Genomic DNA, 54,738 nt, shown 5'->3' on the forward strand with positions numbered 1-54,738 from the left:
GGATCGCGCAATGTCTGAAGCAAGCGCCGTTCCCGTGGGAGCGGGCTTGCCCCGCGATGCTTTCGCAAGTGAGGCCCCGATGCTCAACCTCACCCCTTGGCTAAACGCCCCCGCCTGGTACATCGCCTTCTCCGGTGGCCTCGACTCCACCGTCCTCCTGCACCTGCTGGCCGATTACGCCCGCAACCACCCCGCGCCGCCGCTGCGTGCCGTCCATGTGCATCATGGTCTGCAAGCTGCCGCCGATGCATGGCCCGCCCACTGCAGAACCGTCTGTGATGCCCTGGGCATCGAACTCGACGTCATTCACGTTCAGGTAGGCCAGGGTGCCAGCCTTGAGCAGGCTGCCCGCGATGCCCGCTACGCGGCCTTCGAAAAGCTGCTCGCCCCAGGCGCCGTGCTGTTCACCGGCCAGCACCGTGACGATCAGGCCGAGACTTTGCTGTTCCGTCTGCTGCGCGGTGCCGGGTTGCGTGGCCTGTCGGCCATGCCCGAGGTGCGGCCGCTGGGGCAGGGCGGGCTGGTTCGCCCGATGCTCAAACTGTCGCGCGCGCAATTGCAGGCCTATGCCCGGAGCAAGGGGCTGGTGTGGGTCGATGATCCCACCAATACCGACACCACCTTCGCCCGCAACTACCTGCGTAGCGAGGTGTTGCCGCTGCTGAGGCAGCGCTGGCCCCAGGCCGAAGCGAGCCTGGCGCGCAGCGCCGAGCACCTGGGGGAGGCATTGGGCCTGCTCGATGAACTGGCCACAGACGACCTGGCGACGGCCTGCGGCAATGCGCCGCTGCCCTGGCTCGGGCTGGACTCCCTCGACCTTGCCACCCTCGCGGCGTTGTCGCCAGCGCGCCAGCGCAATGCCCTGCAATGCTGGCTTGGCCGCCGCACCCGGTTGCCCGACAGCCGCCACTGGGCGGGCTGGAACGACCTGCGCGACGCTGCAGCCGACGCCCGGCCGGTGTGGCGCCTTACCGACGGCGAGTTGAAGCGCAGCCACGGACGCATCTGGTGGTTGAGTGGCGAGTGGCAGCGCGCGCCATCGGGGGAGCCGGCCTGGCAGGATCCGACCCAGCCGCTGGCATTGCCGGGCAACGGCCAGGTGCGGTTGGCTGCGCAATCAGTCGCTACGGGCCTGCGCATCGCCTATCGCCGGGGCGGCGAAGTGCTGGACCTTCCCGGTCGTGGCCGGCGCGACCTCAAGCGTCTGCTCAACGAGTTGCAGATCCCGCATTTCGTGCGCCCGCGTCTGCCGTTGCTGTATCAGGGCGAGCGGCTGTTGGCGGTGGCCAACCTGCCCGAACTGGGGGCGGCAAATTGCCAGTTGCACTGGCAGCCGCCGACCAGCGTGCAAGGTTTGAGCTGAAGGGTACATTCCGGTAGACTACCCTCCCTTCTTGATACAACTTCTGTGGGTTCCTCGAAAACACAGGGGTTGCCGATTACCAAGCAGTTTTTTGCTGGGCTGATTCTTAAAATGACGAGCGAGCTCCATGCCGGGGATACCCCTGGTCTGTACAGACGCGGCAGTTGTTCGAGATGCACTGTGATTGACGCAGGTGATCGGGGGCTTCGGCCTTCCTTCGCTTTCTCCGGCGGCGCGTGCCGCCTTAACGCAGACTTCTAGGGTTTTTCATGACGCGCTACATATTCGTCACGGGCGGTGTTGTTTCTTCATTGGGGAAAGGCATTGCCTCGGCTTCCCTGGCGGCCATCCTGGAAGCGCGGGGGCTCAAAGTCACCATGCTCAAGCTGGACCCGTACATCAACGTCGACCCGGGCACCATGAGCCCGTTCCAGCACGGTGAAGTATTCGTCACCCACGACGGCGCCGAGACCGATCTCGACCTGGGCCACTACGAGCGGTTCATCCGCACCACGATGACCCAGAACAACAACTTCACCACCGGCCGTATCTACGAGCACGTGCTGCGCAAAGAGCGCCGTGGTGACTACCTGGGCGCGACCATCCAGGTCATCCCGCACATCACCGACGAAATCAAGCGCCGCATCATCAAGGGCGCCGGCGATGCCGACGTCGCGCTGGTCGAGATCGGCGGCACCGTGGGTGACATCGAATCGCAGCCGTTCCTCGAGGCCATCCGCCAGCTGCGCGTTGAAGTGGGCTCCAAGCGCGCCATGCTGATGCACCTGACGCTGGTGCCGTACATCGCCACCGCCGGTGAGACCAAGACCAAGCCGACCCAGCACTCGGTCAAGGAGCTGCGCTCCATCGGCTTGCAGCCTGACGTGCTGATCTGCCGTTCCGACCACCCGGTCGACGCCTCGTCGCGTCGCAAGATCGCGCTGTTCACCAACGTCGAAGAGCGTGCGGTGATTTCGCTGGAAGACGTCGACACCATCTACAAGATCCCTGGCGTACTGCACGCACAAGGCCTGGACGACTTCGTCGTCGAGCGCTTCGCCCTGCAGTGCAACAGCGCCGACCTGTCCGAGTGGGACAAGGTGGTCGATGCCAAGCTCAATCCTGAGCAGGAAGTGACCATCGCCATGGTCGGCAAGTACATGGAGCTGCTGGACGCGTACAAGTCGCTGATCGAAGCGATGAGCCACGCCGGCATCACCAACCGCACCAAGGTCAACCTGCGCTACATCGACTCCGAAGACATCGAGAACCAGGGCACCAGCCTGCTCGAAGGCGCCGATGCCATCCTGGTCCCGGGCGGTTTCGGCCTGCGCGGCGTGGAAGGCAAGATCACCGCGGTGCAGTACGCCCGTGAGAACAAGGTCCCGTACCTGGGCATCTGCCTCGGCATGCAGGTGGCCGTGATCGAGTTCGCCCGTAACGTGATGGGCTGGAAAGACGCCAACTCCACCGAGTTCGACCGCAACAGCGGCCACCCGGTCGTCGGCCTGATCACCGAGTGGGCAGACGCCACCGGCGCGGTCGAGACCCGTACCGAAGCCTCCGACCTGGGCGGCACCATGCGCCTGGGCGCACAGGACTGCCAGCTGGCATCGGGCTCGAAAGTGCACGACTGCTACGGCAAGGACATCATCACCGAGCGTCACCGTCACCGCTACGAAGTGAACAACAACCTGCTGCCACAACTGGTCGATGCCGGCCTGGTGGTCTCGGGTCGTTCCGAAGACGGCGCGCTGGTGGAAGTGGTCGAGTCCAAGGACCACCCATGGTTCGTCGCCTGCCAGTTCCACCCGGAGTTCACCTCGACGCCACGTGACGGCCACCCGCTGTTCAGCGGCTTCGTCAAGGCAGCCCTGGCACAGAAGAACAAGGCCTGATCCATGACTCAGAAGATCATTCGCGTCGGTAACATCGAGATCGCCAACGACAAGCCGTTCGTCCTGTTCGGCGGCATGAACGTCCTGGAATCCCGTGACCTGGCCCTGAAGGTCTGCGAGGAGTACGTGCGGGTGACCGAGAAACTCGGCATCCCGTACGTGTTCAAGGCCAGCTTCGACAAGGCCAACCGCTCGTCGGTGACCTCGTACCGTGGCCCGGGCATGGAAGAAGGCCTGAAGATCTTCGAAGAGATCAAGCAGACCTTCAACGTGCCGGTGATCACCGACGTGCACGAGCCCTACCAGTGCGAGCCGGTGGCCAAGGTGTGCGACATCATCCAGTTGCCGGCATTCCTGTCGCGCCAGACCGACCTGGTGGTGGCGATGGCCAAGACCGGCGCGGTGATCAACATCAAGAAGGCGCAGTTCCTTGCGCCCCACGAGATGAAGCACATCCTCGCCAAGTGCGTCGAAGCCGGCAACGACCAGCTCATCCTGTGTGAGCGCGGTTCGAGCTTCGGCTACAACAACCTGGTGGTGGACATGCTCGGCTTCGGCATCATGAAGCAGTTCGAGTACCCGGTGTTCTTCGACGTCACCCACTCGCTGCAGACCCCGGGCGGCCGTGCCGACTCCGCCGGTGGCCGCCGTGCCCAGGTCACCGACCTGGCCAAGGCTGGCATGAGCCAGGGCCTGGCCGGGCTGTTCCTCGAAGCCCACCCGGACCCGGACAACGCCAAGTGCGATGGCCCGTGCGCCCTGCGCCTGGACAAGCTGGAACCGTTCCTCGCCCAGCTCAAGCAGTTGGACGACCTGGTGAAAAGTTTTCCGACGGTAGAAACCGCGTAAAGCTCATTTCTCGGGTAAAGTACCGCCCGTTCCAACCCCTGACCTATCGGTCAGGGGCTCCCTTCCCCAGGCCTGCCCGTGCCATGTCGCCTGGTGAACGGCAAGAATTCCCAAAAGTTGCGTTAGTTTCGTCAATTCTGGAGTGCTTACAACAATGGCAAAGATCGTCGACATCAAAGGTCGTGAAGTTCTCGATTCCCGTGGCAACCCCACCGTGGAAGCCGACGTGCTGCTCGACAACGGCATCATCGGCAGCGCCTGCGCGCCGTCGGGTGCTTCCACTGGCTCGCGCGAAGCGCTGGAGCTGCGTGATGGCGACAAGAGCCGTTACCTGGGCAAGGGCGTGCTGAAGGCCGTCGCCAACATCAACGGCCCGATCCGCGAGCTGCTGCTGGGCAAGGACCCGGCTGACCAGAAGGCCCTGGACCGCGCCATGATCGAACTGGACGGTACCGAGAACAAGGCCAAGCTGGGCGCCAACGCCATCCTGGCTGTCTCGCTGGCTGCCGCCAAGGCTGCCGCCCAGGACCTGGACCTGCCGCTGTACGCGCACATCGCCAACCTCAACGGCACCCCGGGCCAGTACTCCATGCCGGTTCCGATGATGAACATCATCAACGGCGGTGAGCACGCCGACAACAACGTCGACATCCAGGAGTTCATGGTGCAGCCGGTTGGCGCCAAGACCTTCTCCGACGGCCTGCGCATGGGCACCGAAATCTTCCACCACCTCAAAGCCGTGCTCAAGGCCCGTGGTCTGAACACCGCTGTAGGTGACGAAGGCGGCTTCGCGCCGAACCTGGCGTCCAACGAAGACGCCCTGGGCGCCATCGCCGAAGCCGTAGAGAAAGCCGGCTACAAACTGGGCACCGACGTGACCCTGGCCCTGGACTGCGCCGCTTCCGAGTTCTACGAAGACGGCAAGTACAACCTGTCCGGTGAAGGCAAGTCGTTCGACGCCGAAGGTTTCGCCGAGTACCTCAAAGGCCTGACCGAGCGTTTCCCGATCATCTCGATCGAAGACGGCCTGGACGAGTCCGACTGGGCTGGCTGGAAAATCCTCACCGACAAGATCGGCGAGAAAGTCCAGCTGGTGGGCGACGACCTGTTCGTTACCAACACCAAGATCCTCAAGGAAGGCATCGAGAAGGGCATCGGTAACTCGATCCTGATCAAGTTCAACCAGATCGGCTCGCTGACCGAAACCCTGGAAGCCATCCAGATGGCCAAGGCCGCCGGCTACACCGCGGTGATTTCGCACCGTTCGGGTGAAACCGAGGACTCGACCATTGCCGACCTGGCCGTTGGTACCGCTGCTGGCCAGATCAAGACCGGCTCGCTGTGCCGCTCCGACCGCGTCAGCAAGTACAACCAGCTGCTGCGTATCGAAGAGCAACTGGGTGCCAAGGCCGTCTACCGTGGCCGCGCCGAGTTTCGCGGCTGAGCAAGAGATGGTAAAAAGGCAGCAGCCGAGGCAGCCTGAACATTCGTACTGAATGTTCAGATGCTTCACACGGGTTTCTGTCGACGAAGCCTGGCCTCGGCCAGGCTTCGTGCTATCGGAAGCTCGCTGCGGCGGCCTTATACCCTGGATATCTTCATGCGCAGTCCCTATTGGTTGTTTCTCGTTCTGCTCCTGCTGCTCGGCGGCCTGCAATATCGCCTTTGGGTGGGTAATGGCAGCCTGGCACAAGTGACCGAGCTCAAGCAGCAAATTGACGAACAGCACGCCGAGAACGAACGGCTGCTGGAGCGTAATCGTGTGCTCGATGCGGAGGTCCTGGAGCTGAAGAAAGGTATGGAGACCGTGGAAGAACGGGCTCGTCATGAACTGGGGATGGTCAAAGAGGGCGAAACCCTCTACCAGTTGCCGCAAAAATGACTCAGCAATTGCCGGCCTTCTGGGCCGTGATTCCCGCCGCGGGCGTTGGTGCCCGCATGGCTGCCGACCGGCCCAAGCAGTATCTGCAGTTGGGCGGGCAGACAATCCTCGAGCATAGCCTCGACTGTTTTCTAGGCCACCCTGCGCTCAAGGGCGTGGTGGTCAGCATTGCCGATCAAGACCCGTACTGGCCCGGCCTGCGCTGTGCCAGCGATGGGCGCATCCAGCGTGCCCCGGGCGGGCGCGAGCGTGCCGACTCGGTGCTCAATGCCTTGCTGTTGCTGCATGCCCAGGGTGCGTCGGACGACGACTGGGTACTGGTGCACGATGCGGCGCGGCCGAACCTGGCACGCAGCGACCTGGACCGGTTGTTGAGCGAGTTGGCCGATGACGCCGTGGGTGGCTTGTTGGCGGTCCCGGCGCGGGACACCCTCAAGCGTGCCGGCGCCGATGGCCGGGTGAGCGCCACGGTGGATCGCAGTACCGTCTGGCTGGCGTATACGCCGCAGATGTTCCGTCTGGGGATGCTGCACCGGGCGCTGGCCGAGTGCCTGGTGTCGGATGTGGCGGTCACCGATGAGTCCTCCGCCATCGAGTGGGCCGGCTACGCGCCACGGCTGATCGAAGGGCGCAGCGACAACATCAAGGTGACCCGGCCGGAAGACCTGGAGTGGTTGCGTCAGCGCTGGGCGACTCGCCGCTAAAGGTCATCTGCCTGTAATGGCCTCTTCGCGGGTTAACCCGCGCCCACAGGACGGTCACTGACGTCAGGTGGGGGGAAATCCTGGGGGGGCGGGTTTACCCGCGAAGAGGCCCGTACAACCAGCCGCTATCATCAGCCCTGCCGATACTCCGGCAACAGCGCCAACCCTTCCTTCAGATAATCCACCAACCGTCGCACCTTCGGCGACAGATGCCGCTGCTGCGGATAAAGCGCCCATACCGCCGTGTTCGGTGGCTGGTGCCCCTCCAGCAACGACACCAGCGCGCCACTGTGCAGATGCTCCAGCACGTAATAATCCGGTAGCTGGCACAAGCCCATCCCCTGCAACGCCGCATCCAGTACCGCCTGCCCGCTGTTGCAACGCCAATTGCCCTGCACCCGCTGGCTGAATTCGCGCCCATCCTGCTGCAGCGCCCACAGGTCGGAGCTGCCGATCAGGCAATTGTGCCGCGCCAGTTCCGACAGGCTGTGAGGGCGGCCATATCGCTCCAGGTAGGCGGGCGAGGCGCACAGGTACATGCGCCGAGGCGCCAGGCGCGTGGCGACCAGTCGCGAGTCCTGCAGGCGGCCCAGGCGGATCGCCATGTCCATGCCTTCATGCAGCAGGTCGAGGGTGCGGTTGCTCAGTTCCACTTCGACCCGCAATTGCGGGTACTGCGCCATGAACCGCGTCACCAGCGGCACGATGAAGCGCTCACCATAGGCAACGGCGCAAGTCATGCGCAGCAAGCCTTTGGGTTCGCTGGCCAGGTCGCCCATGGCGCGCAGCGCCTCTTCACGGCCATCCTGCAGGCGCTGGCAGTGCTGGAGGAAGGTCTGCCCGGCTTCGCTCAGGGTCACCCGCCGGGTGCTGCGGTACAGCAGGCGGGTCTGCAGGCGTTCTTCAAGGCGGGCGATCTGCCGGCTGATATGGGACGAGGACACCCCCAGGCGCTCGGCGGCCGCGGTGAACTGGCCTGACTCGGCGACGGCGACGAACTCGTCGATGCCTTCCCAGCGACTGCTCATGGATTATCCCTGTATGGCAATAATGTTTTTTAGTTGGCCGGATTATTCATCAAATAGGCATGAATTACACTGCGGGACTGATATCGACACTCTGTCTGGAGACCCATGATGATCAAGTCCCGTGCTGCCGTAGCCTTCGAGGCCAAGAAACCCCTGGAAATCGTCGAAGTTGACGTGGCCATGCCCAAGGCCGGTGAAGTGCTGTTGCGCGTGGTCGCCTCCGGGGTCTGCCACACCGACGCCTACACCCTGTCCGGTGCCGACCCGGAGGGCATCTTCCCGTCGATCCTCGGCCATGAGGGCGGGGCGATCGTCGAGGCGGTAGGTGAGGGCGTCACCTCGGTGGCGGTCGGTGACCATGTGATCCCGCTGTACACCCCGGAATGCGGCAAGTGCAAATTCTGCCTGTCGGGCAAGACCAACCTGTGCCAGGCGATCCGCGCCACCCAGGGCAAGGGCCTGATGCCCGACGGCACCAGCCGTTTCAGCTACAAGGGCCAGCAGCTGTTCCACTACATGGGTACCTCGACGTTCTCCGAGTACACCGTGCTGCCGGAAATCTCCGTGGCCAAGATCCAGAAGGAAGCGCCGCTGGAGAAGGTCTGCCTGCTCGGCTGCGGCGTGACCACCGGCATCGGTGCCGTGCTCAACACCGCCAAGGTCAAGCCGGGGGACACCGTGGCCATCTTCGGCCTGGGCGGCATTGGCTTGTCGGCGGTGATCGGTGCGGTCAAGGCCAAGGCCTCGCGCATCATCGCCATCGACATCAACCCAGCCAAGTTCGAGATCGCCCGCCAATTGGGCGCCACCGACTGCATCAACCCGAAGGACTACGACCGCCCGATCCAGGAAGTCATCGTCGACCTTACCGACGGCGGCGTGGACTTCTCCTTCGAGTGCATCGGCAACGTGCAGTTGATGCGTGCGGCGCTGGAGTGCTGCCACAAGGGCTGGGGCGAGTCGGTGATCATCGGCGTGGCCGGTGCCGGCCAGGAAATCGCCACCCGTCCGTTCCAGCTGGTCACCGGCCGCGTCTGGCGCGGTTCGGCGTTCGGCGGCGTGCGTGGCCGCAGCGAGCTGCCGAGCTACGTTGAGATGTCCGAGAAGGGCGAGATCCCGCTGGACACCTTCATCACCCACACCATGGGCCTGGAAGACATCAACAAGGCCTTCGACCTGATGCACGAAGGCAAGAGCATCCGTAGCGTTATCCACTTCTGAGGCCCCTGCCATGACGCTGGAAAACATCTCCTGCCAGAAAAGCTTCGGCGGCTGGCACAAGCGCTACCGGCACAGTTCCAAGGTGCTCGGTTGCGACATGGTGTTCGCCGTGTACCTGCCGCCCCAGGCCGAGCAGGGCGAGAAGCTGCCGGTGCTGTACTGGCTCAGCGGCCTGACCTGCACCGACGAGAACTTCATGCAGAAGGCCGGCGCCCAGCGTCTGGCCGCGGAGCTTGGGCTGATCATCGTCGCCCCTGATACCAGCCCGCGTGGCGAAGGGGTGCCGGGGGATCCGGAGGGCGCCTGGGACTTCGGCCTGGGCGCCGGCTTCTACCTCAACGCCACCCAGCAGCCCTGGGCTCAGCACTACCGCATGCACGACTACGTGGTGGACGAGCTGCCGGCACTGATCGAGGCGCACTTCCCTGCGTCCGATCAGCGCAGCATCAGTGGCCACTCCATGGGCGGGCATGGCGCGCTGGTCTGCGCCCTGCGCAACCCGGGGCGTTACCGCTCGGTGTCGGCGTTCTCGCCCATCAGCAACCCGATGGACTGCCCTTGGGGCGAGAAGGCTTTCAGCCACTACCTGGGCGAAGACCGGGCGCGCTGGCGCGAGTGGGATGCCAGTGTGTTGCTGGCCGAGGCGGGTGAATGCCCGCCGCTGCTGGTGGACCAGGGGGATCGCGACGACTTCCTCGAAAAACAGCTCAAGCCAGAGGCGCTGGAGCAGGCCGCCCGCAAGGGGGGGCATGGGCTGACCCTGCGTTTGCAGCCGGGTTACGACCATAGCTACTACTTCATCGCCAGCTTCATCGATGAGCATCTGCGCCATCATGCGGTGGCACTGGGCAGGGTTTGACCTGGCAGCATGGTGTTGGCTTTTTCGCGGGTAAACCCGCTGCCACAGGGTATCTGCAGCCCTCGGCTTGCAGCGTTCCTTGTGGGAGCGGGTTCACCCGCGAAGGGCTGCACAGCAGCCCCAAGACTGCATGAAAGCAGGTAGAATCACGCCCTGTCTCAATCAGGGCGTTTTTCTATGCGTATTGGCCATGGCTACGATGTCCACCGTTTCGCCGACGGTGATTTCATTACCCTGGGCGGGGTGCGTATCCCCCACAAATACGGCCTGCTGGCCCATTCCGATGGTGACGTGCTGCTGCATGCCCTGAGCGATGCCCTGCTTGGCGCTGCGGCGCTGGGCGACATCGGTAAGCACTTCCCGGACACCGACCCGCAGTTCAAGGGCGCCGACAGCCGCGTGCTGCTGCGCCATGTGCTGGGTGTGGTGCGCAACAAGGGCTGGAAGGTCGGTAACGTCGACGCCACCATCGTCGCCCAGGCGCCGAAAATGGCCCCGCATATCGAAACCATGCGCCAGCGCATCGCCGAAGACCTGCAGGTCGAGCTCGACCAGGTCAACGTCAAGGCCACCACCGAAGAAAAGCTGGGCTTCACCGGCCGTGAGGAGGGGATCGCCGTGCACGCGGTTGCCCTGTTGCTGCCGGTATGAACGAACTGCAACTGCTGGGGCCGCGTGCCTCGGGTGACGCCCTGGGTACTGCGGTGCTCAAGGCGGTGGCCGAAGATTTCCAGGTCGACGAAGTGCTCGACATCCCGCTGTCCGGCCAGGGCGAGCACCTGTGGCTGTGGGTCGAGAAGCGTGACCTCAATACCGAAGAAGCCGCCCGCCGCCTGGCGCGCGGCGCCGGCGTGCCAGTGCGCTCGATCAGCTATGCCGGCCTCAAGGACCGTCAGGCCCTGACCCGCCAATGGTTCAGCCTGCACCTGCCGGGCAAGGCCGACCCTGACCTGTCCCGTGCCGAAGACGAAACCCTGCGTGTGCTCAAGCAGGTACGCCACCAGCGCAAACTGCAGCGTGGCGCCCATGCGGCCAACGGTTTCACGCTGCGCCTGACCGCGCTGCAGGCCGACCACCAGGCCCTCGATGCGCGCCTCGAGCAACTCAAGCAAAAGGGTGTGCCCAACTACTTCGGTGGCCAACGTTTCGGCCATGCTGGTGGCAATGTTCACGATGCCCAGGATTGGGCGACCCGCCAGGCGTTGCCGGAGCAGCGCAACCTACGTTCGCGGTTGCTCTCGGCGGCGCGCAGCTACCTGTTCAACCAAGTGCTGGCCACGCGCGTGGCCGATGGCAGCTGGCAGCGCGCCCAGGTCGGCGACTTGTTGGCCTTCACCGACAGCCGCAGCTTCTTCCCGGCGGGAGAGGCCGAGTGCAGCGATCCGCGCCTGGCCATTCTCGACCTGCACCCCACCGGCCCGCTGTGGGGCGAAGGCGATGCCCCGAGCAGTGGCGCCACGCTGGCGATCGAATCGGCCATCGCCGAACAGCATCCGGCACTGTGCCAATGGCTGGCGCGTGCGGGCATGGATCACGAACGACGCATCCTGCGGCTCCCTATTGGGCGGCTGACGTGGCATTATCCCGAGCCTGATATCCTGCAACTGGAATTCGTCCTTCCGGCCGGATGCTTCGCCACCGTGGTGGTGCGCGAACTCGTCGATCTGGTGCCGGCAGGGCAGACGGACAGCCCATGCGTATTCTGATTTCGAATGACGACGGTGTTACCGCACCAGGCCTCGCCGCGCTGCATGCTGCGCTGGCGGATTACGCCGAGTGCGCGGTGATTGCCCCGGATCAAGACAAGAGCGGCGCCGGCAGTTCGCTGACGCTGGACCGGCCCCTGCACCCGCAGACATTGGCCAATGGCTTCATCAGCCTCAACGGCACGCCGACCGACTGCGTGCACCTGGGGCTCAACGGCCTGTTGCCGCATACCCCTGACATGGTGGTGTCGGGTATCAACCTGGGCGCCAACCTGGGCGATGACGTGCTGTATTCCGGCACGGTCGCGGCTGCGCTCGAAGGGCGCTTCCTGGGTGGAACGTCACTGGCCTTCTCGCTGCTCTCGCGGCAAACCGACAACCTGCCGGCGGCGGCCTACATCGCCCGTCGCCTGGTCGAGGCGCAGGCACGCCTGGAGCTGCCGCCACGCACCGTGCTCAACATCAACATCCCCAACCTGCCGTTGGAGCATATCCGCGGCATCCAGCTCACCCGGCTGGGGCATCGGGCACGCGCGGCGGCACCGACCAAGGTGGTCAATCCGCGGGGCAAGGAAGGCTACTGGATCGCCGTGGCCGGCGATGCCGAGGATGGCGGGCCGGGTACTGACTTCCACGCGGTGATGCAGGGCTATGTGTCGATCACCCCGTTGCAGCTGGACCGCACCTTCAATGACGCCTTCGAGCGCTTCGAGGGTTGGCTGGAGGGCGTGCTCTGATGCGCGAACAGGACGATCTGATGCGCCGAGGTATCGGCATGACCTCACAGCGCACCCGGGAGCGGCTGATCCAGCGCTTGTGCGAGGAAGGCGTGTCGAATACCCAGGTGCTCGACGCGATTCGCCGTACCCCGCGCCACCTGTTCGTCGACGAGGCCCTGGCGCACCGTGCCTATGAAGACACCGCGCTGCCGATCGGCCACAACCAGACCATCTCGCAACCCTTCATGGTTGCGCACATGAGTGAGCTGCTGCTGGAGGCCGGGCCGCTGGACAAGGTGCTGGAGATCGGCACCGGTTCGGGCTATCAGACCGCGATCCTGGCGCAGTTGGTGGAGCGGGTGTTCTCGGTGGAGCGCATCAAAGTCCTGCAGGACCGTGCCAAGGAGCGTCTGGTCGAGCTCAACCTGCGCAATGTGGTGTTTCGCTGGGGCGATGGCTGCGAAGGCTGGCCGGCGCTGGCGCCGTACAACGGCATCATCGTCACCGCCGTGGCGCCGGAGGTGCCCCAGGCACTGCTTGACCAACTGGCACCCGGCGGGCGCATGGTCATCCCGGTCGGGCCGGCAGGGGAGGTGCAGCAGTTGATGCTGATCGTCCGCGAAGAGCACGGTTTCTCGCGCCGCGTGCTGGGGGCGGTGCGCTTCGTGCCGTTGCTCAACGGCCCGTTGGCCTGACAAAACACGGAATATTTGCGCCAGCAGCGAATTCCCGCGGCCGGGCCCTGTCTATCTGGCGGGGTATCTGGCGTTCGCCGGTTCACTACGGGCCACCCCAAGCGAGGCGGCTCGGTTATAATTGCAACATTATTGCATTTTGCATCGTCATCTTTCGGCACCATGAGGGGAGCGCGGGTGGGTCACACAGGCATTGGGCAGCGCAAGGAACGATCGGTTTTGAAGCTTGTGGTGATTGCGCTGGCCATGGGAACCCTGTTGGCCGGCTGCTCCAGTACCGGCTCGAGCGGTGCGCGGGTGGTCGACCGCAACAATGCCGCGCCCAAGCGCCCGGCCGTCACCTCTGGGCAGTACGTGGTCAAGCCCGGCGACACGCTGTTCTCCATCGCCTTCCGCTACGGCTGGGATTACAAGGAGTTGGCGGCGCGCAACAATATTCCCCCGCCCTACACCATTCGTCCGGGCCAGCCGATTCGCTTCAGCAGTGGTGCCGGTGGCAGTACCACGGTGGTCACCAGCAGCCCATCTTCGTCGAGTAAGACCACAGTCATCCGCCGCCCGGCCGGTACCCCGCCGCCGCCGGCGAGCAATGGCAAATCGGCCACTTCGGCGTCTTCGTCTTCCTCGCAAACGGTTGCCCAGGTGCCCGCCGCAGAGCGCGCCGTTGGCGGCTGGACGTGGCCGGCGAACGGCGTGCTGATTGGAAAATTTGCTTCAAACGGCAGTTTGAATAAAGGCATTGATATCGCCGGTGATTTGGGACAGCCTGTTTTTGCTGCCGCTGATGGTGCAGTGGTTTACGCGGGGAGTGGCTTGCGGGGCTACGGCGAGCTGATCATCATCAAGCACAGCGATACCTACGTCAGTGCCTACGGCCACAACCGCAGGCTTTTGGTTCGGGAGGGGCAGCAGGTCAAGGCAGGGCAGACGATCGCAGAGATGGGATCCACGGGCACTGATCGGGTGAAGCTGCATTTCGAGATTCGCCGCCAGGGTAAACCCGTCGACCCACTCCAGTTCCTGCCACGCCGTTGATCTTTGTCCCAGCCTGTTCCTCCGACGTAGAGGGGACAGGCTCCAGCGCTACCACGGAAAGGTGACGCTCGAGTCTGAGTTCGAACTCAGCAAAGGACTATAACAATGGCTCTCAGTAAAGAAGTGCCGGAGTTTGACATCGACGACGACCTGCTCCTGATGGAGACAGGCATCGTTTTGGAAACGGATGTGGTGTCAGACGAACCTGCTGTACCTTCGGTTCGGACCAAGTCGAAACAGAGCGCATCGCTCAAGCAGCACAAGTACATCGATTACAGCAGGGCGCTCGATGCCACCCAGCTGTATCTCAACGAAATCGGCTTCTCGCCTCTGCTCTCGCCAGAGGAAGAAGTGCATTTCGCGCGCCTGTCGCAGAAGGGCGACCCCGCAGGGCGCAAGCGCATGATCGAAAGCAACCTGCGCCTGGTGGTGAAGATCGCCCGTCGTTACGTCAATCGTGGCCTGTCGCTGCTCGACCTGATCGAGGAAGGCAACCTGGGCCTGATTCGTGCGGTGGAGAAGTTCGACCCTGAACGCGGCTTCCGCTTCTCGACCTATGCCACCTGGTGGATCCGCCAGACCATCGAGCGGGCGATCATGAACCAGACCCGCACCATCCGCCTGCCGATTCACGTGGTCAAGGAGCTCAACGTCTACCTGCGTGCTGCGCGGGAGCTGACGCAAAAGCTCGACCATGAGCCGTCACCAGAAGAGATCGCCAACCTGCTGGAGAAACCGGTAGCCGAGGTCAAGCGCATGCTCGGTCTCAATGAGCGGGTTTCGTCGGTGGACGTTTCGCTGGGCCCGGACTCCGACAAGACACTGCTGGACACGCTCACCGATGACCGCCCCACAGACCCTTGCGAGTTGCTGCAGGACGATGACCTGTCGCAAAGCATCGACCAGTGGCTGGGCGAGTTGACCGACAAGCAGCGTGAGGTCGTCGTGCGTCGTTTCGGCTTGCGCGGCCATGAAAGCAGTACCCTGGAGGACGTGGGCCTGGAGATCGGCCTGACCCGTGAGCGGGTGCGGCAGATCCAGGTCGAGGGCCTCAAGCGCCTGCGCGAGATTCTCGAGAAGAACGGTTTGTCCAGCGAGTCCTTGTTCCAGTAACACTGACGTCGCCGCAAAAAACGCCCCGATAATCTCGGGGCGTTTTTGTTCACCCAGGCTAAATGTTTAGTTATCTACCCTTGTGCTATCGCGTGTAAGCGATCGCTTACTTGTGATGTAAGTAATCGTTGTAGGGGTTAGTAAATCAATGTCGTTTCCACTGACGTACTTTTTCTAAATGATTGAATATAAAGATATTTTTCGGTGTTAACGATTGTTGCGCCTGAAATCTCTTGAGAGATTCGTCGCTTGCCGGCGCCGTGGGAATCGCTAGTATTCGAACTGTGCCGACGGACAGGCACAGGTGCTCAGGATGAGTGCCAGGACATCGCAGGAAGCGATTCATCAGGATGATGAGTGGGATATACAGGGACTACGGAAAAAATGTGGGCGGGTCAAACCGCCCCTTTTTTTTGCCCGCTGAAAATGAAAAAAGGCCCATTAAGGGCCTTTTTTGCATCTGGACGATCAGCGCTCCAGATCGGCGATCTTGCCTGGCTTGCCGTCCCACTCTTCAGCGTCGGGCAGAGCGTCCTTGCGCTCGGTGATGTTTGGCCAGATCTCCGCCAGCTCGGCGTTCAGCTCGATGAAGTTCTCCATGCCGGAAGGCACTTCGTCTTCAGAGAAGATGGCCTGGGCCGGGCACTCTGGCTCGCAGAGTGCACAATCGATGCACTCGTCCGGGTGAATCACCAGGAAATTCGGGCCTTCGTAGAAGCAGTCCACCGGACAGACTTCCACGCAGTCGGTGTATTTGCATTTGATGCAGTTGTCGGTGACGACGAAGGTCATTTCTAATTCTCTCCTCAGGCGACGGCAGCTTGCCCTTCCTTCCAGGGCAGCGCGGTTCACGGTGGTGGCTGCAGGCCAGGCTAATAACCTGCAGCGCTCGCGAAACGCGCCGGATTCTACCAGCTTGTGTGGGTGGCCGTTATAACAGGTTCTTCAGTTGATATAGCATTTCGATAGCTTGGCGCGGCGTCATGTCGTCCAGCTCCAGCTTACCCAGCTTCTCGATGGCCGGGTGTGGCAGGCTGGCGAACAGGTCGCTTTGGTGCGGCACGCCCGGCTCGCCCTTGCTCTTGCTGGCAATCGGCGTTTCATGGGGCAGGCTGGTGGTTTCCAGGCGGCCCAGGTGCTCACGGGCACGCTGGATCACCGGCCCCGGCACGCCCGCCAGTTGCGCCACGGCCAGGCCGTAGCTCTGGCTGGCAGGGCCAGGCAGCACGTGGTGCAGGAAGACGATGCGTTCATTGTGTTCGGTGGCGTTCAGGTGCACGTTGGCCACCAGTGGCTCGCTCTCCGGCAGCACGGTCAGCTCGAAGTAGTGCGTGGCGAACAGCGTATAGGCACGCAACTGCGCCAGGCGCTCGGCGGCGGCCCAGGCCAGCGACAGGCCGTCGAAGGTGCTGGTGCCGCGGCCCACTTCGTCCATCAGCACCAGGCTGCGGTCGGTGGCGTTGTGCAGGATGTTGGCGGTCTCGCTCATCTCGACCATGAAGGTCGAGCGCCCGCCGGCCAGGTCGTCGCTGGAGCCGATACGGGTGAAGATGCGGTCGACCAGCGACAGCTCACAGCGAGCTGCCGGCACGAAGCTGCCGATATGGGCCATCAGCACGATCAGGGCGGTCTGGCGCATGTAGGTGGATTTACCGCCCATGTTCGGGCCGGTGATGATCAGCATGCGGGTGCTGTTGTCCAGGCCCAGGTCATTGGCCACGAACGGCGTGGTCAGTACCTGCTCGACCACCGGGTGGCGGCCCTGCTCGATGCGCAGGCAGGGTTCGTCGACGAAGCTGGGGCAGTTCAGGTCCAGGTTCAGCGCGCGCTCTGCGAGGTTGCTCAGTACGTCCAGTTCAGCCAGGGCGGCAGCGCTGTCCTGCAGCGGTGCCAGGTGGCCGATCAGGGTTTCGAGCAGGGCATCGTAGAGCATCTTCTCGCGGGCCAGGGCGCGGCTCTTGGCCGACAGCGCCTTGTCCTCGAAGGCCTTGAGCTCAGGGGTGATGAAACGCTCGGCGCCTTTGAGCGTCTGGCGGCGAATGTAATCGCCTGGTGCCTGCTCGGCCTGCTTGGTCGGCAATTCGATGAAATAGCCGTGTACGCGGTTGTAGCCGACCTTGAGGTTGGCCAGGCCAGTACGGGCTTTCTCGCGGGCTTCCAGGTCGATGAGGAACTGGCCGGCGTTCTCGCTCATCGCCAGCAGCTCGTCGAGCTCGCTGTCGTAGCCGGTCTTGAGCACGCCGCCGTCGCGGATCACCGCGGGCGGGTTGTCGATGATCGCCCGCTCGAGCATGCCGGCCAGTTCGGGGTAGGTGCCGGTGATCGCGGCCAGGCGCGCCAGGTGCGGCGCCTCAAGCTCGGCCATGGCGTTCTGCAGCTCGGGCAGGGCGCCGAGGGCGTCGCGCAGGCGCGCCAGGTCACGAGGGCGGGCGTTGCGCAGGCCGATACGCGCCAGGATGCGTTCGAGGTCACCGATCTCCTTGAGCTGCGGCTGCAGCTTTTCGAAGCGGTAGCCGTCGAGCAGGCAGCGGATCGAGTCCTGGCGCGCCTTGAGTACTTTGAGGTCGCGCAGCGGGCGGTTCAGCCAACGAGTCAGCAGGCGGCTGGCCATGGCGGTCTGGCAACGGTCGAGCACCGACTGCAGGGTGTTGTCGCGGCCACCGGCCAGGTTGATGTCCAGCTCCAGGTTGCGGCGGCTGGCGGCATCGAGGATGACGGTGTCGTCCATGCGCTCGTGGCGCAGGCTGCGCAGGTGGGGCAGGGCGGTGCGCTGGGTTTCCTTGGCGTAGGTCAGCAGGCAACCGGCGGCGCCGATGGCCAGGGTCAGCTTGTCGCAGCCGAAACCTTTGAGGTCCTTGGTTGCAAACTGCTGGCACAGGCTCTTGCGCGCCGAGTCACGGTCGAAGTCCCATGGTGCACGGCGGCGAGCGCCCGGGCGCTTCTCGGCCGGCAGGCCCTGGGGCCAGTCATCGGGGATCAGCAGCTCGACCGGGTTGATGCGCTCAAGCTCCGCCAGCAGGTTCTCCCAGCCCTTGATTTCCTGCACGCTGAAGTTGCCGCTGGTGATGTCCAGCACCGCCAGGCCGAACAGGCGTTCATCGCCCAGCAGGGCGGCGATCAGGTTGTCGCGGCGCTCGTCCAGCAGGGCCTCGTCGCTGATCGTGCCGGGGGTGATGATGCGCACCACCTGGCGCTCCACCGGGCCCTTGCTGGTGGCCGGGTCGCCGATCTGCTCGCAGATCACCACCGATTCGCCGAGCTTGACCAGCTTGGCCAGGTAGCCTTCCAGCGAATGGAACGGAATCCCGCACATGGGGATCGACTGGCCCGCCGACTGGCCGCGGGCGGTCAGGGTGATATCCAGCAGTTTCGCGGCTTTCTTCGCATCTTCGTAGAAGATCTCGTAGAAATCGCCCATGCGGTAGAACATCAGCTGGTCCAGGTGCTGGTTCTTCAGCTTCCAGTACTGCTGCATCATCGGGGTGTGTGCGGAGAGATCAGACATTCAGGGCCTTACAGCGGGTGGTCTGGTGGCAAATTGCGAAACGCGTAATGGTACAGGCTTTTTACGCCTGCTGCAGGGCGTATGGTGGGGCAAAACTACGCGCCTCGGTGTGATTGCATTTACCTTGGGTGGGCGGCATTATGCACGCTATGCAAAAACGCAACGTAGCCTCCACTCTCAAAGCGCTGCTCGAACGCCACGGCCTGTCCCCGACGGAGCTGCACCGGCGCACGGGCATCCCGCAATCCACGCTTTCGCGCATTCTCAGCGAAAAGATCGTCGACCCGTCCGACAAACACGTGTCGAAGATCGCCGAGTATTTCGGCGTGAGCACCGATCAACTGCGCGGCCGTGCCGAACTGGGCGACACCCGTGAAGCGGCGCCACGCACCGAGGCGCATGCGGCGCTGAGCGATATCAGCCTGTGGGACGATGAAACCCCCGTCGAGGATGACGAGGTGTCTGTCCCTTTTCTTCGTGAGGTCGAGTTGGCAGCAGGATCAGGAAGATTCGTCATCGAAGAAAGCGAGCACGCCCGCTTGCGCTTCGGCAAACGCAGCCTGCGCCACAACGGCGTGCAGTTCGACCACGCCAAGTGCGTGACGGTGCGTGGCAACAGCATGCTGCCGGTACTGCGTGACGGCGCTACGGTAGGGGTCAACACCGGCAGGTGCACCATCGGCGATATCATCGATGGCGATCTTTACGCCATTAACCACAACGGCCAGCTGCGGGTGAAGCAGGTCTACCGGTTGCCCACCGGCATCCGCCTGCGCAGCTTCAACCGTGATGAGCACCCTGACGAGGACTACAGCTTCCAGCAGATGCAGGACGAGCAGATCAGTCTGCTGGGCCATGTGTTCTGGTGGGGCATGTACGCACGCTGACCCACCTTGATTCCCGACGAAAACCCGCTTAGGCGGGTTTTTTTTCGTCTGCAGAAAAGCCCTACACCCCACGTCCAACAAGCCCTTCATGCATTTAGGCAAAAGTGAATGCATAAATGTTTGAATAAATGCATTGACTGCATATGCATTGATGCATAACCTGTGTCTCAAGCCGGTCAGCAATCGGTTGTTACACAGGCAGCGATGAACAGGCCTCAACTGTTCAGAGGGTTGGCAACTGGCCCGGGTGTGCAGCGTAAAGCACCACGATCAGTTATCCGGCGGGCAGGTGGCCGCGGTCGGAGACACCAATTTGAAGCGGAATCGCGCGGCGTCACCAGTCGTGGCCAGCGGTTCGCCAACGCATTACTGAAAAGCCTGCAAGCCGGGCTTTTTGGAATGCCGAAGGCAACAACCATCTGTCCGCCGGCATGTCGCCGGCGGGCATCACACAAGGAGTACAGGACAGTGACGAACGAGCAACAGACGTTGCTGGAAATGCCGCTCTGGCTGGTGATCGTCCTGGCATTGCTGGGCGGCCTCAGCGGCGAAATGTGGCGCGCCGACAAGGCCGGTGCCCGAGGCTGGTCGCTGATCAGGCGGCTGGCGCTGCGATCCGGAGCCTGCATGGTCTGCGGGGTTTCAACGGTCATGCTGCTGTATGCAACGGGCATGTCGATATGGAGCGCCAGCGCCTTTGGTTGCCTGACGGCGATGGCCGGCGCTGATGTGGCCATCGGTCTCTATGAACGATGGGCCGCCAAGCGTCTGGGTTTGCGCGAACCGATCAACGGTGATCAACCCTGGAAGGAGGATGCATGAGCCAGTTGGCGATGTTGCAAACGACGCTGACCCAGACCATTCGTGAGGCGATACCAGATCTTGCGTCGGTAGAGGCGCAAGCAGCTGTAGGAAGCAACACGGCGTTACCGGCCCTGCGCCATGGCATCGTCAGCATGGTCGCCGACGCCGCGCCTCGGGATGGCCGTTCGGTACTGGCGATCACCTTCGAGGCCGATATCACCCCGGACACGGCCAGCACGGATGCTCGGCTGCAAGGCAGCGAACTGGCAGCGCAATTGATGGACCTGCTGCGCCAGCAACTCTGGGGCCTGGAATTCGTCGAGGCGACCCGCAATGTCCAGGCGCAGTACCTCGGGGCCCAATGGAAGGTGCGCTGGGAACAGCCGGTGCTGTTGGGCGAGCCACGCTGGGAGTGGCCTGACCAGCCGCCGGGCAGCCTTGTGCTGGGTTTCGAGCCTGAGACCGGGCCGGGCAACGAAGGCCGCTATATCAACCCGGAGGATCTGGCATGAGTTACGCCAGTGCCATGCACGATCGCATGTTGGCCGCCCTGGTGATCCCGTGTCGGGTAGTGGCGGTGGACCTGGCCGCTGCCCGGGTGCGAGTGAGTGACGGCGGTGGCTGGACCAGCACCTGGGTGCGCTGGCACGCACTGGCCGCCGGCAAGGCCCGCCACTGGCGGGTGCCCAGCCTGGATGAACAGGGGGTCCTGGTAAGCCCCAGTGGCGAGCCCGCGCAAGGCACCTTCGTGCCGGGCCTGTATGGCAATGCCGGGGCTGCGCCGGACAACCGCGATCATGTCGAGATCTGGCGTTTCGACGATGGCGGTTCGCTGAGCTACGACTGGCAGGCCAGCCGCTACGACATCCAGCTGCCCAAGGGCAATGCCAACATCAAGGTGGGCGCCAGCACACTGCAGGTCAGCGATGCCGGCATCACGCTCGAGACGTCGGCCATCACTTTGGACGCCACGTCCATCGCTCTGGATGCCACGTCCATCACCCTCACTGGCAATGTCGCCATCGATGGCCCGCTGCTGGTCAGCGGTGACATCAACGGCGGCGGTCGGATCATCGATACCGCCGGCAACACCGCCAATCACAAGCACTGAGCCCACCCAATCGATGCCAGGGAGGCAAGCCCATGCTCAAAGACCTGCGCTGCGGCCATTGCGCGCGACTGCTCGCCCGCACGGGCGATTTCACTGAACTGCAGATCAAGTGCCCGCGCTGCGGCACCTTGAACCATGCCAAGGCCTCGAGCCCTGCGCGATCGCCTGCGAGCGACCAGAGTGCGCAGCTTTGCACACGCCATCACGCTCTTCTACAGGTAGAGAACGCCATGCATATTCATGAACGGGATGCGCCTGCGTCGGGAGGTGCCCCATGATCGGCCTGGACCGCCGTACGGGGCAGCCCCTGAGCGGCATCGCCCACCTTCGCCAATCCATCGAAGACATCCTTTCCACCCCCCTCGGCAGCCGGCGCATGCGCCCCGACTATGGCAGCCAGTTGCGCCGCTACGTCGACCTGCCGGTCAACGACGGCTGGAAGAGCGCCGTGCAGGCTGAAGTTGCCCGGGCCCTTGGGCGCTGGGAACCCCGCCTGGCGCTTGAACGGGTGCGGGTGGTGGCGGTGCTCGACGGCCAGGTCAGCCTGGCCCTGAGTGGCCGTTATCTGGGCGACGACGCACTGCTGGAGGTGAGCGTATGAGCCAGGTCGACCTGTCCAGGCTGCCAGCGCCCCAGGTGCTAGAAGACCTCGATTTCGAGGCGATCTACCAGGATGACCTGGACACCTTCCGCAGCCGTCTGGGCGACGGCTGGAACGCCACACTGGAGAGCGACCCGGTCACCAAGCTGCTGGAAGTCGGGGCTTACCGCAAGCTGCTCAACCGGGCGCGGATCAACGACGCGGCCAAGGCGCTGCTGCTGGCCTATGCCGAAGGTAGCGACCTGGAGCAGCTGGCCGGCAACGTCAGCCTGCAACGCCTGGTCATCCAGGCAGCGGATCCAACCGCCTCGCCTCCTGTCGAAGCATTACTCGAGTCCGACGACGCCCTGCGCGAGCGGGTGCAGTTGGTCTACGAAGGCCTGACCACCGCCGGCCCGCGCAACAGCTACATCCTGCATGCCCGCAATGCCTCGGGGCAGGTTGCCGATGCCACGGCCGAAAGCGCGTCGCCAGCCGTGGTGGACATCACCGTACTGAGCCTGGACGGCGACGGTACCGCCAGCCCGGCACTGCTGGCCGAAGTGGCCAGCTACCTCAACGACGATGACATTCGTCCGGTCGCCGACCGGGTGGTGGTGCGCAGTGCCGAGATACTGCCGTATCGCATCGATGCCGTGCTGCACATGGCCGGCAGCGGCCCGGAGTACGAAGCGATCCTCGCCGAGTGCCGACGGCGCCTTGAAGGTGCGATCAACCCGCGAAGGCGCCTGGGCGTTGAGGTGGCGCGTTCGGGTATCGATGCGCTGCTGCACATCGATGGCGTCAGCCGGGTCGAGCTGATCGGCTGGGCCGACCTGCAGCCGAGCAAGGCACAGGCGGCGTGGTGCAGCGGCTTCGACCTCAAGCGCGGAGGCTGACATGCAAAGCCTTCTGCCGCTCAACCGCACACCCCTTGAACGCGCCCTCGAGGCGGCCGCCGACGAAGACCTCAAGGCGGGGCTGCGCAGCTTGTACAACCCCGACAGTTGCCCGGCACATCTGCTTTACCAACTGGCCTGGGCCTGGTCGGTCGACCGTTGGGACGACAGCTGGAGCGAGACGATCAAGCGATCGGTGATCCGCTCGGCGTTTTTCGTGCATGCCCACAAGGGCACGCTCGGCGCGTTGCGGCGGGTGGTCGAGCCCTTCGGCTACCTGATCGAGGTGCGCGAATGGTGGCAACTCGAGCCGGTCGGCGTACCCGGCACCTTCGCCCTCAAGGTGGGGGTGGAGGAGGCCGGTATCGATGAGCAGACCTACCTGGAACTGAGCCGCCTGATCGACGACGCCAAGCCGGTCAGCCGCCACCTCATCGGCCTCGATATCAGCCTCGAAAGCCTGCTGCCGGCCTACCAGGCGGTTGCCCTAAACGAGGGCGAACTGCTCGAGGTGTACCCCTGGGAAGCGGCGGACATCGACGTGCACCTGGGCGCTGCGCACTGGGTGAACGAAACCACTCTGGACATACTGGACATCTATCTTAATGGCTAACTCAACCACCCAATTCGGTGGGTTCCTGACCAACGTCGGCATCGCCCAGCAGGCCAACACCGCCGCGCTGGGGCTGCCCTGGAACATCACCCACATGCTGATCGGCGATGCCGGCGGCGAACCCTCGCAAACCCCTGATCCCACCCCGAAACCTACCCAGAACGCGCTGGTGCGCCAGGTCTACCGTGCGCAACTCAACGCGCTCTACCAGTCGCCTGCCGACCCCGGCGTGCTGGTGGCCGAGCTGGTGCTGCCGCCGGAGACTGGCGGCTGGTGGATCCGCGAACTGGCGCTGGAAGACGCCAACGGCAACTTCATTGCCGTGGCCAAGCCGGCGCCCAGTTACAAGCCACTGCTGGCGCAAGGTTCGGGGCGTACCCAGACCATTCGCATGCACGTGGTGTTCGGCAACCTGGCCAACGTCACCCTGAAGATCGACCCGAGCATCGTCCTGGCCACCCGCGACTACGTGGACAAGGCCCGTGAAGCGGCCGAGCTCTATGCACGCAATCAGCTCAAGGCCCATGTGGAGGCCGCCGACCCGCATCCGCAATACCTGCGCCGCGCCGACGTGGCCAAGGACGCCGGGCCGCTGGCCTGGCTAGGCACGGCCGGCGGCACTGCAGATGCGCTGGTGCTGACGCTCAAGAGCAGCGAGGCGGCGCTACCTGCCTACGCGGCTGGCCAGCGCTTCCAGTTCCAGGCAGTCGCCACCAACACTGGCGCGGTAACGGCACGTATCAATGGCCGGCCGGCGGTGGCGGTGAAGAAGGCCGGCACCAACGGCCTGGTCGACCTGGTTGGCGGTGATGTGCGCGCCGGGGCGCTCTATGACCTGAACTACGATGGCACTTACTTCCAGCTGGGGGGCGGTGTCAGCAGCGGCCGGGCTTTTGAAAGGTTCTCGTTCGCGGCCTCGCTGGGGCAAACGGTGTTCAATGCCCCGCATTCGATTGGGAGCACCGTCGTCCTGCGTAATGGCCGGGAAGTAACCGACTACCTGGCGGATGGCCAGAAGATCACCTTCCGTGCTCCCTGTGACATGGGCGAGGCGGTGGAGATCCTGTCGTTCGGCACGTTCCAGGCGGTCGACACGTACACCAAGGCCGAAATTGAGGTGCTGGTGAAGAAGGACTCGGCACTTCCGGTCGGCACCATGCTGCCGTTTCCCAAGGGCACGGTGCCGCTAGGCTTTCTCGAAGTCGATGGTAGTAAATGCAGCGCGGAGCGCTTTCCGGATCTGGCTGCTTACCTTGGCTCAACGTTCAACAAAGGCGACGAAGAGGCAGGTGAATTCCGTTTGCCAGATTCGCGCGGTGAATTCTTGCGTGGCTGGGACCACGGACGGGGGATAGATGTAGGGCGAGTAATTGGCAGTTGGCAGAATTTCGAACTTCAGGAGCACGATCATATACAGCAGGGGGCCAACACCGTCCCCAATAACACAGGACCCGTCGGCGCGTTAAACGTTTCTGGCGACGGCCTGAACGGTAGGCCGACGAGGAAAACGGGCGGGAAAGAGACTCGCCCGCGCAACCTGGCGGTGATGTGGTGCATCAAGGCTTGGAACGCGCCGGTGAATCAGGGAAACATCGATATCGGCGCCTTGGCTGTACAGCTTTCAGGGCTGGAGCAGCGCCAAAAGCCCCTGGGCGATGGGCAGACGAATCAGAACCTGACCGCCAACCGCTTGATGGGCACGACGTACACGAACACGACGGGCCGCACAATCTGGTTGCAGGTCATTGTAACCGTGCTGCAGGGGGCGTCTTCGACGCTCACCACTGGCGGCGAACAGCGTAGCTATATCGCAAACAACGGCACAGGCGGCGTCACAGTCACCCATTCTGTGCCAGTGCTGAACGGAGAATCCTACATCGTCGCCGGCGGTACGCTGGCGCGCTGGAACGAGGTGCGTACATGAGCGTGGACATGAAGTACTACAAACAGCCGGATAGCGAAGCGCCGCCCTATGCATATGCGGCGGACGGCTCGCAAGATTCGTTCATTCTGCCGGGCCTGGTCTTGATGAGCGCGGCAGAGGTGCAGGCGCACGTTGAGCGGGTGACAGCGCCCCGGTCCCTGCCGGCTGACAGCGAGCGGCAGTGGCGTGACAGCGAGCTTGCTGCGCTGGCCTGGCTGCGTGATCGCCACCGCGACCAGCTGGAAATCGGCGCGGGCAGCACGTTGACACCTGAGCAGTTCAGCGGGTTGCTGGTGTACATGCAGCAACTGCGCGACTGGCCGCAATCCGAAGCTTTCCCTGACTCTTCGGACCGCCCTGGGCCGCCGGCATTTCTTGAACAAGCGAGGATTGATCAATGAGTCGCGCCGATGACCTGGCAGAACTGGAGCGCGGCCTGCTCGCAGTGCGCGGGTTGAACAACACCCCGATCACCGCGAGCAAGGTACTTTCATCCCATGAAACCGGTGTGCTGCTGGTAGATGCCTCGGCAGGTGCCGTGACCATCACCTTGCCGCCGGCCAACAGGCCCATGGATGTGCGCGTACAGCGCATTGATAACAGCGATAACCGCCTGACGGTACAGGCCGCCAGCGACGAAACGGTCAGGTTTCACACCCGCTTGCGTGCGGCAGGTTATGCATTCTTCGTCTTGATGGGCGCCGGCGATTTCTGGCATTTGCGTAGCGATGGCGCTGGTGCGTGGCTGCCTCTGGACCGTCTGGACGGCACGGCCCTGGGCCGACCGATTTTCGAGACGACTACTGCATTAAGCCCGGGTGGCTGGGGGGAACCCAACGGTTCACTGCTGAACCGCGCCGAGTGGCCCTGGCTGTGGGACCACGCCCAGCAGTCCGGCTTGATCGTGACCGAGGCCCAGCGTGGCGGCATGGAGGGTGCGTGGACCCGTGGCGACGAGGCGGCCACGTTCCGGGTGCCTGATTTGCGTGGCGAATTCCTGCGCGGGCTGGATGAGGGACGAGGGTTGGATCCGGAGCGTGTGGCAGGCTCGCGTCAGGTGGGCAGCTTGCAGATTCTGGACAGTACTGTGACCACCTTGAGTGTCACAGGCTTGTATAACCCTTCAGCGCCTGAAAGCGGTGCCCCATCGCGTGTCGGGCTTGATCCCGTCGTGGCAGCGGACTATGGGGCGGCAGCTTCGCTTGTTGCGGTGGCGGCTTCGGGGGCTGTGAGCACTGCCACGAGCCAACCCAACGGCTTCGGGGTGACGCGCCCGCGAAACATTGCGTATCCCGTTCGAATCAAGTTGATCTGACGGAGGATGGCTGCATCGCTGTCCGGTTCAACAATTGGTTCCCCCTCAGCGGTGCACAAACGCATACCGTGATGCCGGGCCTGATGCCGGGTAGTCGGCCAGCGCACTGTTCGGCATACAGCCTTGACCTGCAAGGTGTGCAGGTTGATCCGTCCTGCAACTAGTGGCCATGCCTCACCTTTAGTTACCAATCGACATTCATGAAGCCCCGCACCGTCGGGGCTTTTTTGCACCCCTAAACAACCTCTCAAGGCCCTGCACCCGCAGGGCCTTTTCATACCCGAACCTGGAGTAAACCTGTATGAGTGGATTCTTCCACGGCGTCACCGTGACCAACGTCGACACCGGTGCGCGCAGCATCGCGCTGCCGTCTTCCTCGATCATCGGCCTGGTCGATACCTTCACCGAAGGCCCGGACGTCAGCGCCAAGGCCAACGACCTGGTGCTGATCACCAGCGAGCGTGACGCGGTTGCGGCGTTCGGCCTGAATGCGCCGATCACCAAGGCCTGCCGCGCCATCTACAGCCGCGCCAAGGCGGTCATCGTCGCCTGCGGCGTGGCCAAGGTCGAGGACGCCGCCGAGCAGACCTCGGCGATCATCGGCAACGTGCTGGCCGACGGCAAACGTACCGGCCTGCAAGCGCTGCTCGACGGCAAGAGCCGTTTCAACGCCCAGCCGCGCCTGCTGGTCGCGCCGAAGCACAGCGCCACCCAGGCCGTCGGCACCGCGCTGGTGGCCCTGGCCGACAAGCTGCGCGCCATCGCTATCATCGACGGCCCCAACAGCACCGATGAGGCGGCCATCGCCTACGCCAAGAACTTCGGTGCCAAGCGCGCCTTCCTGGTCGACCCGGGCGTGCGCTACTGGGACAACGACGCAGAGGCCACTGTCGACGCACCCGGCTCGGCCTGGGTCGCCGGCCTGTTCGCCTGGACCGACCGTGAATACGGTTTCTGGGCTTCGCCGTCGAACAAGGAGTTCGTCGGCATCACCGGCACCACCCGCGCGGTGGAGTTCCTCGATGGCGACGACAGCTGCCGCGCCAACCTGCTGAACAACGCCAACATCGCCACCATCATCCGTGACGACGGCTTCCGCCTGTGGGGCAACCGCACCCTGTCCAGCGACCCGAAGTGGGCCTTCGTCACCCGGGTACGGACCATGGACATCGTCATGGACGCGATCCTCTACGGCCACAAATGGGCCGTCGACCGCTCCATCACCGCCACTTACGTGAAGGATGTCACCGAAGGCCTGCAGGCCTTCATGCGCGACCTGAAGAACCAGGGCGCGATCATCAACTTCGAGGTCTACGCCGACCCGCAGTTGAACACCGCCAGCCAGCTCGAGCAGGGCAAGGTGTACTGGAACATCCGCTTCACCGACGTACCGCCTGCCGAAAACCCCAATTTCCGCGTTGAAGTCACCAATCAGTGGCTGACCGAAGTCCTCGATTCCGCCGCTTAAGGAGCGCATTTACATGGCAATGATTCCCGAAACCCTGGCCAACCTGAACCTGTTCGTCGATGGCGTCAGCTTCCAGGGCGATGTACCCAGCCTGACCCTGCCCAAGCTCACCCTGAAGATGGAGGAGTACCGCCCAGGCGGCATGGACATGGCGGTCGAGATGGACCAGGGCATGGAGAAACAGGAAGCGGCCTTCACCACCACCGGTGTGCGCCGCGAGTCGCTGAAGTTCTTCGGCCTGGCCGACGGCAACGGCTTCAACGGCACCTTCCGCGGCGCCTTCAAGGGCCTGAAGGGGCAGATCAACCCGGTGGTGGTCACCCTGCGCGGCACCCTCAAGGAAGTCGACATGGGTGACTGGAAGTCCGGCGACAAGGCCGAGATCAAGCACAGTGTCGGCGTCACCTACTACAAGCTCGAAGTCGACGGTCGCCTGGTCTACGAGATCGACGCTCTGGGCATGAAACGGGTGATCGACGGTGTCGACCAACTGGCCGCCCAGCGCGCCGCCCTTGGCTTGTAAGGAGAACCTGCAATGGCTCAAGCGAAGAAATTGCCGCAATGGATGATGCTCAGCGCCGAGCGCGTGACCGTGCGCCTGTCGCGCCCCAGCGAGGCCAATGGCCTGCAGGTGGACAGCCTGTCGCTGCGGGCGCCGACCGTGCGTGACATCCGTAACGCGCAGCTCGGTGGGGCAGGGGACGACGAGCAGCGTGAGCTGAACCTGTTCGCCTCCCTCGCCGAAGTCGGCGTCAAGGACCTCGAAGGCCTGGCCCTGAAAGACTACAGCCGCCTGCAGAGTGGCTACTTTCGCCTGGTGCAGGACGACGAAGTTTGATCCAGCCTGGCAGAAGGCCGCCGCACGGCGGCTGGCCAAGGAGCTGAACTTTTCCGCCAGCGAAATCATGACCATGTCGTTCAGCGACATGGTCTGGTGGCTGGTGGATTGAAGGGAGATGCGGATGGCGAACAAATCAACGGTGGCGCAAGGCGCTGCCGATGCCACCGTCCCGACGCCCGCAGGCCCTCATGAGGGCCTGCCTGGTAGCGCGGTACCCAAGGTGGCGCTGGGAATCACACAGCGCGCTTCCGGCCTCGGCGGAGCAACCCGTGAGGGTGCACAGACGGGGCGAACGGAGGCAACGAAGGAGAGGAAAGAGCAGCTCAAATTCTTGAATGTGCAGCAAAAGCAGCGTGGGTTGCTTGAGCAACAAAAGGATCTGCTGGAGCAGGCCCCGCTCGGCCCCAGGCTGTCGAAACAGGCAGGCCAGACGGCACACGATGTCGTCACGTCGATCATGATCGCGACTGGTGGTTACCTGACAGCGAAGGGAATCGCCCAGGTACCAATGACGATCGCCAAGGAGTATGACTTTCCGCGCGCCGTCCACCTGCCGCCGACGCTCATCAGCGATGGTTTAGACAACGATCGTATTCCACTTGGTGCGGATGCGACGCCAGCCCCGCTCTCATTGCCCGGTGAGTCCCGCTCCGTTGAAGCCGGGCGCTTGGCTCAGATGCTACAGGCCGGAAAGTCAGCCACTGGCATGGCTGCGCTGGATGCAGCGGTGAAGCTTACCGTCACTGCAACCACCGCCTCCACACCCGAGCAAAGGGGCGAAGGTGTAGGGGCAGCCGTTTTGGGTTTCACGGGGGCCGTGTCAGGCGCCATGCTGGGCAGCCGCACCAAGGCGGGTGCCCCTGTGGTCTCGATGATGTTCGGCTTCGCCGGTGACAAGGTCGGCGGGGCGGTGGGTAAGGAGTTGATGGCCACACCGGCAGGCGCACTCCATGGTTCTTCGAGTACTGGCGCTGGCAATGGGCAAGCGGATGCTGCGTCGCCATCGCTCTGGGAGTCCTTGTCGGCCACCTTGGGCGTGGCCACAGGGGTAGGTTTGGGGGCCGCGGCCCACAAGCACCGTGATCGGCTGCGTCGTTTCGGATGGGGCAGGGTTGACGATGAGCCTTATCCGCTGGGTGCGGATGCCGGGCCGTCGCCCACCGACATCAATCCCCCGGCCGAGCCGTCACCTACCAGCACCAAGCAATCGGCTGGGCGCTGGGCCACAGTCAGGGGGGCTGTCAATGACGCTGGCAAGCTGCCCTGGCTGGAGGCCGGGCTGAAGGGGGCTTACACCTTTGCTACAGCCAAGACGCCCGAGGAGAAGGGCAAGGGGTATGGCGGGGCTATTGGCGGAGCTATTGGTACAGTGCTGGGAGGTGGGATCCTGGGTAAGGTCGTCGGGCCATCGTACGGGATGTTTATCGGTAATTTGGTTGGCGACAAGGTCGGTAGCCTGATCGGGGGATGGATCGGTAAGACGTTCTTCAAGCCATCAGACAGAAAAGACAAAGCTGAGGCCGCTCAAGGGGATCCTCGCCAGGCTACGAACAAGGTGGCGGGAGAAGTCAGTGATACGCAGAAAGATACCCGCAGGGCCGGACAGCTCTCGCCGAACACGCCACATGCCGTCCCGGCCGACAAGTACGCTTGGGGACTTGCCGCGCAGTCCAGGGAGTCTGTTCAAGGATATTTGCCTCCTACCCCCATGGTCCTGCCTGACGTAGCGTCGATCCCGACAGCGAGCCAGGGTGTGACCACGCAGCCCGCCACTCAGCAACTCACCTTCACTGCGAACATGCCCATCACTGTGCAGGGAAGGGTAGATGCCCCCAATTTGCTTACCGAACAACTCGAGGCGGCGGTCAAGCGCGTGATGGAGGATCTTTTCAAACGGGCCCCCTCCACACAGATGTACGACCCTGCGCATGCATATTGAAGAGGAGGACTCATGACCTACCTGGAGCAGCTGCAAGCCACGCTGCACGCCCTGGTCAAGGCGGGAGAGGCAGGGCGTCGGCGTGCCGACGCCATGCTCGACCCAATGAACGAGGCGATCGACCATATTCAAGGTGCGGTCGTCGAGCTGGAAGGGTTGCCGGTGGTCGGCCCGGTCATCGGCGCCAAGTTGCAGCGCACGATGCGCGCCATCGAAACCGCCCAGGCACGGGTGGCCAAGGTGGTGGCCAAGTATGACCAGGCCGTGGCCGTGGTCCGCCAGGTGCGTGACCGCATCGACGGGTTCGCCGGCCATGTGGCCAAGGCCGGTGCGGCCATTCGGCGGATGGTGGGGGAGGTGCGTTCGACCGTCAACGGCGTGCTGTCGACCTTGGGCTTCGCGCCCCAGGCGACACCGGCGGCGGAGGCGATCAAGCCATTCCCCCATCTGCTGGTGCTGCAACCCCTCAAAGCCGGGGCCACACCCTACTACTTCAACCTCGACACTGCAGCCTTCGACCAGTTGCGCCGGCAAACACGCTTTCGTTGGGCCGGGCAGGAACGCCTGAGCCGCGACAGCGCACAGCAGGCGGTCAGCCTGGGCGAAGAAAGCATCAGTATCCGCGGGGCAATCTTCCCCGGCTTCAAGGGCGGCCTTGGCCAGCTGCAGACCCTGCGCAGTATTGGCCGCCAGTTGTTGCCGCTGTCGTTGACCAGTGGCTATGGCGAGGTACTTGGCACTTGGTGCCTGACCAGTATCGAAGAGGAGCAAAGCCTGCTGCAGGCCGGCGGCATTCCACGCAAACAAGGCTTTTCACTGGAGTTCGTGAGCTATGGCCAGGATCTGCATAACGTCTGAAGGCGACCTGCTCGACACCCTCTGCCAGCACTACTACGGGCAGCTCGAGGGGATGGTCGAGGCGGTGCTGGATGCCAACCAGGGGCTCGCTGACGAGGCCCAGCCGTTTCGCGCCGGGGTAAGGATCGTGCTGCCGGAACAGCCTGTGGTGGCGAGCAATACCCTTCAACTGTGGGACTGACAGGGGCCTACGGTGCCGATTGCGCAGCGTAGCCCCCAGGGAGGCAGAATCATGAAACCTGTGTTCAGCATCCAGGCCGATGGCAAGGACATCACCGCGCTGATCAACGATCGCCTGTTGCTGATGCGTACCACCGACAAACCGGGGCTTGAATCGGACGAGTTCGAACTGCGCATCGATGCCCGTGACGGCGCTGTTGCGTTGCCGGCCCGGGGGGCGGTGCTCGAGGTGTTGCTCGGCTATGCCGGGCAGCCCCTGAACCGCCTGGGCCGTTACACCGTCGATGAGGTGGAGCTGTCCGGCCCGCCCGACACCCTGGTGATCCGTGGCAAGGCCTGCGACCTGCGCGGCAGTGGCAAGACCATTCGCAGCGGCAGCTGGGAAAATGTGACGCTGCAGCGCATCGTCGCCGAGATCGCTGCCCGCAACGGCTGGCAGGCGGTATGCCCGGTGACGGTGCAGATACCGCGTGTCGACCAGTACAGCGAGTCGGATTTCAACTTCATCACGCGCCTGGCCCGCCTGCACGACTGCACCGGAAAACTCGCCAATGGCCAGTTGCTGGTGCTTCCGCGTCAGGGGCGACAAAGCGCCAGCGGCAAGGCGTTGGGGGTGGTCACTATTGCTCGCGACGAGGTCAGCCAGTGGCAGTTCCGCCTGGCTGACAGGAGCACCCACAAGGCCGTCCGCACCCGTCACCTGGACAGTGCCAGCGGTCGCGTGCAGGCCGTGGAGCTGGCCAACGGCGATGCTCCGGATGGCTTGCAGGCGGTGCACACCGACCGCCATCTGTACCCCAACCAGGCCGCAGCCGAACAGGCTGCGAAGGCGCGCCTGGCCAGCTTCAACCGCGATACCGCCAGTGTGCGCCTGGACATGCCCGGGCGTACCGACCTGTTCGCCGAACGCGAAATCGAGGCCCGAGGGTTTCTGGCAGGACTTGATGGGCCGTACCTGATCGAGTCGGTGGAGCAGGTGTTCACCAGCAGTGGCTGGCGCACTACCGTGCAGTGCAGCGGTGGCCGGCAGGGCAAGGCCAGGGCCAAGGGCGCGGCGCCGCGTCGCGCGACGTCGCTCAAGGCCCAGGGCACAGGGTGAAGGTTTCCCGATGCCCGTGGGGCGGCAGGCTTTCTATAGTCGGCGCAGGCGTGCCTTTGAATGCAAGACCGCCCAAGCCGACATCAGTGGCCAACCCGCCAGGACCTGCGCCTATGTTCATCGATTTTCGCTGTGGCCAGTGCCGCAAGCTGCTGGCCCGCATCACGCCTGCTTCCGAGCTCCAGATCAAATGTGGCCGCTGCCGCACCTTGAATCATGTGAAAGCCATGCGCTTCGAGCCATCGCCCCTGAGCGAATCACCGGCGGCACTGGCCGCCATTCGATCAGACCGCAAGGGAGCCGCCATCGATGGTGTTAACCGAATCGCAATTGAAAGAAATCTATCCCGCAGCCGGCCAGCGGGTCACAGCCTTCCTGCCGGTGCTCAATGAGGCCATGGCCCGTTGGGAAATCGACCATCCAAAGCGTGTCGCCGCGTTTCTTGCCCAGGTCGGTCATGAGTCCGGTCAGCTGCGCTACGTCAAGGAACTGGGTGGTGACCGTTACCTGGCACGCTATGACACCGGCAGCCTGGCCTTGCGCCTGGGCAACACGCCCGAGGCCGATGGCGACGGCCAGCGCTATTGTGGCCGTGGCCTGATCCAGGTGACCGGGCGCAACAACTACCAGGCCTGCAGCCGTGCCTTGTTCGGTGACGAACGCCTGCTGGCGCAGCCGCAGATGCTCGAGCAACCACGCTGGGCCTGCGAATCAGCGGCCTGGTTCTGGCACTCGCGGGGCCTGAACGCGCTGGCCGACCAAGGTGAGTTCAATCGCATCACCCGCCACATCAATGGCGGCCTCAATGGCCTTTCCGATCGCCTTTTGCTGTGGCAGCGAGCCCGTGAGGTGCTGTGTTGAGCCGCTGGCAGCTCGGGCTGTGCGCGCTGCTCCTGCTGTTGGGGGCGGCGCTGGCCTGGCAACTGCAGGCCTGGCGCTATGGGCGGTTGCTGGCCCAGCAGGAGCAGCAGCTGGTGCAGCAACGGCTGGATCAGGCCGAGGCGCTGCATGGCCTGCTGCTCGCCGAGCGTGAGCAGCGCCAGGGAGTGGAGCTACGGCTGCACGACAGTGAAACGAGACATTTCCAGGAGCTTACCGATGCGCAACAGACTCAGGCTCGCCTGCGTGCCCGCCTTGCTACTGCCGATCTGCGCCTGTCGGTCCTGGTCGAGCGCGGCGCCAGCTGTGGCGCAGTGCCTGCCGCCACCGCCGCCAGCGGCCTGGATCATGGCCCCGTACGCGCCCGACTTGACCCAACGCATGCTCGACGAATTATCGCCATCACCGACAGCGGCGACCGCGGACTGATCGCCCTGCGCGCCTGCCAGGACCATGTTCGTGCCCTGTCGCGGTGAGCCCTTGCCGGGTGTTAGGGTAGGGCGCAATTCACTCAGGAGCCCGTCATGGACCCGATCACCGCGCTTTCCACCCGCCTGGGCGAGCACCTGCGACGCCTCAACGCCCAGGTGACCACCGCCGAATCCTGCACCGGGGGTGGCATCGCCGAAGCCATCACCCGTATCCCCGGCAGCTCGGCCTGGTTCGAGGCGGGTTACGTCACCTATTCCAATACGCAGAAGACCCGTCAGTTGGGCGTTCCGCAACCGTTGTTCGCTGAGGTGGGCGCGGTCAGCCAGGAGGTGGTCGAGGCGATGGCGCGCGGGGCCCAGCAGGCCAGTGGCGCACGCTTTGCCGTGGCGGTCAGTGGTGTGGCCGGGCCTGATGGGGGCTCGCCGGCCAAACCGGTGGGCACGGTATGGCTGGCCTGGGCCGATGGGGCCCGTGTCAGCAGCGAACGGCGTCACTTCGACGGTGACCGCGAAGCGGTGCGCCGACAGACGGTAATCGCCGCGTTAGACGGCTTGTTACAGCTTGGCGCGGAGTAAATCGCCAAGCGGGGGTTTGCGGAAACGAATCCCTGTGGAATAATACTGGCTACTTATACAGTTATTCCGGCCGTCAGGGCCAAGTCGAACACGTGAGGATTTCAATGGACGACAACAAGAAGCGCGCCTTGGCTGCGGCCCTGGGTCAGATCGAACGCCAATTCGGCAAGGGCGCCGTCATGCGCATGGGCGACCACGAGCGCCAAGGCATCCCTTCCATCTCCACCGGTTCCCTGGGCCTGGATATCGCCCTTGGCATCGGCGGCCTGCCCAAGGGCCGTATCGTCGAGATCTACGGTCCGGAGTCCTCCGGTAAAACCACGCTGACCTTGTCGGTCATTGCTGAAGCCCAGAAGAACGGCGCCACCTGCGCCTTCGTCGACGCCGAGCACGCCCTCGATCCGGAATACGCTGGCAAGCTGGGCGTCAACGTTGACGACCTGCTGGTTTCGCAGCCGGACACCGGCGAACAGGCCCTGGAAATCACCGACATGCTGGTGCGCTCCAACGCGGTCGACGTGATCATCGTCGACTCCGTGGCTGCACTGGTACCCAAGGCCGAGATCGAAGGCGAGATGGGCGACATGCACGTCGGCCTGCAGGCGCGTCTGATGTCCCAGGCGCTGCGCAAGATCACCGGTAACATCAAGAACGCCAACTGCCTGGTCATCTTCATCAACCAGATCCGTATGAAGATCGGCGTGATGTTCGGTAGCCCGGAAACCACCACCGGCGGTAACGCCCTGAAGTTCTATGCTTCGGTACGTCTGGACATTCGCCGTACCGGCGCGGTCAAGGAAGGCGACGAGGTGGTGGGTAGCGAAACCCGCGTCAAGATCGTCAAGAACAAGGTCTCGCCGCCGTTCCGTCAAGCCGAATTCCAGATTCTCTACGGCAAGGGTATCTACCGTAACGGCGAGGTCATCGACCTGGGCGTTGCTCACGGCTTCGTGGAGAAGGCCGGTGCCTGGTACAGCTACCAGGGCAACAAGATCGGCCAGGGTAAGGCCAACGCCGCCAAGTACCTGCAAGAGAACCCGGCCGTCGGTGCCGAGATCGAGAAGCAGATCCGCGAGAAGCTGCTCACTGCTGGCGCCGTCGCCGCTGCTGGTAAGGCCGCTGCCGTTGAGGCTGATGCCGACGACATGGCTGACGCCGACGCCGGTTATTGATCTGCCCCATGTCCGCCGTACTCGACACCCCGGTCGCCGTGCGGCGGACAGCCATGGACCTGCTTGCACGCCGCGAGCATGGTCGCGTGGAGTTGACGCGCAAATTGCGTCAGCGCGGCGCAACGGATGAGCTGATCGAGCCCGCGCTCGATCGGCTTGCCGAAGAAGGGCTGCTCAGTGAGGCCCGCTATCTCGAAAGCTTTATCCGCTACCGATCCAGTGCTGGCTACGGCCCCGCGCGTATTCGCGAGGAGCTGGGGCAGCGTGGGCTTGCCCGCAGTGATATTGACCAGGCCCTGCGTGAAAGCGAGGTGGACTGGGCAGCGCAGTTGCAAGATGTCTGGCAGCGCAAGTTCGCCGGTCAGCGCCCACATGACTCACGCAGCCGTGGGCAGCAAACGCGCTTTCTCGCTTACCGTGGTTTTTCCATGGAGATGATCGGGCGGCTGCTCAGCGGTCGGGATCTCGACGACTACTGATGCCTTGCATGGCTTCCTGAAGGGGGAGCCATGCAGGGCATTTTGCGTTCAGCTCACCTTCAAGGCTTCTCGCGCCCGCTGGGTGGTGTGCATCGGCTGGGGCTTGGCCCAGTTTTCCGGCAAGTTGATAAAGTCCACCAGCTCACGCAGGCGCCCCTGGTCGCGGCCATTGAACGCGAATGTCAGGCGTGTCAGGTGGCTGAAATCCCCCTCCTCATGTTCGGCGCCACTGTCCGGTTGCTGGTGGTAACGGCCACTTAGACGCAAGTCGGCGAAACCTTCCTCGACGTCATGCAACGCCGCTTCGCTGAGCGGATGGTGCATGCGGATGACGAACTGGTTCTTCAACCAGCGGCTGGAGTGGTAGTTGCTGTAGAACTGGTTGATCTCATCCACGGCCTCGTCGGCACTGTGCACCAGGCGCACCAGCTTGAGGTCGCTGGGCAGGATGTAGCGATTCTCTTCCAGCTGGCGGCTGATGAAATCGAGGCAGTCGCGCCAGAAGCTGCCGCCGGGTGAATCCAGCAGCACCACAGGCACCAGCGGGCTTTTCCCGGTCTGGATCAGGGTCAACACTTCCAGGGCTTCGTCGAGGGTGCCGAACCCCCCGGGGCACAGCACCAGCGCGTCGGCTTCCTTGACGAAGAACAGCTTGCGGATGAAGAAGAAGTGGAACGGCAGCAGTTTGTCGGTGCCATCGACCGTGGGGTTGGCATGCTGCTCGAAGGGCAGGGTGATGTTGAACCCCAGGCTGTGGTCGGCGCCGGCGCCTTCGTGGGCAGCGGCCATGATGCCACCCCCGGCACCAGTGATAACCATTAAATCGGAGCGTGCCAGCGTCGCGCCCAGCTCCCTGGCCAGGGCGTACATCGGGTGTTCCAGCGGGGTGCGCGCCGAGCCGAAGACCGTCACCTTGCGCCGCCCCTTGTAGCGTTCGAGGGTGCGGAACGACTGGTCGAGCTCACGCAGGGCCTGCAATGTGATCTTGGCGTTCCAGCGGTTGCGGTCGTCATGAGCCATGCGCAGGATGGTCAGCATCATGTCGCGGTACAACGGCAGGTTGGGGCTGTTCGGGGCTACCAGCTGCAGTTGCTTGTCGATGTTGCCCAGGTCGATACCCTGGTCTCTGAAATGGTTGAACAGAAGCTCATTCGGTTGGTAAGGCATTCAACGTCTCCTTCTGCAGCAAAACCTCTGACCGGGTCGATGGTGTGTCCCGGCCGCGGCACTGCGTGTGCCGCTGGCTGCTATGGCTCGAGTGTGCACCCCGAGCATTGCAGTAGGCCTTCAAGGCCATGATGCAGTGGCAATTCCATCTTGTTGTCGTTGTTGTGGGTCTCGTTATCAATCTAGACGCTGGCGCGCCATTGCGCCGCCCGCCCTGCAAGCGGGCCGTCGGTCAGGTCAGGCCCAGCCTTTACGGGGCTTTGGTTTAATGGAGGGGAGTAAAAGCGCGACGCGGGAGGTGGCGGTATGCATCGACTGGTGATCGAGGTAGATGGGCAACTGTTTCAGTTGCTGGCGCGCGAGGCGCAGGCCCATCACCTGAGCCTTGAAGGTGAATGCCTGCGTCGACTGCAAGGTGCAGAGCGGCAATCACGCTATCTACAAGCCTTGCTGGCCGAATTGCGCGCCGACGAAGAGCAACGGCGCGCTAGCGATCAGATGGCCTGAGTCACTTCTTCTTGTTGCCGGCCACGCAGCTGGCGGCATCGAAGGCCTGATCCATGATGGGCTGGTTGGTCTTGTAGACGGTGAAACGATAGACCAGCACTGCGCCCTTGGACATCAGTTGGCGGTAGCCGGTATTGCGGCAAACGCTGTCGCCCAGCTGGCTGCGTACCTGCTGCGGGTTGGCGCGCATGCGTTCGGCATGGCTTTCGCGCACGCTGAGGTGGTTGACCAGCGCCTTGCCTTTTTCGACGGTATAGCCTTGGTCGAGGATATCTTCATTGATGGCGCGTGGGGTGCCGACGCTGCTTTCCTTGGCGACCTTCTCCAGCGTCTGTTTCAGCTCGTATTCCTGCTTGGAGGCGGCCTGGGCAGCCAGGGGCAGGGCGAGCAGCAGGCTCAGGGTCGGGGCAATTAGACGCAGCATGGATCTCTCCTGGTTCGATGACTGGCGCTTTGACCTGCGCCGGCAGGCGGCGTTCCCTGAAACACGGTGTTTCCGGCCGCCACAACCGGCGATTATAAAGGAGCCGCAGGCGGGGCTGCACGGCAAATGACGCCGCCTCTGGTAGACTGGCGCCTTGTCATCCGTAGAGTCGTTTTTTGTGTTCGTCCCTTCTCAACGCCAAGGCCTGCAGCCATGAGCCATGCGGTAGCGCGGCTGCGCGCCGAGCGCCTGGCCCGCAGCATCAAACCTTTCGTCGCCCGCGGCTCGCGTGCCGAACGCTGCCCGCAGTGCCGGGTCATCGCCACGCATTGCCTGTGTGCCTGGAAGCCCAGGGTGCAGGCCGAGTCCGGCATGTGCCTGCTGATGCATGACACCGAGCCACTCAAACCCACCAATACTGGCTGGCTGATCGCCGATCTGATCGAGGACACCTCGGCCTTTGGCTGGCTGCGCACGTCGGTGGACGAGGGTTTGCTGGCGCTGCTGGAACATCCGCAGTGGCAGCCCTATATCGTTTTCCCCGGTGAGTTCGTCGCCCAGGAGCGGGTGGTCAGTGAGGTCGCCTGCGCACCAGGCAAGCGCCCGCTGTTCATCCTGCTGGATGCCACCTGGACCGAAGCGCGCAAGATGTTCCGCAAGAGCCCGTACCTCGACAAATTCCCGGTACTGAGCCTGCAAGCCGAACAGATGTCGCGCTATCGCCTGCGTCGCTCCAAGCGCGACGACCATTTCTGCACGGCGGAAGTGGCGGCCATGTGCCTGGACCTGGCCGGCGACAGCCAGGCTTCGCAGGCCCTGGATGCCTATCTGGATGTGTTCAGCCTGCATTACCTCAGTGGCAAGCGGCGCCTGCCGCTCGATGAGCAGGATGAGGTACACCGGCGTTTGCATACCTTCCTATAGTCCAAGGGGCGGGCGCTGCGGATTGGTTCATACTGACGGGGCTGGCAGCCAGGGAGGTGGGTTCGACCGGGCAATTGGCTTGACCACTCGGTGCGTGCTCGTCATCCTTGGCGCCGATTCGGGCACGACGAAGCTGCTGTTACCCCGGACTTCGCCGTGCCGTCCCGGCCGGCGGCCCTGCCGTTCGCGCCTTGAGTTGCCTGCCAGGCGTATCCCGTATCCCCGCGCCTGGCACAGAACAGGATCCATAGATCGATGGCCACATACGAAATCCTGATTGCCGATGACCACCCGTTGTTTCGCAGCGCACTGCGCCAGGCCGTTACCCTCGGCCTCGGGCCGGACGTGCGGCTGGTTGAAGTGGCGAGCATCGCCGAACTGGAAGCCAGCCTGACGGAAAAGTCCGATTGGGACCTGGTCCTGCTGGACTTGAACATGCCCGGTGCCTATGGCTTCTCTGGCCTGGTCCTGTTGCGTGGGCAGTACCCGCAAATCCCGGTGGTGATGGTGTCGGCGCAGGAAGAAGCGGCGGTCGTGGTGAAATCCCGTGAATTCGGTGCCAGTGGTTTCATTCCCAAGTCCAGCGAGCTGAGCAAGATCCAGGAAGCGGTACGCAACGTGCTCGATGGCGATGTCTGGTGGCCACCCCAGGCATTCGAGAAGGTCGATGTATCGGCAGAGGCAAAGGCCGCCAGCGAGGGGCTCGCAAGCCTCACCCCTCAGCAGTTCCGGGTGCTGACCATGGTCTGCGAAGGCCTGCTGAACAAACAGATCGCCTATGAGCTGAGCGTGTCGGAAGCGACCATCAAGGCCCATGTGACTGCAATCTTCCGCAAGCTCGGGGTGCGCACGCGCACGCAGGCCGCGTTGCTGTTGCAACAACTTGAATCGGTTTCCGCCAGCTAAGTCCCTGCGCCTTCACGCTTTTTTGACCAGTGTCGGATTAGCCTGCCAGGCTTTCATCGATGAAGTGAGTGACACATGTCGCCATTCAAGGGCCAGACCGGCCTCAAACGGATTTTCAATGCTGCCGGCTACTCGCTGGACGGCCTGCGTACCGCCTTCAAGGGCGAAGCCGCTTTCCGCCAACTGGTGTTGCTCAATGTGCTGCTGATCCCGACGGCTTTCTGGCTGCCGGTGAGCCGTGTCGAGCGGGCGATCCTGATTGCCGTGTGCCTGCTGGGGCTGATCGTCGAACTGCTCAACTCGGCAGTGGAGGCGGCCATCGATCGTATTTCGCTGGAGCGCCATCCACTGTCGAAAAACGCCAAGGACATGGGCAGCGCCGCGCAACTGGTGGCGATGTCCATGGTGGCGGTGGTGTGGGGCGTGATCCTGCTGGGCTGACCTTCAGGCGATCGGCGGCAGGACGATTTCGTCACTACGCTGCACGCCTGCAGTGAAGCTGCGGCACAGTTCGAGGAACTCGCGCATGGCCGAGGTCTGGTACTTCTGCTTGTGCCAGATGAAATAGAACTGCCGCGCCAGGTCCAGGGCCGGGGTCTCCACCGGCACCAGGCTGCCGCGGCGGAAGGCGTCGCGCAGGGCCAGGCGCGAAATGCAGCCGATCCCCAGGCCTGACTCCACCGCGCGCTTGATCGCTTCGGTGTGTTCCAGTTCAAGGCGAATATTGAGGTTGGCGCGGTGATGGCGCATGGCCTGGTCGAAGGTCAGGCGTGTGCCAGAACCCTGTTCACGCAAAATCCAGGCCTCATGGGAGAGCTGCTCGATGCTGGCGTGGCCGACTTTGGCCAGTGGGTGCTGTGGGGCGCAGAACACCACCAGTTCATCTTCCACCCAGGGCTGAACTTCCAGGTCAGGGTGGTTGCAATCACCTTCGATTAGACCCAGGTCAATTTCATAGTGGGCGACCTGTTGCACGATATGCGCAGTGTTCTGCACATGCAGTTTGACCTGGCTCTCCGGGTGTACCTGCATGAAACTGCCGATCAGCAGGGTGGCCAGGTAGTTGCCGATGGTCAGGGTGGCTCCGACCGCCAGCGAGCCGAAGCCGGACTTGCCATTGAGCAGGTCCTCGATCTCTTTGGCCTGGTCGAGCAGCGCCACTGCCTGGGGCAGTAACTGATGGCCCAGGGCGTTGAGGCTCAGGCGCTTGCCGGCGCGGTCGAACAGTTGGCAACTGGATTGGCGCTCCAGTTCGGTGATCGAGGTGCTGGCGGCTGACTGCGACAAGGCCAGCACGCCCGCAGCCCGGGACACGCTCTGGTGCTGGGCGACGGCGACGAAGACCTGAAGTTGACGAAGTGTAAATCGCATATCTATATAACCGATAACACATATCTTGATAATTCAGTTAACAGATATTGTCGCTGCCCCTAAACTATCGCGCAACTGTGCGCCTTGTGCGCGCTGCGTTTTTCTTCAGGAGCCCCATCGATGAGCAACATGAACCACGAACGTGTCCTCAGTGTTCACCACTGGAACGACACCCTGTTCAGCTTCAAGTGCACCCGCGATCCGGGCCTGCGCTTCGAGAACGGTCAGTTCGTGATGATCGGCCTGCAGCAGGACAACGGCCGCCCGCTCATGCGCGCCTACTCCATCGCGTCGCCGAACTGGGAAGAGCACCTGGAATTCTTCAGCATCAAGGTGCCGGATGGTCCGCTGACCTCGCAGCTGCAACATCTGAAGGAAGGCGACGAGATCATCATCAGCAAGAAGCCTACCGGCACGCTGGTACTTGACGACCTGAACCCGGGCAAGCACCTGTACCTGCTGAGCACCGGCACTGGCCTGGCGCCATTCATGAGCGTCATCCAGGACCCCGAGACCTACGAGCGTTTCGAGAAGGTGATCCTGGTCCACGGCGTGCGCTACGTGAACGAAGTCGCCTACCGCGAGTTCATCACCGAGCACCTGCCGCAGAACGAGTTCTTCGGCGAGTCCGTACGTGACAAGCTGATCTACTACCCGACCGTGACCCGCGAGCCGTTCGAGAACCAGGGCCGTCTGACCGACCTGATGCGCAGCGGCAAGCTGTTCAGCGATATCGGCCTGCCACCGATCAACCCGCAGGACGACCGCGCGATGATCTGCGGCAGCCCGAGCATGCTCGACGAGACCAGCGAAGTGCTGGACAGCTTCGGCCTGAAGATCTCTGCGCGCATGCGCGAGCCGGGTGATTACCTGATCGAGCGCGCCTTCGTCGAGAAGTAAGGCGAGCGCGGTAAACGAAAAACGCAGGCCTTGGCCTGCGTTTTTTTATGCCTGGATTCAGCAAAGCCGGTGCAGGCTCAACAATCCTGCACGACCTCCAGCACCCGGATCTGATTAGGCTGAGGGTAGTGCCAGCGCACCTGCACATCCCAGAACTTCACCCCGTAAACCCGCTCGACAGGCGGTACCTGATAGGCAGGCCGGGGGTCCTGTGCCAAACATTGTTCGATCAACGCCACCAGTGGCTCATCCAGGCGCAGCGCATGCTCGCGAGCCTGGGGCAGGGCGCTTTCACTCCACTGCACGGCGATGGGCGCTGGTGCCGCGCCAGCCATCTGGTTGGTCGCCTCCAGGATGCTATCGGCATAGGGCACGTAGGGTTTGATATCCAGCACCGGCGTGCCGTCGAGCAGGTCGATGCCTGAAAGCAGCAGGCGCCCAGGCTCGACGCCTTCCAGGCGCACCACTGACTGACCGATGCCGTTGGGGCGATGGGTGGCGCGGGTGGCGAACACCCCCATGCTCTTGTTGCCGCCCAGGCGCGGCGGGCGCACTTTCAGCCGTGGCTTGTCCTCCAGCGCTTCGTGGAACAGGAACAACAGCCAAACGTGGCTGACCTGCTCCAATCCCTCTACCGCGTCGCCCTGGTCGAACGGCGGTAGCAGTTCGAGCACGCCCCGCGCTGCTGGCGCCAGTTGCGGCTGGCGCGGGATGGCGAACTTCTCCTTGAAGCAGGAGCGGACGATGCCGACCGGCGAGACGGTGTGTTGCATCAGCCACGCACGCGCTGGGTGAGGCCCTTGAGGAAGTTGCGCAGCAACTGGTCGCCGCAAGGGCGGTAGTTGTCATGGCCGACCTTGCGGAACAGCGCGCTCAGTTCGGGCTTGGACACCGGGAAGTTGACCGCCTTGAGCACCGCGTGCAGGTCGTCCTCCTTCAGCTCGAAGGCCACTCGCAGCTTCTTGAGAATGGTGTTGTTGGTCACCGGCAATTCGACAGGTTGTGGCGGGCGGCTTTCGTCGCGACCGCGGCGGTGGATCACCAGGCCGTCGAGAAAATAGGCCATGACCTTGTCCGGGCACTGTACGAAGCCGGGCTCTTCTTCTTTCTTCACATAGCCGGCAATCGCCTCTGCGGTTACCTGCAGGCCGGCCAGGCCGATGATCTCGGCCATTTTCTGGTCGTTGGCTTTGATCATGTAGCGCAGGCTACGCATGACATCGTTATGGTTCATTGCAGCAAATCCTGTTCAAGTGCCGCACCTGTGCGCGCGGCAGTAATGCTAGAAGCGTTCGGTGGCGGCGACATAGCGCCATTGCCCCGCTGGCAGCTTGCCCATCGACACGCCGCCCAGGCGGATGCGGCGCATGCCCAGTACTTTGAGGCCAGCGGTTTCGCACAGCGCCTCGATCTGCCCGCGTTGTGGGTTCTTCAACACCATGCGCAGATGCTGTTCGTTCTGCCAGCTGGCCTTGGCCTTGGGTAGCTCCACGCCCTTGCGCTCCACGCCGCGGGCCAGGCGTTCCAGCGCACCAGGTTTGGCCTCGCCGCTGACCTGGACGATGTATTCCTGCTCAAGGCGGCGCAGGTCGGCGTCGACCTTGCGGCTGACGCGCCAGTCCTGGGTGAACACCTGCAGGCCGCTGGCGCCCGGCAGCAGTGGGGCGATGCAGTCCTGGCGGGTGAAGTGGCCGTGCAGCGGGCGCAGGCCTTCGCGGTGGGCTTCGCTGAGGGTGGCCATGGACATGCCGGCCTGGGCGATTGTCACGTTCTGGCCAGCTTGCTGATTGAGCAGCAAGGTTACCGGCTCGAGGGTTTCGGCGCGGGCGCCAGGCAGCAGTTCCACGCGCTGGTCGACGATCTTGAATTGCGGCTGCTCGACCACTTCGCCATCGACCGTGACCCAGCCTCCTTCGATGTACAGCTCGGCCTCTCGGCGCGAGCAGCCAAGCTGTTCGATGAGGCGTTTGGACAGGCGGATAGGCTCGGACATGGACAATGAGTTCGCAGGGCAGGGAAAGCGCTCATTGTACCTGCCCCGGTAGGTTTGGGGCTGCAAATTGGTGTCATTTGCGCCATTTCGGCAAACAACCGCTACCTCGTAGGCCGCGCTTCACAGCGTTGCACGGCCCCGTTGCATGTGCAGCAGTGGATAAGGCTGCCCCAGGCCGTCCGTTGCCGAGCGGCCAATGATCTCGAAGCCTTCGTGCAAGTAGAAGCCAATGGCCTGGGGGTTTTGTTCGTTGACATCCAGGCGTTCGGCATTCAGTTCTGCCACTGCGTGACGCAGCAAAAGTTGGCCGACGCCCCGGCCGAAATGTTCGGGAGCGACGAACAGCAGGTCGACGCGACCATTGGCCACGCCGGCAAAGCCAAGGATGCGGCGGTCACGGTCCTTGCAGCAGACCAGCATCACTGCATCCAGATATTGGGACAGCACATGTTCACGTAACAGTTGGATGTAGGCGTCGGGGAGGAAGTCATGGGTAGCCCGTACCGAAGCCTCCCAGATCCGCACCAGTTCCGGGTAGTCGGCATAGCGGGGGGTGTGCAGGGTCAGCGTCGGCTTCATCCTCGGCGGCTCCGGTGTGCGTTGGCCTCTGCACAAACATAGATGCAAAAAAATACCCCGCCAGTGGGCGGGGTATTTTCAGTGCAGCGGGCTGTCAGACTGGCTCTGCCCACATGTCGTATTCATCGGCATCGACGATGCGGCAACGCACTTTGTCGCCTGGCTTGAAGCCGTGATCGCCATCGATGAACACGCTGCCGTCGATTTCCGGCGCGTCGAAGAAGCTACGGCCCACCGAACCCTGCTCTTCGACTTCGTCGATCAGCACTTCGATTTCCTTGCCGATGCGCAGTTGCAGGCGGGCGCTGCTGATGGCCTGCTGGTGGGCCATGAAGCGGTCCCAGCGTTCCTGCTTGACGTCATCCGGTACCTCGTCCAGGCCCAGGTCGTTGGCCGGGGCGCCTTCCACCGGCGAGTACTGGAAGCAGCCGACGCGGTCGAGCTGGGCTTCGGTCAGCCAGTCCAGCAGGTACTGGAAGTCTTCCTCGGTCTCGCCTGGGAAACCGACGATGAAGGTCGAACGGATCACCAGCTCAGGGCACTGTTCGCGCCAGTTCTTGATACGGGCCAGGGTGCGGTCTTCGAAGGCCGGGCGCTTCATCGACTTGAGCACTTTGGGGCTGGCGTGCTGGAACGGGATGTCCAGGTACGGCAGGATCTTGCCGGCGGCCATCAGCGGGATCACGTCGTCCACGTTCGGGTACGGGTAGACGTAGTGCAGGCGCACCCAGGCGCCCAGGCTGCTCAGCGCTTCGCACAGCTCGAGCATGCGGGTCTTGACCGGGCGGCCGTTCCAGAAGTCGGTCTTGTACTTGACGTCGACGCCGTAGGCGCTGGTGTCCTGGGAAATTACCAGGATTTCCTTGACGCCGGCCTTGACCAGGCGCTCGGCCTCGCTCAGCACTTCACCGACCGGGCGGCTGACCAGCTTGCCGCGCATCGATGGAATGATGCAGAAGCTGCAGCTGTGGTTGCAGCCTTCGGAAATCTTCAGGTAGGCGTAGTGGCGCGGCGTCAGCTTCACGCCTTGAGGCGGCACCAGGTCGATCAGCGGGTTGTGGTCCTGGCGTGGCGGCACCACTTCGTGCACGGCGTTGACCACCTGCTCGTACTGCTGGGGGCCGGTGACAGACAGCACGCTCGGGTGCACGTCACGGATGCTGCCCTCTTCGACGCCCATGCAGCCGGTGACGATGACCTTGCCGTTTTCCTTGATGGCTTCGCCGATCACTTCCAGCGACTCGGCCTTGGCGCTGTCGATGAAGCCGCAGGTGTTGACCACCACCACGTCGGCGTCCTCGTAGGTCGGCACGACTTCATAGCCTTCCATGCGCAGCTGGGTCAGGATGCGCTCGGAATCGACCAGGGCCTTGGGGCAACCCAGGGAAACGAAGCCGACCTTAGGGGTGGCGGGAGTGGTGGACATGGCTAACCTCGGTATTGAATACAGGTCGCCCGGCCGGTAACGGGGGCGATCCTGGCGGGCGCTTTTCGCGCCTCTGATCAAAAAGTGCGCAATTCTAGCGAGCGCAAGGTCGCTTGACCAGCAGAAATACGACGAACGCTGCGCTATGCTTCGCGCCGTTGCGCGGGGGCCTATGGGATGCCCCGACGCGGATGGGAATTCAATCGGTCTAACAGGCCTTCTGCGGGAGTGGTCGATGGTTCAGGCAAGCAGTCACGCCGAGGGCGGGCACGAGGGTAAGCAGGGCGCGACGCGATCGCTGGGCCTGCTCGTGGCAGCTGTTGGGGTGGTCTATGGCGATATCGGCACCAGCCCGCTGTACACCCTCAAAGAGGTCTTCACCGGGGGTTATGGCGTTCCGGTCAACCACGATGGGGTGCTGGGCATCCTGTCGCTGATCCTCTGGTCGCTGCTGTGGGTCGTGTCGTTCAAGTACGTGATGTTCATCCTGCGCGCCGACAACCAGGGCGAGGGCGGCACCATGGCGCTGACGGCGCTGGCAAGGCGGGCAACGGCCAGCCATCCGAAGCTGCGCGCGCTGATGGTCATTTGCGGCCTGATCGGCGCCTCGCTGTTCTATGGCGACAGCATGATCACCCCGGCGGTGTCGGTGCTGTCGGCGGTGGAGGGCATGGGGCTGGCGTTCGACGGCATCGACCACTGGGTAGTGCCCATCTCGCTGGTGGTGCTGGTGGCGCTGTTCCTGGTGCAGAAGCACGGCACCGAGACGATCGGCAAGCTGTTCGGCCCGATCATGGTCACCTGGTTCCTGGTGCTGGGGGCACTCGGGGTGCATGGCATCTCGCAGAGCCCGGAAGTGCTCAAGGCCTTCAACCCGGGCTGGGCGTTGAATTTCTTCATCGTTCATCCGGGCATGGGCGTGGCCATCCTCGGGGCCGTGGTGCTGGCGCTGACCGGTGCCGAGGCGCTGTATGCCGACATGGGCCACTTCGGCCGCAAGCCGATTGCCCGTGCCTGGTTCATCCTGGTGCTGCCGGCGCTGGTGCTCAACTACTTTGGCCAGGGGGCGATGCTGCTGCAGAACCCAGAAGCTGCCCGTAACCCCTTCTACCTGCTGGCACCGAGCTGGGCACTGCTGCCGTTGGTGGGCCTGGCTACCATGGCTACGGTGATCGCTTCGCAGGCGGTCATTTCGGGTGCCTTTTCCCTGACCCGCCAGGCCATCCAGCTCGGCTATATCCCGCGCATGCAGATCCAGCACACCTCCAGCGACGAGCAGGGTCAGATCTACATCGGTGCGGTGAACTGGACGCTGATGGTCGGCGTGGTGCTGCTTGTGATCGGCTTCGAGTCGTCCGGCGCCTTGGCTGCGGCCTATGGGGTGGCGGTGACCGGCACCATGTTGATGACCACCATCCTGGTGTCGGCGGTGATGCTGCTGCTGTGGAAGTGGCCACCGGTACTGGCGGTGCCGATTCTGGTGGGCTTCCTGTTCGTCGACGGGCTGTTCTTTGCCGCCAACGTGCCGAAGATCGTCCAAGGCGGTGCTTTCCCGGTCTTGGCGGGGATCGTGCTGTTCGTGCTGATGAGCACCTGGAAGCGTGGCAAGCAGATCCTGGTCGAGCGCATCGACGAAGGCGCGTTGCCGCTGCCGCTGTTCATCGCCAGCATCCGTGTGCAACCACCGCACCGGGTTGAGGGAACAGCGGTGTTCCTCACCGCGCGATCGGACGCCGTGCCCCACGCGCTGTTGCACAACATGCTGCACAACCAGGTGCTGCACAGCCAGGTGGTGCTGTTGACGGTAGTCAGCGAGGACCAGCCGCGGGTCCCGGAGAGCGAGCGTTTCGAAGTGGAAGCCTATGGCGACGGGTTCTTCCGGGTGCTGCTGCACTTCGGTTTCATGGATGAGCCCGACGTGCCGGCGGCCTTGAAACTGTGCCATCTGGACCAGCTGGATTTCAGCCCGATGCGCACCACGTATTTCCTCAGCCGCGAGACGGTGATTGCATCGCGGCTGGAGGGGATGTCGCGCTGGCGCAGCAACCTGTTCGCATTCCTGCTCAAGAACGCCAACGGTAACCTGCGCTTCTTCAACCTGCCGTTGAACCGGGTGATCGAGCTGGGAACCCAGGTCGAAATCTAAAACTAAAAGGGGCCGCATAGCGGCCCCTTTTCACATCATTTTTCAGCGACGCTGGACTTCCCCTGGCGGGTCTCGATCTCGTTGATCAGGCGCTTGGCCAATGCCGGGTAGTTCTCGTCGAAGTGGTGGCCGCCGGGCAGCTTCAAGCGTTCACCCACGGCAGTCTTGTCGGTGCAGCCGCTTTCGTCGGTTTCCTCGACACCGTACACGCAGACCACCTTGGCGGCGGGCAGCTTGGCCATCTCCAGCCCGGTCGGGGCTTCCTGGCCTTCCTTGCCCAACCAGCCCTCGACTTCGATCTCGAAGCTGCCGCTGCGGGCGAAGGCCAGCAGGATCACCGCATCGACGCGCTTCTGGTCTTCTTCGGGCAGGCGGTTGTAGATGGCGGGCAGTACGTCGGCGCCGAACGAGTAGCCGGTCAGCACGAAACGTTTGGTGCCCCATTTCTGGCGATAGTGCTGCATCAGCTCGGACAGATCGGCGGCGCTTTGCTCCGGCGTCTTGTGCTGCCAGTAGTAGCGCAGGGTGTCGATACCCACCACCGGGAAGCCGAGCTTGGCCATCTCGCCGGCGACGTCGCGGTCCAGGTCGCGCCAGCCACCGTCGCCCGAGAGGAACAGGGTGACGGTGTCGGTGGTCTGCCCGGCCGGGACTTCGACTACCGGGATCGCCAGGGCGTTGCCGTCCTGGCCGACCAGGGCTTGGGTGAGCTGGGCCTTGAGTACCTGGGGCAGGTGGATGTCGTAGTCGGCAATGCTGGTCTCGGCGTTGGCCTGGTCGCGCACGAAGGCGGCGCTGGCATCGTCCGGGTTGTCGTTCCAGGCCACGTTCCAGTGGCCGTGGGCGGCGGATTTGGGCAATGCAACCTGGCAGCCCGGTTGTTCAAGGGTGAAGTCCACCGAGATGGCGCGGGCCTTGTCATCGCTCTGCGTGGCCAACCAGCGCCAGGCCTGGGCGGCGCCGGGGCCGATGCCGGCGACCACGGTGGGTTTGTCGGACAACTGCGCCAGTGCCTCATTCATGGCCGCCTGCTGTTTGCCGCAGTCGGCCGGCGGCAGGATCACCTGCACCAGTTGAGCTTCGCCGGCCTGGCTCAGGTCCAGCAGCTGCTTGTCGCTCAAGGCCTGCTCCTGTGGCACGCCGATGGCTACCCGGGCCTTGGCATGCACGCCAGGGGTGGCCAGGGTCAGGCTGCTGCCGTCGCTCAGGGTCAGGTGGTCCAGGCGCGCTTCTGGGGCAGGGCGGGTCCACAGCCAGAAGGCTGCAGCACCGGCCAGGGCGGCCAGTAGCAGGGGAATCAGTACGTACAGCCAATAGCGTCGGATCATCAACGTTTCACCAATCCAGTCAGGCCACCAGCGATCAGGGCGGCGGTATCAGCCAGTGCCACCAGCGGGTCGAGCCCGGCCGGCACGGCCATGTAACGGGGTTCCCAGTCCGGCTGGAACTTGTCCTTGAAGCGCCGCAGGCCCTGGAAGTTGTACAGCTGCTCGCCACGCTGGAACACCATCGAACCCAGGCGCTGGGTCAAGGGTGCACCGCGCCGCGGCTGCAAGCCGGAAAGGGGGACCATCCCCAGGCTGAAACGGCCATAGTCATGGCTCTTGTAGTGGAGGATCAGGCCAACCATCATGAATTCCATGGTCAGCTTCGGCGCGTCCGGGTGGGCGCGCATCAGGTCCAGGCTGGCTAGCTCGTTGCTGTGGGTCTCCAGCAGGTTGGCAAAGGCCACCGGGCGGCCCTGGAAGCGGATCAGTGCGATGCGAAAGTGCTGCAGGTATTCAGGGCTGAAGCGGCCGAGCGAGAAGCCTTTCTCGCGTACGTTCTTGCCTTCGAGCCAGGCGTCGGAGATTTCCTTGAGCTCGGCCAGCGGCGCTTGGCCGGGCTCGTGCACCTCAAGGCTCAGGCCGTCGCGCCCACCGCGGTTCCAGGTGTAACGCAGGTCCTTCATTTCCTTGCCCTTGGCTTCGAGGTCGAAGCGGCGCAGGTCGACCCGGGCTTCTTCGCCCAGCTTGATCGCGGTCAGGCCGATGTCCATGTAGAACGGCAGGTTTTCCGCGCGCACCTGGTAGAACACCGGGCGGGCGTGGTGCAGGTCGCACAGGTCGCGGAACTGCCAGATCATCTCGGCGCGCTCCTGGGCCGGCCCGATCGGGTCGTACAACGCCACCAGGCTGCGGCCACGGCGGGCGTACATGAGGAAGGCATTGTCGCTGGGATGGAACAGCAGGGCCTTGTCGCCGGTCAGCGCCAAGCCACCGTCGGGCTGGTCGGAGGCCAGCAGGATGCGGTTGGCGCGTTGCAGTTCGTCTTCGGTGGGCAGGTGGATCACCGGGCGCGCGGTGCGCAGCAGCCAGGTCAGGGAGACGATCACCAGCAGTACGGCGCTGCCCATGGCCGCGCGCAGGCCGCGTGGGGCATCGGCATCAAGGGTGAACTGCCACCACAGCTTGTGGGTGTAGGGTACGTCCTGATAGGCGAACAGCAGCAGCCAGATCGACGCACCGACCACGCAGGCGCTGGCCACCAGGTACACCGGCGAGAACGGCAGCTCGAGCAGCCTGCTGGGGCGATAGAACGAACGGCGGAACAGTGCCAGCAGGGCAGCGGTGAGGCACATGAGCGTGGCCTCTTCCCAGTCGAAGCCCTTGAGCAGCGACAGGACTGCGCCTGCCAGCAGCAGTACGGTGGTCAGTAGCCAGGCGGCTGACAGTCGGCGGCGCAGGCCCTGGGCCAGCAGCAGGCACAGCACGCCGATGAGGCTGGCGCCGAAGTGCGACGCATCGATCAGCCGGTGCGGGATCAGGAAACCCATGTGTTCCAGACGGCTGTCGATCTCGGGGGTGGCGCCGGAGAACAGCAGCACCACACCGGAGAGGAACACCAGGATTGCCAGTACCGGTGCAGCCAGCCCGGAAGCCGCGCGGATGGCTTGTTGGGCGAACAGCAGGCGGCGCGCTTCGTTGGCCAGCAGCAGTACGCACGCCACAAGCAGCGGCAGCACAACGTAGATGAGCCGGTACAGCAGCAGTGCGGCGGCCAGTGGTGCTGCGCCCAGCTGGTTGGCGAAGGCAGCCAGCAGGATCGCCTCGAATACACCGACACCGCCGGGGACGTGGCTCAGCACACCGGCAGCCAGTGCCAGCAGGTAGACCAGTACAAAGGCACCGAATGGCGGCGCTTCCGGCAGCAGCAGGTACAGCACGGTGGCGGCGGCGGCTACGTCCAGCGCGGTGATCAGCAGTTGCAGGCCGGCCAGGCTAGCGCTTGGCAGGCGCAGGGTGCGGCGACCGAACTGAACCAGCAGGCTGTCCTTGTGCGGTTGCTCTGCCTGGCGGCGACGGTACAGGCCCAGGACCAAGGCAGCGGTCAAGGCCAGCACTGCCACGGCAATCCCGCCCAGCAGCGGCGCGGGCAGGCGCAGTGCAGTGGCTGCGGCCGGTAGATTGCTGAGGGTGGCCAGGGCAGCCAGCGGCGGCAGCGCACAGCCCAGCGACAGGCTGGCGAACACGGTCATGCGTGCGACTTCCGTAGCGCTCAGGCCCTGGCGGGCATACAGGCGATAACGTACCGAACCACCTGAGAGCATCGACAGGCCGATGGCATTACCGATTGCGAAGGCGCTGAAACCACCTAGCACCAAGGTTCGCGGCGGCAACTGCACCGCCGCGAAACGGCTGGCCGACCATTCGTAGCCCAGCAGGATCAGGAAGCCGACTGCGGTCGCCAGCAGTGCCCCCAGCAAAGCGTTGGACGGCACGCTGAGCATGGCGTCATGCAGCGCGTAGATGTCCAGCTCGCTCAACAGGTGACGGCAGGCAATCAGGCCCATGGTGAACAGCACCAGGGTCAGCGCGAGGCCCAGGGGTTGGCGGTACTTGCTCAGGCGTTCCAGCCAGGGCAGGCGTTGTGCAGCCGTAGGCAAGGCCGCAGTCAGCGGTGCCTGGGTTTCGGGGGTGGGGGCGGTCATGGATTACCCCGTGCGATCAGCGCGAGGTGCAAGCGAGCTACGGCCAAGTGAAAATCCCTTTGGAAAAACGTGTCCAGATATTACTCCGGCCCATGTAGTTAATCTGTTTCAGGATAGTTAAAGATAGTTCATTCAGCTATGTGGATCAGCCGCGGGGGCGAGGCGGGAGGCGCACTGCGCCTGGTCTGCATGGCTCAATGCGATGGACCGGAATGCAACAAGCCCCGCGCTATCTTTCGATAGGCGGGGCTTGTTCTGACGATATGGTTGCGGGAGCCGGATTTGAACCGACGACCTTCGGGTTATGAGCCCGACGAGCTACCAGGCTGCTCCATCCCGCGTCAGTGGTGCGCATTCTACCGATTAGTGAATAGCTGTCAAGCACAAATGCTTGATTTATTTGGTTTTTTCTAAATGTCCGGGCACGGGCAATAAAAAAGGCCACTGTAAAAACAGTGGCCTTTCTAGAATCTGGTTGCGGGAGCCGGATTTGAACCGACGACCTTCGGGTTATGAGCCCGACGAGCTACCAGGCTGCTCCATCCCGCGTCAGAGGGGCGCATTCTACGGATTATCCGAATGCTGTCAAGCTTTAATGCTCAATAGTCGTTAACGGGTATTCGAAATGCTTTTCAGGGATCAATAAAAAAGGCCACTGTCGAAACAGTGGCCTTTTCTTTAATCTGGTTGCGGGAGCCGGATTTGAACCGACGACCTTCGGGTTATGAGCCCGACGAGCTACCAGGCTGCTCCATCCCGCGCCTGTGAGATCGAATTCTACGGAATTCCTTCCCGATGTCAAGTTTTAAATAAAAAAAACCTTTCCCGTTCAGACTCTTAGCGTACCAGATCGGTGGCTGACCCAGTGTTGACGGGGGTTCCAGGCCGATTGTCGTGTACACCCTGTCTCCGCTCATGGGGCTTGGGGTAATATCTGTATGAATTTACAGTACTGGCTGTCGTCCATGTCCTTGCGCAAGATCATTCATGTCGACTGTGACTGCTTCTACGCCGCCATCGAGATGCGTGACGACCCGCGCCTGGTGGGGCGCCCCATGGCGGTGGGTGGGCAGCCAGGGCAGCGTGGGGTGATTGCCACCTGCAATTATGAAGCGCGGGCCTATGGCGTGCGCTCGGCGATGTCCTCGGGGCATGCCATGAAGCTGTGCCCGGATCTGCAGATCGTCAAGCCTCGCTTCGAGGCCTACCGTGAAGCGTCGCGCGAGATACACGCGATCTTCCGTGACTACACCGAGCTGATCGAACCCTTATCACTGGACGAGGCTTATCTGGATGTCAGTGACAGCCAGTGGTTTGCCGGCAGCGCCACGCGCATTGCCGAAGATATCCGCAGGCGTGTCGCGCAGCAGTTGCACATCACGGTTTCTGCCGGGGTGGCGCCCAACAAGTTCCTGGCCAAGATTGCCAGTGACTGGCGCAAGCCCAACGGCCTGTTCGTGATTACCCCGGATCAGGTGGAGGCGTTCGTCGCCGCGCTGCCGGTCGCTCGTCTGCACGGGGTGGGTAAAGTCACTGCGGACAAGCTGTCGCGGCTGGGTATTGATACCTGCCTATCCTTGCGTGATTGGTCGCGGCTGGCATTGGTCCGTGAATTCGGCAGTTTTGGTGAGCGCTTGTGGGGGCTGGCGCGGGGGATCGATGAGCGTGCGGTGCAAAATGACAGCCGTCGCCAGTCGGTCAGCGTGGAAAACACCTACGATCATGATCTGCCGGACCTGGCCAGTTGCCTGGAAAAACTCCCCGACCTGCTGGCCAGCCTGAACGAGCGGATT

Annotated in this window: 56 protein-coding genes, 3 tRNA genes and 2 pseudogenes (1 of these 61 only partly in view); 45 read left to right on the plus strand and 16 right to left on the minus strand. The window is 63.5% G+C overall.

The features are described 5' to 3' along the window. Nucleotides 1-79 precede the first annotated feature (79 nt). The 6 genes from tilS to ispD all read left to right on the plus strand — a co-directional run bounded on the left by tilS (nt 80) and on the right by ispD (nt 6,696). A complete protein-coding gene (tilS, locus tag ABE459_RS06730) occupies nt 80-1,363 on the plus strand; it encodes a tRNA lysidine(34) synthetase TilS (RefSeq protein ID WP_323830220.1) in 1,284 nt (427 codons plus the stop codon). 269 nt (nt 1,364-1,632) lie between these two features. After that, nucleotides 1,633-3,261 (plus strand): CTP synthase, encoded by a 1,629-nt coding sequence (locus ABE459_RS06735; protein WP_110992406.1) that lies wholly within the window; start codon nt 1,633-1,635, stop codon nt 3,259-3,261. A 3-nt stretch (nt 3,262-3,264) separates the two neighbouring features. Then, a complete protein-coding gene (gene kdsA, locus ABE459_RS06740; RefSeq protein WP_125859890.1) occupies nt 3,265-4,110 on the plus strand; it encodes a 3-deoxy-8-phosphooctulonate synthase in 846 nt (281 codons plus the stop codon). Nucleotides 4,111-4,264: 154 nt separating this feature from the next. Next, nucleotides 4,265-5,554, plus strand: coding sequence for a phosphopyruvate hydratase (gene eno / locus ABE459_RS06745; RefSeq protein WP_125465201.1), 1,290 nt, complete (start codon nt 4,265-4,267; stop codon nt 5,552-5,554). Nucleotides 5,555-5,710: 156 nt separating this feature from the next. Continuing rightward, nucleotides 5,711-5,992 (plus strand): cell division protein FtsB, encoded by a 282-nt coding sequence (gene ftsB / locus ABE459_RS06750; protein WP_110992403.1) that lies wholly within the window; start codon nt 5,711-5,713, stop codon nt 5,990-5,992. Next, complete coding sequence (ispD, locus tag ABE459_RS06755) at nt 5,989-6,696, plus strand: 2-C-methyl-D-erythritol 4-phosphate cytidylyltransferase (RefSeq protein ID WP_125465200.1); 708 nt, start codon at nt 5,989-5,991, stop codon at nt 6,694-6,696. Before ftsB ends, ispD begins: the two co-directional genes overlap by 4 nt. Nucleotides 6,697-6,827: 131 nt before the next feature. Here the strand turns inward: ispD and ABE459_RS06760 are convergent, their stop codons facing one another. After that, nucleotides 6,828-7,724, minus strand: coding sequence for a LysR substrate-binding domain-containing protein (locus tag ABE459_RS06760; RefSeq protein ID WP_125465199.1), 897 nt, complete (start codon nt 7,722-7,724; stop codon nt 6,828-6,830). A 108-nt stretch (nt 7,725-7,832) separates the two neighbouring features. Here ABE459_RS06760 and ABE459_RS06765 point away from each other — a divergent pair, with 108 nt between their 5' ends. The 8 genes from ABE459_RS06765 (at nt 7,833) to rpoS (ending at nt 15,072) form a co-directional block, all read left to right on the plus strand. After that, complete coding sequence (locus ABE459_RS06765) at nt 7,833-8,945, plus strand: S-(hydroxymethyl)glutathione dehydrogenase/class III alcohol dehydrogenase (RefSeq protein WP_258706638.1); 1,113 nt, start codon at nt 7,833-7,835, stop codon at nt 8,943-8,945. 10 nt (nt 8,946-8,955) lie between these two features. Then, nucleotides 8,956-9,804, plus strand: a complete 849-nt coding sequence (fghA, locus tag ABE459_RS06770; protein WP_323830219.1) for an S-formylglutathione hydrolase — start codon at nt 8,956-8,958, stop codon at nt 9,802-9,804. A gap of 177 nt (nt 9,805-9,981) precedes the next feature. Continuing rightward, the gene (ispF, locus tag ABE459_RS06775; protein ID WP_125465197.1) at nt 9,982-10,455 is read left to right on the plus strand and encodes a 2-C-methyl-D-erythritol 2,4-cyclodiphosphate synthase; all 474 of its coding nucleotides are present in this window, start codon (nt 9,982-9,984) and stop codon (nt 10,453-10,455) included. Then, a complete protein-coding gene (truD, locus tag ABE459_RS06780; protein ID WP_323830218.1) occupies nt 10,452-11,510 on the plus strand; it encodes a tRNA pseudouridine(13) synthase TruD in 1,059 nt (352 codons plus the stop codon). Before ispF ends, truD begins: the two co-directional genes overlap by 4 nt. After that, a complete protein-coding gene (gene surE, locus ABE459_RS06785; RefSeq protein WP_110992396.1) occupies nt 11,498-12,247 on the plus strand; it encodes a 5'/3'-nucleotidase SurE in 750 nt (249 codons plus the stop codon). The genes truD and surE overlap by 13 nt, the downstream gene beginning before the upstream one ends. Before the next feature lie 38 nt (nt 12,248-12,285). Beyond that, entirely contained in the window at nt 12,286-12,924 is a 639-nt protein-coding gene (locus tag ABE459_RS06790; RefSeq protein ID WP_189654577.1) for a protein-L-isoaspartate(D-aspartate) O-methyltransferase, read from the plus strand. Between the two features lie 177 nt (nt 12,925-13,101). After that, nucleotides 13,102-13,959, plus strand: coding sequence for a peptidoglycan DD-metalloendopeptidase family protein (locus ABE459_RS06795; protein ID WP_323830217.1), 858 nt, complete (start codon nt 13,102-13,104; stop codon nt 13,957-13,959). A 105-nt stretch (nt 13,960-14,064) separates the two neighbouring features. Next, nucleotides 14,065-15,072 (plus strand): RNA polymerase sigma factor RpoS, encoded by a 1,008-nt coding sequence (gene rpoS / locus ABE459_RS06800; protein WP_110992393.1) that lies wholly within the window; start codon nt 14,065-14,067, stop codon nt 15,070-15,072. A 468-nt stretch (nt 15,073-15,540) separates the two neighbouring features. Here the strand turns inward: rpoS and fdxA are convergent, their stop codons facing one another. Then, nucleotides 15,541-15,864 carry a ferredoxin FdxA gene (fdxA, locus tag ABE459_RS06805; protein WP_003252355.1) on the minus strand — a complete coding sequence of 108 codons (324 nt, stop codon included), beginning with the start codon at nt 15,862-15,864 and terminating at the stop codon, nt 15,541-15,543. 139 nt (nt 15,865-16,003) lie between these two features. After that, nucleotides 16,004-18,577 (minus strand): DNA mismatch repair protein MutS, encoded by a 2,574-nt coding sequence (gene mutS, locus ABE459_RS06810; protein ID WP_125859881.1) that lies wholly within the window; start codon nt 18,575-18,577, stop codon nt 16,004-16,006. Nucleotides 18,578-18,717: 140 nt separating this feature from the next. Here mutS and ABE459_RS06815 point away from each other — a divergent pair, with 140 nt between their 5' ends. From ABE459_RS06815 to recX, 24 genes and pseudogenes are all read left to right on the plus strand, one after another. Further along, nucleotides 18,718-19,464 (plus strand): helix-turn-helix transcriptional regulator, encoded by a 747-nt coding sequence (locus tag ABE459_RS06815; protein ID WP_110992390.1) that lies wholly within the window; start codon nt 18,718-18,720, stop codon nt 19,462-19,464. A gap of 468 nt (nt 19,465-19,932) precedes the next feature. Next, on the plus strand, nt 19,933-20,286 hold the full coding sequence (locus ABE459_RS06820; protein WP_125465192.1) for a phage holin family protein: 354 nt from the start codon (nt 19,933-19,935) through the stop codon (nt 20,284-20,286). After that, complete coding sequence (locus ABE459_RS06825; protein WP_125859877.1) at nt 20,283-20,780, plus strand: hypothetical protein; 498 nt, start codon at nt 20,283-20,285, stop codon at nt 20,778-20,780. The genes ABE459_RS06820 and ABE459_RS06825 overlap by 4 nt, the downstream gene beginning before the upstream one ends. After that, complete coding sequence (locus ABE459_RS06830; RefSeq protein WP_323830216.1) at nt 20,777-21,379, plus strand: phage baseplate assembly protein V; 603 nt, start codon at nt 20,777-20,779, stop codon at nt 21,377-21,379. Before ABE459_RS06825 ends, ABE459_RS06830 begins: the two co-directional genes overlap by 4 nt. 32 nt (nt 21,380-21,411) lie before the next feature. Further along, a pseudogene (locus tag ABE459_RS06835) lies at nt 21,412-21,558 on the plus strand (Com family DNA-binding transcriptional regulator); the annotation flags it as partial. 95 nt (nt 21,559-21,653) lie between these two features. Further along, nucleotides 21,654-21,980, plus strand: coding sequence for a GPW/gp25 family protein (locus tag ABE459_RS06840; RefSeq protein ID WP_125465187.1), 327 nt, complete (start codon nt 21,654-21,656; stop codon nt 21,978-21,980). Next, a complete protein-coding gene (locus tag ABE459_RS06845; protein ID WP_258704945.1) occupies nt 21,977-22,858 on the plus strand; it encodes a baseplate J/gp47 family protein in 882 nt (293 codons plus the stop codon). Before ABE459_RS06840 ends, ABE459_RS06845 begins: the two co-directional genes overlap by 4 nt. A 1-nt stretch (nt 22,859) precedes the next feature. Further along, on the plus strand, nt 22,860-23,471 hold the full coding sequence (locus ABE459_RS06850; RefSeq protein ID WP_258704944.1) for a phage tail protein I: 612 nt from the start codon (nt 22,860-22,862) through the stop codon (nt 23,469-23,471). Continuing rightward, entirely contained in the window at nt 23,464-25,395 is a 1,932-nt protein-coding gene (locus tag ABE459_RS06855; protein ID WP_323830215.1) for a phage tail protein, read from the plus strand. Before ABE459_RS06850 ends, ABE459_RS06855 begins: the two co-directional genes overlap by 8 nt. An 8-nt stretch (nt 25,396-25,403) precedes the next feature. Further along, nucleotides 25,404-25,796: a hypothetical protein gene (locus tag ABE459_RS06860; protein ID WP_323830214.1), complete on the plus strand. Its 393-nt coding sequence runs from the start codon at nt 25,404-25,406 to the stop codon at nt 25,794-25,796. Beyond that, on the plus strand, nt 25,793-26,710 hold the full coding sequence (locus ABE459_RS06865) for a phage tail protein (RefSeq protein WP_323830213.1): 918 nt from the start codon (nt 25,793-25,795) through the stop codon (nt 26,708-26,710). The genes ABE459_RS06860 and ABE459_RS06865 overlap by 4 nt, the downstream gene beginning before the upstream one ends. A 301-nt stretch (nt 26,711-27,011) precedes the next feature. Next, complete coding sequence (locus tag ABE459_RS06870; RefSeq protein WP_323830212.1) at nt 27,012-28,178, plus strand: phage tail sheath family protein; 1,167 nt, start codon at nt 27,012-27,014, stop codon at nt 28,176-28,178. Between the two features lie 13 nt (nt 28,179-28,191). Next, a complete protein-coding gene (locus tag ABE459_RS06875) occupies nt 28,192-28,701 on the plus strand; it encodes a phage major tail tube protein (protein ID WP_110992379.1) in 510 nt (169 codons plus the stop codon). A 12-nt stretch (nt 28,702-28,713) separates the two neighbouring features. Next, complete coding sequence (locus tag ABE459_RS06880; RefSeq protein ID WP_110992378.1) at nt 28,714-29,016, plus strand: phage tail assembly protein; 303 nt, start codon at nt 28,714-28,716, stop codon at nt 29,014-29,016. Between the two features lie 124 nt (nt 29,017-29,140). Further along, a complete protein-coding gene (locus tag ABE459_RS06885; RefSeq protein ID WP_323830211.1) occupies nt 29,141-30,958 on the plus strand; it encodes a hypothetical protein in 1,818 nt (605 codons plus the stop codon). 12 nt (nt 30,959-30,970) lie between these two features. After that, entirely contained in the window at nt 30,971-31,816 is an 846-nt protein-coding gene (locus ABE459_RS06890; RefSeq protein WP_323830210.1) for a phage tail protein, read from the plus strand. Further along, complete coding sequence (locus ABE459_RS06895; protein ID WP_323830209.1) at nt 31,791-31,997, plus strand: tail protein X; 207 nt, start codon at nt 31,791-31,793, stop codon at nt 31,995-31,997. Before ABE459_RS06890 ends, ABE459_RS06895 begins: the two co-directional genes overlap by 26 nt. A 51-nt stretch (nt 31,998-32,048) precedes the next feature. Continuing rightward, nucleotides 32,049-33,095, plus strand: a complete 1,047-nt coding sequence (locus ABE459_RS06900; protein ID WP_323830208.1) for a contractile injection system protein, VgrG/Pvc8 family — start codon at nt 32,049-32,051, stop codon at nt 33,093-33,095. Nucleotides 33,096-33,208: 113 nt separating this feature from the next. Continuing rightward, nucleotides 33,209-33,352 (plus strand): annotated as a pseudogene (locus ABE459_RS06905) (Com family DNA-binding transcriptional regulator); the annotation flags it as partial. A 52-nt stretch (nt 33,353-33,404) separates the two neighbouring features. After that, entirely contained in the window at nt 33,405-33,956 is a 552-nt protein-coding gene (locus tag ABE459_RS06910) for a glycoside hydrolase family 19 protein (protein ID WP_323830207.1), read from the plus strand. Next, nucleotides 33,953-34,450, plus strand: coding sequence for a lysis system i-spanin subunit Rz (locus ABE459_RS06915; protein WP_323830206.1), 498 nt, complete (start codon nt 33,953-33,955; stop codon nt 34,448-34,450). Before ABE459_RS06910 ends, ABE459_RS06915 begins: the two co-directional genes overlap by 4 nt. A 48-nt stretch (nt 34,451-34,498) precedes the next feature. Next, the gene (locus ABE459_RS06920) at nt 34,499-34,981 is read left to right on the plus strand and encodes a nicotinamide-nucleotide amidohydrolase family protein (protein ID WP_125465170.1); all 483 of its coding nucleotides are present in this window, start codon (nt 34,499-34,501) and stop codon (nt 34,979-34,981) included. 104 nt (nt 34,982-35,085) lie between these two features. Beyond that, nucleotides 35,086-36,153, plus strand: coding sequence for a recombinase RecA (recA, locus tag ABE459_RS06925; RefSeq protein WP_125465169.1), 1,068 nt, complete (start codon nt 35,086-35,088; stop codon nt 36,151-36,153). 8 nt (nt 36,154-36,161) lie between these two features. Then, the gene (recX, locus tag ABE459_RS06930; RefSeq protein ID WP_258704933.1) at nt 36,162-36,632 is read left to right on the plus strand and encodes a recombination regulator RecX; all 471 of its coding nucleotides are present in this window, start codon (nt 36,162-36,164) and stop codon (nt 36,630-36,632) included. Nucleotides 36,633-36,680: 48 nt separating this feature from the next. On the opposite strand, the gene ABE459_RS06935 is transcribed toward recX, so the two are convergent. Beyond that, on the minus strand, nt 36,681-37,799 hold the full coding sequence (locus ABE459_RS06935) for an LOG family protein (protein WP_125465167.1): 1,119 nt from the start codon (nt 37,797-37,799) through the stop codon (nt 36,681-36,683). Between the two features lie 306 nt (nt 37,800-38,105). Here ABE459_RS06935 and ABE459_RS06940 point away from each other — a divergent pair, with 306 nt between their 5' ends. Continuing rightward, nucleotides 38,106-38,306 (plus strand): hypothetical protein, encoded by a 201-nt coding sequence (locus tag ABE459_RS06940; RefSeq protein WP_125465166.1) that lies wholly within the window; start codon nt 38,106-38,108, stop codon nt 38,304-38,306. Between the two features lies 1 nt (nt 38,307). Here the strand turns inward: ABE459_RS06940 and ABE459_RS06945 are convergent, their stop codons facing one another. Then, nucleotides 38,308-38,730, minus strand: a complete 423-nt coding sequence (locus ABE459_RS06945; protein WP_110992365.1) for a quorum-sensing-regulated virulence factor family protein — start codon at nt 38,728-38,730, stop codon at nt 38,308-38,310. 213 nt (nt 38,731-38,943) lie between these two features. On the opposite strand from ABE459_RS06945, the gene ABE459_RS06950 reads away from it, so the two are divergent. From ABE459_RS06950 to ABE459_RS06960, 3 genes are all read left to right on the plus strand, one after another. Then, entirely contained in the window at nt 38,944-39,654 is a 711-nt protein-coding gene (locus tag ABE459_RS06950) for a tRNA-uridine aminocarboxypropyltransferase (RefSeq protein WP_125465165.1), read from the plus strand. 255 nt (nt 39,655-39,909) lie between these two features. Continuing rightward, nucleotides 39,910-40,560: a response regulator transcription factor ErdR gene (gene erdR / locus ABE459_RS06955; RefSeq protein WP_125465164.1), complete on the plus strand. Its 651-nt coding sequence runs from the start codon at nt 39,910-39,912 to the stop codon at nt 40,558-40,560. A 75-nt stretch (nt 40,561-40,635) separates the two neighbouring features. Next, complete coding sequence (locus tag ABE459_RS06960) at nt 40,636-41,001, plus strand: diacylglycerol kinase (protein ID WP_011535182.1); 366 nt, start codon at nt 40,636-40,638, stop codon at nt 40,999-41,001. A gap of 3 nt (nt 41,002-41,004) precedes the next feature. On the opposite strand, the gene finR is transcribed toward ABE459_RS06960, so the two are convergent. Further along, the gene (finR, locus tag ABE459_RS06965; protein WP_110992362.1) at nt 41,005-41,931 is read right to left on the minus strand and encodes a LysR family transcriptional regulator FinR; all 927 of its coding nucleotides are present in this window, start codon (nt 41,929-41,931) and stop codon (nt 41,005-41,007) included. 120 nt (nt 41,932-42,051) lie between these two features. Between finR and fpr the strand changes: the two genes are divergently transcribed. Continuing rightward, complete coding sequence (gene fpr, locus ABE459_RS06970; RefSeq protein ID WP_125465163.1) at nt 42,052-42,831, plus strand: ferredoxin-NADP reductase; 780 nt, start codon at nt 42,052-42,054, stop codon at nt 42,829-42,831. A 77-nt stretch (nt 42,832-42,908) separates the two neighbouring features. Here fpr and tsaA read toward each other — a convergent pair whose 3' ends face one another. The 5 genes from tsaA to rimO all read right to left on the minus strand — a co-directional run bounded on the left by tsaA (nt 42,909) and on the right by rimO (nt 46,829). Beyond that, nucleotides 42,909-43,604, minus strand: a complete 696-nt coding sequence (tsaA, locus tag ABE459_RS06975; protein WP_323830205.1) for a tRNA (N6-threonylcarbamoyladenosine(37)-N6)-methyltransferase TrmO — start codon at nt 43,602-43,604, stop codon at nt 42,909-42,911. Further along, the gene (locus ABE459_RS06980; RefSeq protein ID WP_125465161.1) at nt 43,604-44,065 is read right to left on the minus strand and encodes a DUF1456 family protein; all 462 of its coding nucleotides are present in this window, start codon (nt 44,063-44,065) and stop codon (nt 43,604-43,606) included. The genes tsaA and ABE459_RS06980 overlap by 1 nt, the downstream gene beginning before the upstream one ends. 48 nt (nt 44,066-44,113) lie before the next feature. After that, the gene (locus ABE459_RS06985; protein ID WP_125859840.1) at nt 44,114-44,824 is read right to left on the minus strand and encodes an rRNA pseudouridine synthase; all 711 of its coding nucleotides are present in this window, start codon (nt 44,822-44,824) and stop codon (nt 44,114-44,116) included. 120 nt (nt 44,825-44,944) lie between these two features. Next, nucleotides 44,945-45,403 (minus strand): GNAT family N-acetyltransferase, encoded by a 459-nt coding sequence (locus ABE459_RS06990; protein ID WP_125465159.1) that lies wholly within the window; start codon nt 45,401-45,403, stop codon nt 44,945-44,947. 94 nt (nt 45,404-45,497) lie between these two features. Next, complete coding sequence (rimO, locus tag ABE459_RS06995) at nt 45,498-46,829, minus strand: 30S ribosomal protein S12 methylthiotransferase RimO (protein WP_125465158.1); 1,332 nt, start codon at nt 46,827-46,829, stop codon at nt 45,498-45,500. Between the two features lie 235 nt (nt 46,830-47,064). On the opposite strand from rimO, the gene ABE459_RS07000 reads away from it, so the two are divergent. Beyond that, nucleotides 47,065-48,975, plus strand: coding sequence for a potassium transporter Kup (locus ABE459_RS07000; protein WP_125465157.1), 1,911 nt, complete (start codon nt 47,065-47,067; stop codon nt 48,973-48,975). 35 nt (nt 48,976-49,010) lie between these two features. Here the strand turns inward: ABE459_RS07000 and ABE459_RS07005 are convergent, their stop codons facing one another. The 5 genes from ABE459_RS07005 to ABE459_RS07025 form a co-directional block, all read right to left on the minus strand. Then, a complete protein-coding gene (locus ABE459_RS07005) occupies nt 49,011-50,303 on the minus strand; it encodes an AcvB/VirJ family lysyl-phosphatidylglycerol hydrolase (protein WP_125465156.1) in 1,293 nt (430 codons plus the stop codon). Then, a complete protein-coding gene (gene mprF / locus ABE459_RS07010) occupies nt 50,303-52,945 on the minus strand; it encodes a bifunctional lysylphosphatidylglycerol flippase/synthetase MprF (protein WP_323830204.1) in 2,643 nt (880 codons plus the stop codon). Before mprF ends, ABE459_RS07005 begins: the two co-directional genes overlap by 1 nt. Before the next feature lie 264 nt (nt 52,946-53,209). Continuing rightward, nucleotides 53,210-53,286: transfer RNA gene (locus ABE459_RS07015), tRNA-Met, on the minus strand. 131 nt (nt 53,287-53,417) lie between these two features. Beyond that, a tRNA-Met gene (locus ABE459_RS07020) sits at nt 53,418-53,494 on the minus strand. A 135-nt stretch (nt 53,495-53,629) separates the two neighbouring features. Next, a tRNA-Met gene (locus ABE459_RS07025) sits at nt 53,630-53,706 on the minus strand. A gap of 210 nt (nt 53,707-53,916) precedes the next feature. Between ABE459_RS07025 and dinB the strand changes: the two genes are divergently transcribed. Further along, a protein-coding gene (dinB, locus tag ABE459_RS07030) for a DNA polymerase IV (protein ID WP_190306095.1) crosses the window boundary here: on the plus strand, nt 53,917-54,738 show its 5' portion. 237 nt of this gene lie beyond the right edge of the window; the window shows 822 of its 1,059 coding nt (coding positions 1-822); the start codon lies at nt 53,917-53,919; its stop codon lies beyond the right edge, outside the window.

Source organism: Pseudomonas sp. TWI923, from assembly GCF_039673365.1.
GTDB classification, from domain to species: Bacteria; Pseudomonadota; Gammaproteobacteria; order Pseudomonadales; family Pseudomonadaceae; genus Aquipseudomonas; species Aquipseudomonas sichuanensis.

Excerpts from the sequence above, each read along its gene's own strand:
- tilS (WP_323830220.1), top strand. The coding sequence starts at position 80 with ATGCTCAACCTCACCCCTTGGCTAAACGCCCCCGCCTGGTACATCGCC.
- ABE459_RS06735 (WP_110992406.1), top strand. The coding sequence starts at position 1,633 with ATGACGCGCTACATATTCGTCACGGGCGGTGTTGTTTCTTCATTGGGG.
- kdsA (WP_125859890.1), top strand. The coding sequence starts at position 3,265 with ATGACTCAGAAGATCATTCGCGTCGGTAACATCGAGATCGCCAACGAC.
- eno (WP_125465201.1), top strand. The coding sequence starts at position 4,265 with ATGGCAAAGATCGTCGACATCAAAGGTCGTGAAGTTCTCGATTCCCGT.
- ftsB (WP_110992403.1), top strand. The coding sequence starts at position 5,711 with ATGCGCAGTCCCTATTGGTTGTTTCTCGTTCTGCTCCTGCTGCTCGGC.
- ispD (WP_125465200.1), top strand. The coding sequence starts at position 5,989 with ATGACTCAGCAATTGCCGGCCTTCTGGGCCGTGATTCCCGCCGCGGGC.
- ABE459_RS06760 (WP_125465199.1), bottom strand. The coding sequence starts at position 7,724 with ATGAGCAGTCGCTGGGAAGGCATCGACGAGTTCGTCGCCGTCGCCGAG.
- ABE459_RS06765 (WP_258706638.1), top strand. The coding sequence starts at position 7,833 with ATGATCAAGTCCCGTGCTGCCGTAGCCTTCGAGGCCAAGAAACCCCTG.
- fghA (WP_323830219.1), top strand. The coding sequence starts at position 8,956 with ATGACGCTGGAAAACATCTCCTGCCAGAAAAGCTTCGGCGGCTGGCAC.
- ispF (WP_125465197.1), top strand. The coding sequence starts at position 9,982 with ATGCGTATTGGCCATGGCTACGATGTCCACCGTTTCGCCGACGGTGAT.
- truD (WP_323830218.1), top strand. The coding sequence starts at position 10,452 with ATGAACGAACTGCAACTGCTGGGGCCGCGTGCCTCGGGTGACGCCCTG.
- surE (WP_110992396.1), top strand. The coding sequence starts at position 11,498 with ATGCGTATTCTGATTTCGAATGACGACGGTGTTACCGCACCAGGCCTC.
- ABE459_RS06790 (WP_189654577.1), top strand. The coding sequence starts at position 12,286 with ATGACCTCACAGCGCACCCGGGAGCGGCTGATCCAGCGCTTGTGCGAG.
- rpoS (WP_110992393.1), top strand. The coding sequence starts at position 14,065 with ATGGCTCTCAGTAAAGAAGTGCCGGAGTTTGACATCGACGACGACCTG.
- fdxA (WP_003252355.1), bottom strand. The coding sequence starts at position 15,864 with ATGACCTTCGTCGTCACCGACAACTGCATCAAATGCAAATACACCGAC.
- mutS (WP_125859881.1), bottom strand. The coding sequence starts at position 18,577 with ATGTCTGATCTCTCCGCACACACCCCGATGATGCAGCAGTACTGGAAG.
- ABE459_RS06815 (WP_110992390.1), top strand. The coding sequence starts at position 18,718 with ATGCACGCTATGCAAAAACGCAACGTAGCCTCCACTCTCAAAGCGCTG.
- ABE459_RS06825 (WP_125859877.1), top strand. The coding sequence starts at position 20,283 with ATGAGCCAGTTGGCGATGTTGCAAACGACGCTGACCCAGACCATTCGT.
- ABE459_RS06830 (WP_323830216.1), top strand. The coding sequence starts at position 20,777 with ATGAGTTACGCCAGTGCCATGCACGATCGCATGTTGGCCGCCCTGGTG.
- ABE459_RS06840 (WP_125465187.1), top strand. The coding sequence starts at position 21,654 with ATGATCGGCCTGGACCGCCGTACGGGGCAGCCCCTGAGCGGCATCGCC.
- ABE459_RS06845 (WP_258704945.1), top strand. The coding sequence starts at position 21,977 with ATGAGCCAGGTCGACCTGTCCAGGCTGCCAGCGCCCCAGGTGCTAGAA.
- ABE459_RS06850 (WP_258704944.1), top strand. The coding sequence starts at position 22,860 with ATGCAAAGCCTTCTGCCGCTCAACCGCACACCCCTTGAACGCGCCCTC.
- ABE459_RS06855 (WP_323830215.1), top strand. The coding sequence starts at position 23,464 with ATGGCTAACTCAACCACCCAATTCGGTGGGTTCCTGACCAACGTCGGC.
- ABE459_RS06860 (WP_323830214.1), top strand. The coding sequence starts at position 25,404 with ATGAAGTACTACAAACAGCCGGATAGCGAAGCGCCGCCCTATGCATAT.
- ABE459_RS06865 (WP_323830213.1), top strand. The coding sequence starts at position 25,793 with ATGAGTCGCGCCGATGACCTGGCAGAACTGGAGCGCGGCCTGCTCGCA.
- ABE459_RS06870 (WP_323830212.1), top strand. The coding sequence starts at position 27,012 with ATGAGTGGATTCTTCCACGGCGTCACCGTGACCAACGTCGACACCGGT.
- ABE459_RS06875 (WP_110992379.1), top strand. The coding sequence starts at position 28,192 with ATGGCAATGATTCCCGAAACCCTGGCCAACCTGAACCTGTTCGTCGAT.
- ABE459_RS06880 (WP_110992378.1), top strand. The coding sequence starts at position 28,714 with ATGGCTCAAGCGAAGAAATTGCCGCAATGGATGATGCTCAGCGCCGAG.
- ABE459_RS06885 (WP_323830211.1), top strand. The coding sequence starts at position 29,141 with ATGGCGAACAAATCAACGGTGGCGCAAGGCGCTGCCGATGCCACCGTC.
- ABE459_RS06890 (WP_323830210.1), top strand. The coding sequence starts at position 30,971 with ATGACCTACCTGGAGCAGCTGCAAGCCACGCTGCACGCCCTGGTCAAG.
- ABE459_RS06895 (WP_323830209.1), top strand. The coding sequence starts at position 31,791 with ATGGCCAGGATCTGCATAACGTCTGAAGGCGACCTGCTCGACACCCTC.
- ABE459_RS06900 (WP_323830208.1), top strand. The coding sequence starts at position 32,049 with ATGAAACCTGTGTTCAGCATCCAGGCCGATGGCAAGGACATCACCGCG.
- ABE459_RS06910 (WP_323830207.1), top strand. The coding sequence starts at position 33,405 with ATGGTGTTAACCGAATCGCAATTGAAAGAAATCTATCCCGCAGCCGGC.
- ABE459_RS06920 (WP_125465170.1), top strand. The coding sequence starts at position 34,499 with ATGGACCCGATCACCGCGCTTTCCACCCGCCTGGGCGAGCACCTGCGA.
- recA (WP_125465169.1), top strand. The coding sequence starts at position 35,086 with ATGGACGACAACAAGAAGCGCGCCTTGGCTGCGGCCCTGGGTCAGATC.
- recX (WP_258704933.1), top strand. The coding sequence starts at position 36,162 with ATGTCCGCCGTACTCGACACCCCGGTCGCCGTGCGGCGGACAGCCATG.
- ABE459_RS06935 (WP_125465167.1), bottom strand. The coding sequence starts at position 37,799 with ATGCCTTACCAACCGAATGAGCTTCTGTTCAACCATTTCAGAGACCAG.
- ABE459_RS06940 (WP_125465166.1), top strand. The coding sequence starts at position 38,106 with ATGCATCGACTGGTGATCGAGGTAGATGGGCAACTGTTTCAGTTGCTG.
- ABE459_RS06945 (WP_110992365.1), bottom strand. The coding sequence starts at position 38,730 with ATGCTGCGTCTAATTGCCCCGACCCTGAGCCTGCTGCTCGCCCTGCCC.
- ABE459_RS06950 (WP_125465165.1), top strand. The coding sequence starts at position 38,944 with ATGAGCCATGCGGTAGCGCGGCTGCGCGCCGAGCGCCTGGCCCGCAGC.
- erdR (WP_125465164.1), top strand. The coding sequence starts at position 39,910 with ATGGCCACATACGAAATCCTGATTGCCGATGACCACCCGTTGTTTCGC.
- ABE459_RS06960 (WP_011535182.1), top strand. The coding sequence starts at position 40,636 with ATGTCGCCATTCAAGGGCCAGACCGGCCTCAAACGGATTTTCAATGCT.
- finR (WP_110992362.1), bottom strand. The coding sequence starts at position 41,931 with ATGCGATTTACACTTCGTCAACTTCAGGTCTTCGTCGCCGTCGCCCAG.
- fpr (WP_125465163.1), top strand. The coding sequence starts at position 42,052 with ATGAGCAACATGAACCACGAACGTGTCCTCAGTGTTCACCACTGGAAC.
- tsaA (WP_323830205.1), bottom strand. The coding sequence starts at position 43,604 with ATGCAACACACCGTCTCGCCGGTCGGCATCGTCCGCTCCTGCTTCAAG.
- ABE459_RS06980 (WP_125465161.1), bottom strand. The coding sequence starts at position 44,065 with ATGAACCATAACGATGTCATGCGTAGCCTGCGCTACATGATCAAAGCC.
- ABE459_RS06985 (WP_125859840.1), bottom strand. The coding sequence starts at position 44,824 with ATGTCCGAGCCTATCCGCCTGTCCAAACGCCTCATCGAACAGCTTGGC.
- ABE459_RS06990 (WP_125465159.1), bottom strand. The coding sequence starts at position 45,403 with ATGAAGCCGACGCTGACCCTGCACACCCCCCGCTATGCCGACTACCCG.
- rimO (WP_125465158.1), bottom strand. The coding sequence starts at position 46,829 with ATGTCCACCACTCCCGCCACCCCTAAGGTCGGCTTCGTTTCCCTGGGT.
- ABE459_RS07000 (WP_125465157.1), top strand. The coding sequence starts at position 47,065 with ATGGTTCAGGCAAGCAGTCACGCCGAGGGCGGGCACGAGGGTAAGCAG.
- ABE459_RS07005 (WP_125465156.1), bottom strand. The coding sequence starts at position 50,303 with ATGATCCGACGCTATTGGCTGTACGTACTGATTCCCCTGCTACTGGCC.
- mprF (WP_323830204.1), bottom strand. The coding sequence starts at position 52,945 with ATGACCGCCCCCACCCCCGAAACCCAGGCACCGCTGACTGCGGCCTTG.